Consider the following 57,671-nt stretch of genomic DNA (forward strand, 5'->3'; position numbering starts at 1 on the left):
TTCCTTCAAAAAGTAGTAGTTCTACACCAGGATAGCGGCTGCGAAACGCTTGAAAAATACTTGGAATTACGTTAGCCGAAAAGCTGGGGAAGGCGCCGATCCGTAGGGTCCCATTCTTAACACCCTGTGCCTCTGATACAACTTGATTAATCTTGTCTTTCTGGCTCACGATCTCACGAGCATGCGGCAAGATTTGTTCACCTGCATCCGTCAGCTTTATGTGGTTGCGATTGCGTGTAAAAAGAACAATGCCTAATTCTTTTTCCAAATCAGCAATACTGTGGCTAACGCCCGATTGGCTTGTAAGCAAAAGCTCTCCTGCTCTGGTGAAGCTGCCCGTTTGAACGACAGCCAGGAATACTTCTAATTGATAAAGAGTCATTTTCGCGCCTCACTTCCATGAACTACTCTTCATGCATGGTATGGTAAATTTTCATTTTACGATCGATTGGAACTTCATTATGATGTATCCAATAGATAAAAGGGAGTGAGCATTGCGATGAACCATATACGAGTATACCATGTTGATGCTTTTACCCAAATTCCGTTCGAAGGTAACCCCGCTGGAGTTGTACCTGATGCTAGTAGATTAACATTAACGCAAATGCAAAAAATCGCCAACCAGCTAAACCTGCCAGAGACAGCATTTTTGCTGCCCGCTATTGACCCGAATGCAGACTATCGAGTCCGCTATTTCACGCCACAAGAAGAAATCGATTTCTGCGGTCATGCTACGGTCGCATCCGTCTGGTTGCTTGCAAATGAGTACGGATGGGCCAAACGAGCAGATCAGATCACCTTGGAAACCAATATAGGTTTGATTCCAGTACATTGGGATAAATACGAAAATCAGATTGGCAAGGTGACTATGACACAGATTTCCCCAGAAGTAAGAGATGCTCCTTATGATAAATCAGAAATTGCCGACTTGCTAGGATTTGATATCGATCAATTGGATGATCGTTTTCCAATTAAACTTGCTTATACAGGTAACTGGACGCTGATTGTTCCGATTAAGACACATCAAGCAATCGACGCGGCCAAACCGAAAATGGATCAATTGGCGTTGTTTAATAAAAAATATTCCATCAGCAACACGCATCTATTTACGTTCGACGCAAAGCAAGGGTTTGACCTCTATACACGAGATTTTGCACCCTCTATTGGCATACCCGAAGATCCCGTGACGGGGGCGGCAAATGGCGCTTTGACCGGATATCTTGTTTTGGAAAACATCATAAGCAAAGAAAAGAGTCACCTAATTATAGGACAAGGTGATGCAGTTGGTCGTCCAGGCACGCTCTATGTAACCATCATACCGACGGAGACGGATATCGCCATCCAAGTTGGAGGATTCGCGCATGTAACAATTGCAGGTAATCTGCGATTACCTGAAAGTTGGAGGGATTCTCTTGATTGAACTGATCAAGCACGTCATGGAAGATATGAACAAACAGCTTGACCGAATTGAGAAGAGCTTGTATCAGCTAAACGATGAACTAATTTGGAAAAGAATGAAGGACTCCTTGAACAGCATCGGTAATCTCTGCTTGCATTTGACAGGTAACGAATATCAGAACTTTGTGAGCGCTATCGGAAACAGGCCGTTCATTCGAGAGCGTACTCGCGAATTTACGACGGACGGGGGAATATCAAAAGAAGAGCTGATAATCCTTCTTCGGAAAACCCGATCCGAATCGGAAGATGTTTTATCTGAATTATCGAACGATGATTTGTCCCGAGAGGTCATCATTCGCTATGGCCGTGAGGATTGGAACCGAATGCACCGATGTGATGCCCATGCCGACGAAACCTATGATACAAGATTAATTGGCCGTCTGCTTATACAGGTGTCAGCACACTACGGCTATCATGCGGGACAGATTGTGGTGCTTGCGAAGATGCTGCAAGATACGAATGAACATGTCACGGGTCAATACCATTGAGGAAGGTAAGATTATTGTGACTAGAAATGGATTAATATGCGATCTCCGAGAGGATGCCCGTATGAGTCGTTGATTTTCTTAAAATAGTCGATATCGATGGCCAGAACGCCGAGCGTCTCATTTTTCCCGTTCGTTAGTCCGATTCTTTCGGTGTAGTCTTGAAGATAAGCGCGGTTATAGGCAGTCGTTAACGGGTCAATCATTAAAGCGGATTTTGCGTTTTTATAGCGTTCAACCAACTCCAGCGTCTTGCGCAGGAAAAGAAAGCAAATTCGTAGTCCTTGTGCTCCAAGATATGACAGTGCCAAGTGAATTTGCCCGTAAAGGGAACGAATTTATCGATTATTCGTGTCACTTGACCTAAGCTCACACGGCAATGTCCTTCCATCCGCGTTCGCCAGGTTCTGGGGGAAGGGCTAGGCCTGTGTAGCGTATTTTCTTGGTTTTGTTATAGTAGTTCACATCGAAATTTCTACGTTCGTTGGGACCAGCTCCCGCAATCGTCTTGTACCTTGACCTGTAACTTAGACCGTTGATATAGTCTAATGCCATAAAGGAGGAAAGCGGAACGTACAAAAGCCCATCTTTCAACGGTAGATGCCTGCCATTATACTTTTTGCACCGGGGAGTATTACGACGCAGATTGGATCACATGCGGTTATGAGTGGCTGACGAGCAAAAAAGTTATTTCGCCTTAGCGATGGTACGGTGAGCTTCATCCTTAGGGGTGATCGTTATGAAAATCGATATTACGATTAGAGAATTAGCAAAGCTGCATTCGATGTTGAGCAAGAAGATAGCTGATTCCGATCTTCGGGCATTATTGATTAGTCTCTTCATGCCTAGGCAAATCACGGTTCCAGGTTACATGGATCAAATAGAACAATTTCTCGCAAGCAATGATAATGAATAGCTTAGAGTTACACGTTAAAATAGAACCATTGATAAAAACAAAGTTTCCAGAACGATTTATAAATAGAGCATTTGAAATATTGTTGCGCAATTTCCTGATTTCAAATTTTAGAGAATTTTTCGAATTGCTTTCGAGGCAGTTTAGACTCCTCCTTTAGAATAAGGTTGTGGGCAAGAGAGAAAGACCATACAACCTTAAAGGAGCGAGTGAAAAATGAAAAAGAAAAACAAATTCATCATGATCGGCGCGGCGGTTGGTGCAATGACGCTATTTACGGCGACGGCTTTCGCGTATACTCCGAACACGGAAGGCTACGATGCGTTCAAAGCGGTGCTTAAAGCAAATCATACGTCGGGGGCTGCAATCGATAGCGCGTCGGTTAACGGAAACTTCACCGTTACGGTTGACGGCAAGACGGTGCTGAAGGCGGACGGCTCTTCGAAAATGGGGGAAGCAGGCGGCGAGCACAACGTCAGCGGCGACCTCGACTTCACGCTCATGGGTATCGAACGAAACGCCAGCTTTTACAGCAGTGGTGACGACAAGGTCTATCTCGTAGACCGGACGCATGATTTGCATTATCAGGTAATCAACCTTGACGATGAGCACGCCGGCGAACATCGCGAATGGTCGGGTGAGGAGGAACTCCAGGATCGCCCGATGAACAAAGCGGAAGAAGCGCTCCTCGATTTCATGGTCGGCGACCTGAAGGATAACTTCAGCGTGGTGAACCAAGCGGATGGCTCGAAGACGATTGCGGTCGACATCAGCAAGGAGGACATTCCGCTCCCGCTACGTTTGCTCATGGACGCTGCATCGGCTGAGGACAGGGTCGGGCGCGCACATGCGCCGGAAGCGTATGCGGAGTGGGAGCAACTCAAACAGCTTCCTTTCTTCCAAGGACTTGAGGGAATCGACTTGGAAGCGCAATTGCCGGAGTTGACGGAAGACGTTGCAATTGAACATGTGCGGCTGCAAATGACGGTCGATGCGAATAACGAGGTGCAAGGCGCGCAAGGCGAGCTTGAAGTGAGCGGCAAAGATGAGGCGGGCGTCACCCACCGCGTGGAGATAGAAGGAGCAGGCGACGTTAGCGGCGTCAATGCCACGACGCCGGATGCGTATGATCCTGCCGGCAAGTCCGTGGAAATGCTCGACGCGGCAATGCTCGACGACCGCAGCTAACACAGTTGACCTCGGGAGGACCATGCCAATGTTCGAAGTGAACGATCTGACGAAGGTCTACCCTGGCGGTCGCGGCATCCAAGGGCTGAACCTCACCGTGCATTCCGGTGAGGTTGTCGCCTTATTGGGGCCGAACGGCGCCGGGAAGACGACGGCGCTACAGGCAATGGCCGGCTGGCTCGGGACAGACAGAGGGAAAGCGTGCTGGAACGGCGCCTCCGTCGCCGACCGGCCCGATCTGACGAGGCCGCACATGGGCCTGATGATCGGAGAGCCGTCTCCGTACCTCTATCTCACGGGATATGACTATCTGAGATGCTACCATAAGCTATACCCGGGTGTCGATGAAGCGCGCATCCGGCAGACGCTGGAGCTCGTGGGCATGCTGAAGCAACGAGACCTGAAGATCAAGAAGTATTCCACCGGCATGAAGCAGCGGATTGAGCTTGCCAGCGTGCTGCTCCACCGGCCCAAACTGCTGCTGCTCGATGAGCCATTCTCGGGCATGGACATCGAGGGCAGACGGGAGATTGCGATGATGCTGCGCGGCCTCGTGGCCGACTCGGGGATGAGCGTCATCGTGTCGTCGCATCAGGTGCACGACATCGAGGACTGGATTACGCATGCTAGCATCATTTATGAAGGGCGGCATGTCCATACGGCGGGCATCGTGCAGATTCGAGAGTCGTTCGCCACCGTGGAGGGCTACTATTTGCATCATCTCGCACAGGAAAGGAGCAGGGCCGAATGATCGCGAAGATGAATAACCTCACCGCAGAGGAGCTGCGCAAGCTGTTCCGCGGAAGCAAGCTGAAGGTTCTGCTGCTGCTCTCCTTCATTATTGGTATTCTCTTCGTCTTTATCGGGGACCGTCTTGCGCTGGACGACAACCTCCCGCTGACGGCAATCGAGCTGCTGCTTACGGTCATGCTCCCTTTTTTCATGGGGGCGCTCGGCAGCGATCTTATGGTCGGCGAATGGAAGGGGATGATCAAGCATGCGCTGAAGCTGCCGATCAGCCGAGAGTTTCTCTTCATGGGGAAATTGTTCGCGGGCTTAATGGCCGGTGCTTTGATCGTACTGTGTATGTTCGTGCCGATATTCATTGGAAGCCTAGTTCTTCAAGGCGTGCCTGAGCCGTCCTCGCTTGGGGCGGGTATGGCGGAGCTTGGCGGCGCAATCCTGTTCAGCGGCTTGTTGCTAGTATTGACGAACAGCGTGTCCTTATGGGTGGGGAGCAGCGGTGTTGGGCTGGTGGTGAGCGTCGTGATGTGGATGGCGATGAGCATCGTTGGAATGCTTGAGCCGCAGCTGAATCGATTCTTCGTCACGAACTATGCGGATTGGCTGCAGCCGCTCCTGTATGGGGGGGATGCCAGTATGACGGTTTCGACGTTGCTATTTATGACAGCCTACTATATCATTGGCACTATATTGGGCTTGCTGGCCTTCCAAAGGAAAGAGTTCTGACATATGTCCATTCGATTGAAACTTATTTTAACGTATTTATTTGGCACTTTACTGACTGCGATTATCGTTGCGATGACCGGAATCGGACTCGTCACGGCGGTCCTCTCGTATCTCGCAAGCGGTATCGTGAAGGATCAATCTCCGCATGAAGCGTTCTATCGGGGCATCGATCTGTTCGTGGACCTGCGTTATGCGGAGAGGTACGCGCCGGAGGAGCTGACGTCCCCTGCGTTCGCAGCCTCCATTGGGAATCGGCTGCAGCCGTTCGGGGGCTTCCTTGTCGTCCGGCAAGGGGAGAGCTGGGAAAGCTACGGCGCGCTCAGCGAAGGGGAAGCGTTCCTGAAGCAGCTGCGGCAGGATGTGTCCACGGCTAGGCCGCACGCGGGCGACGTGTTCGTCGTGAGCGCGTGGGAGGAACGCGACTTGCTTTCGGTAGGATACGATTTCCCTGAGATCGACGATCCTTTAACCTATTACCTGGTCGCCGACATGACGGATGCAGGCTCCAAGACGAATCGTTTCGAGTTATTCTTGCTTCTCGGCATTGCGATTCTGATCGGTATCATTCTGGTCCCGCTGCTCTGGATTACGACGAGGGATATCGTGCGTCCGCTGCGACAGCTCGAACAGGGCTCCCGGCGTATTGCCGAAGGGGATTTGAACTTTCGTCTGGAATCCAAGGTACGCAACGAAGTGGGAAGCGTCATCCGCTCGTATGAGAAGATGCGGAGCGAGCTGCAGCGATCGATCGACGCTCAGCTTGCGTTGGAGGAGAACCGCAAGGAGCTGATCTCGAATATTTCGCATGATCTGAAGACGCCGCTGACCTCGATCAAGGGCTATGTGGAGGGGATTCGGGAAGGCATCGCGAACGATCCGGAGAAGCTGAAGAAGTATATTGACGTCATCTATACGAAGACGCTCGACATGGACCGAATGATCGACGATCTGTTCTTGTTGTCGAAGCTGGATCTCGAACAGGAGCGTTTCCACCTGGAGACGGTGCCGCTGGAGTCGTTCTATCGGCAGACGATGAGCGAGCTGCAAATGGAGTACGAGAGCGCGGGCGTGCGGCTGACGAGCGAATATGAGGCGGGGCAAGGCGATGTTGTGACGATGGATGTCCAAAAGATGAGGCGCGTCATGCTGAACATCGTCGGCAATTCGGTGAAATTCATGGACAAGAAGGAGCCCCATATCCACGTGTACTTCGGGCGGCAGTCGGAGGATTGGGTATTCGCGGTTACGGATAACGGCCCGGGGATGGGACCGAACGAACTGGAGCGGATTTTCGATCGTTTCTATCGCGCGGATGCGAACCGGAATCAGAACGTAGCCGGCTCCGGGTTAGGCCTTGCCATTGTGAAGCAAATTATCGCGAATCATGGCGGAACGATCCATGCGAGAAGCGAACTGGGACAGTTCATGACGGTGATGATTAGCATTCCGATGAAGCGGGATAGCAATGAAGCGAGGAGAGCGTAAGATGTCGAAACGGAAAGTGTTAATCGTTGAGGACGATCAAGCGATCGCCGAGCTGGAGCGGGACTTTCTCGAGGTACACGGCTATGAGGTGACCATACGGGCAGACGGCCGGCAAGCGCTTGAGGAGGCGCTGGAGCAAGAATACGATCTGATCATTCTGGACGTCATGCTGCCGGGCATGGACGGCTTTGATCTATTGCGACGGATACGGGAGACTAAATTTATTCCGGTGCTGATGGTATCCGCCCGCAAGGAGGATATCGACAAGATCCGAGGCTTGGGCCTAGGGGCGGATGATTATGTGACGAAGCCGTTCAGCCCAACGGAGCTCGTGGCGCGGGTGAAGGCGCATCTCGAACGATATGACCGATTGACCGGTGTCGCGGCAGGCACCACCCACTTGCAAGCCCGGAAGTCGCGTGAGCTGAACATTCGCGAACTATCGATCCAGGTCGATGCAAGACGGGTGACGCTGCGCGGGACGGAGGTTTCGATGACGGCAAAAGAGTTCGATCTGCTGCTATTCCTCGCGGAAAACCCGGATCGGGTATATTCCAAGGAGGCGCTGCTGGACAGGGTCTGGGGGATCGAGAATTATGGGGATTCCGCCACGGTCACGGTCCATGTAGGGAAGATCCGGGACAAGATCCAGAAGGACCCGTCGCAACACCAGTTTATCGAAACCGTATGGGGTGCGGGATATCGCTTCAAGGTGTAAATGCGCAAGCAGTCTCCGTGATTCGTGATGATTTTGAATGGGCTGACCACATGATTTTTAGATATATGACTAGAGAAACCACTCCATTGTCAGGAGTGGCTTTGTGTTTATATACTGATGTAAGTTTTATAGTCAAACTGTACTTTGTATTTAGATACATTACGGGGAACCGTGTCACAAGAATCAATTCTAATTTCTCACAAAGCTGATACAAATAACGGACGCCTTTCATTTGAAGTTGGATCATGCGATCCAAGTGGATTTAGTAGTCGGTAGAGATTTTTCTTATTTTATCGATATCGCCGACATTCAGCTCTCGAATAATCTCTTTGATCCCGTTTAGCGAGTATGTATAAACATACGAAGATGATTTGAGAGCATGAATAACGCGAATCTGACGAATATGGTTTTGATTTAAAATACGGTACTTGTTTTCGTTGTCACGGGGGATAGTGAGCAGCCCAACCTTTTCCCAATACCGGATCGTTGTCGTCGGAATTCCCGTTTCTTTCGATATCTCATTCATTGTTAGAGGTCCCTCTTGTGCAATTAGAGGCTCTTCTAAACTTTTCAATGTTTTCTCGGATATGATCTTCTCGTTATGCAAGGAGGATTGTACTTCGATAACGAGCCAAAAAGCAAAATTGACGCGATTGTTGTGAATGTTTTTCAGAACTTCTGCAGTTAATTGCAGCCCGAAACCATCCGCCATCGCCCGGCATTAATTCGGAGGACATTGGGAGAGTGTTCGACAAGGGTTTTACCGGAGCAACCGGCAGAAAACAATACAAATCTACAGGCATGGGGCTCTATCTGGCGAAACGGCTTGTGCAAAAACTAGGACATGAAATTGAAATTGAGTCGAAGGAAATGGGGTATACGCAAATTGCAATTCGTTTTTTGCGCAGCGATTAAGCCTAATCTCAAAAGCATATCTAAATTCCTTTAATTTATCAGTCAGTAGATACAAAGAAAGTTGCCATTAACAGGCTGCGTAATCCTGGCTGTCGGTAATTTCGCCTTATTGATGATACGTAGAACCTTACCATAAGTAGGGCGAAAAATTTGATTGGGAAGGCACGGGGACTATTGTTGTTATACGGAATAGAGTAATTTTGAATTCATTACGTAGGGCCCCTTACCCCAATACATAATTACGCAATACCAAATCAGTTTATTATCACGAGGAAAAGAGGTCAATTCCGATGGCAAAGTGGGATAACATGTTGTCCATGCTTTGGATGCTACGATCCGGAAGGAAGCTCACCGCCACTCAGATTGCGGACAGCTTGGAGATCAGCGTCCGCACCGTGTACCGGTATATCGACGCATTATGCGCCAGCGGTGTGCCGGTAGTCGCAGAATCGGGCCATGACGGTGGCTTTCGCATTCTAGAAAGCTTCAGGGAGGCGCCATTGTTCTTCGACTCTGTAGAGCTGAAGGCGCTTTTTGACGCGTTTAAGTTTACACAAGGCGCTGGCTATCCGTATGCGAAGGAGCTGGAAAGCGCGTTGAAGAAGGTGGAGAACAGGCTGCACAATGAGCAGCGTGATGATCTATCCCGCCAGACGGGAGGTTTGGATGTGATTTCTCCGGCGCGTCCGCCTTCCGTTGTTCCGTTGTTGCGGGACCTGGAGCAGGCGATTAATGACGGGCGAACGGTGCGTATCGTTTATCGCAAAGCGAATGCGGAGCAGGCCGATGAACGTGAAGTAGATCCTTACGGACTCGCTTACGACCAAAACGAATGGTACGCTGTCGCGTTCTGTCATCGGTCGCAGGCTTTTCGGACGTTCCGCGTAGACCGCATCGATCGGATGGAGCCGACCGAAGAACGGTTCGAAAAGCCGGAGCGTTTCTCCGCGTCCGCCTATTTCCGCGACCAGTCCGAGCTGGTACGGGAGGCGGGGGGACCGCTGACGGTCATCCGCATCGAGGGAGAGCCCGACACGCTGAACGCGGTTTGCGGCCACTGGCATATGCGCCATTATTTGACGGAACGTACCGATCGGGAGGCGCGGTTTCTGCTCGATGTCCCAACAATGAACAAGTACCTTCCGATGTATCTGATGACGATCGGCACGGCCATTCGCATTCGGGAGCCGTTGGAGCTGAAGCGTCGGGTCCAGGAGATGGCATCGGCAATCGCACAACATTACGATATTGGAACCGATTAAACTTCACTGAAGGTAACTGTCAGTGAAGTTGTTTATTATTAAGATAGAATACAAATCAAATCATGAAGGAGGAAACAAAACCAATGTCAACTTTTACAATGGAGCATATAAACCCGGACGGTTTATTCAGATCAGAAGCATTTAGTCAAGCGATTACCGTAACAGGAAGGGCAAAAACAATTTATATTGGCGGGCAAAATGCTATTCATTCAAAAGGTGAGCTGATTGGAGTTGACGATTTGGAGTTGCAGACAAAACAGGCGCTTCATAATGTCAAAACCATTTTAGCTGCTGAAAATGCGAGTTTCGCCGATCTGGTCAAACTCAATATCTATTTAGTTAGCGGAAGCGACCCGCTTATTGGTTACAAAGCGTTCCAAGAGATGGCTGGTTCAATAGATCATCCCCCATTGGTCACCGTGCTATTCGTTTCGGAATTTGCATCGCGTCCATCTTGCCTTCTTGAAATGGATGGAATTGCAGTCATTGAAGATAAGGACTAAGTTTGAATGGTCTATACGGCTCTGCTTCGCGGGATCAATGTCGGCGGAAACAATAAAGTAGATATGAAAATGCTTAAAAAATCTTTTGAGCAGGCTGGTATGAAAAACGTCGTTACCTATATCAATTCGGGTAATATCATTTTTACAACCACCGGCCACTCCAAATTGGATATAGCGCAAATTCTCGAAAAAGCGATTACGGATACCTTCGGTTTGCAAATCAAGGTGCTGGTAATCAGTTTAGAAGACATGAAAAATGTGATGTCCACGCTCCCCGAATCATGGATGAACAATGATAAATTGAGATGCGACGTCCTTTATTTATGGGAAGATATCAATGACTCTGCCGTTCTCGATAAGCTAAAATTCAAACCGGAGATCGAAACGGTGAAATATGCGCCAGGCGTGATTATATGGGCGATTGATAAAATAAACGTGACCAAAGGCAGCATGACAAAGTTGATTGGTACGGAATTGTATCGACAGATGACGATCAGGAATTTGAATACGACACGAAAAATATATCAGCTTATGCTGGCGGCAGACGAAGACGTAAATGATTTCACCTGCTCAGATCCCGATTAACTTCGCTGACATCCATTGTCAGCGAACCTGGTATACGATAGAGAAAAGCCTGAGGCAGTGGCAGCCAAACGATGGATAAAGGAAAGGTGGATCCCTATATGCTTAATCAATCGCAACAATTGTACGAATATCATGTTTGGGCGAATGACCAGCTGTTCACCCATCTGGAGCAGCTTCCGGAGGATGTGTTTCATGCGGAAGTGACGAGCGTGTTCCCGTCCGTGTCGCAAACGTTCGGGCATATGTATGTGTTTGAACAGCTCTATATGTACGTATTTGCGGAAGTTCCGAACGAGGACATTTTTCCGAAGATCCCGGGCTGGACAGAGAAAGCGCAGGTCAAAACCGTGGATGAGATGCGGCAGCTGTTCGCCGGCGTCGCCGAACAGTTTCGCGATTTGCTGCGGCGTACGCCCGACCCGGACAAGGCATTGACTATCGAGCATCCGAAGTACGGCCGTCTCGATACGCATTTCTCCGACATTCTACGGAATGTGGTCAACCATGGGACGTATCACCGGGGCAATGTGACCGCGATGCTGAGGCAACAAGGGTATGTCGGGGTCCCGACCGATTATATGTTTTATTTGATGGAACAACGGGAAGTTCAGCTATAAACCGATCGAAGTCAGCGGCGGCACGATTCAACCGATAACCTCACCGAAGCACCTTAGCGCAAACACGACCAGCACTGATACCGTCAACGTTGGTACTATCAAGAGGATCGAGATGGTTGAGTTGAGCTTCGATGTAAACGTAGCCTACAGCGTAGTGCCGATCTTATTCATACGTTAATGGAGCACGATCTCATCGATGAATATCATCTCATGATCCAACCGGTCGTACATGGGAGCGGAAAGCGCCTCTTCAAAGACGAAAGCTATACAAAAGCTTTAAAACTTGTTAATGCTCAAACGACCTCTACCGGTGTATCCATCCTTTCATATCAACCAGAGAAAACGAACTAAACCCTATCGTAACGAAAAAATGCCTCTAATCCATGTTCAGTGGTTTAGAGGCATTCTCATATAAGTGTCGAGCTAGAATTGTAGGTTGGTTGCGGGGGCAGGATTTGAACCTGCGGCCTTCGGGTTATGAGCCCGACGAGCTACCGGGCTGCTCCACCCCGCGATAGTATAACTAAGCAATTTGATCTTTAACGTTGGTCAGATCTTTTATACTACAGCAGTTCGAGCCAATATGCAAGCTTTTTAATGGGAGTACTTCTCGAGGGCTACTTTCGGAGGGGATGGATGTATCAACGGAGGTAGAAGGGGAATTTAAGTTTGCTAGGCAAAAGTATACACTGGCGGGATCCAATCGGGAAATGTTAACGCGTAAGAATTCGCGGTTGCAGTGATACGGTGAACCGTATCATAAGTGACGGCAAGTTTTTGGGGTGAAACATGTAAGAGCTTGTTAAAAACGTGTTGGCTGGCATGGGTTTGCGGTAGGTCACTTTTCCCCGAAACGTCCGCGTAGGTCCTCTTTTATGCGCTTTTTGGGGTTAGATGACGATGGTGTATTGGCGGGTAGCTTTTGCTTTCGAGAACTTTTGACTGTCCAGAATATACATTTAACAACCACGAATAAACAAATAAAATCCGATAGTCTATAATATGCTAAAAAATGGCTAGATAGTTAAGGTACGTTCTAACTGATCATGCATATAATTTAAATTGCATAGGAATGAAAGCGCTTACTGGAGTGGTTCTGTAAAAATAGAAACGAAAAAACTAATTAGGAGGCGATTGGAAAAGTATTGCAGCAGTTGTTTCTTATATTTTTTTCCAACCATATAAAAGGAAGAGGGTGCCATTTGATGTCAAATTTTACATTCAAGTCCTGCAAGTTATTAATGATGATCGCATTTGTTTTTATGTTTACAACCGTTTCTACAAGCTTGGGTTCCGTAGCATCTGCGGCTAATATGACATGGGATTTCACACAATATAACGCCACTCAAATTACTTCGGCAATGGGTGCAGGATGGAATCTAGGAAACGCATTAGATGCTAATATTAACGGTGTTCCTAGCGAAACAGCTTGGGGTAATCCAGTTATTACAAAAGCGTTAATTCAAAAGGTAAAAGCAGCAGGGTTTAGATCCATTCGGATCCCGGTTACGTACATGAAAAAAATCGGTCCTGCTCCGAATTACACCATCGATTCTGCGTATCTGGCCAGAGTGAAAGAAGTTGTCGATTATGCTTACAGCGAGGGCCTGTTTGTCATTCTCAATATTCACCATGATGGCGCTCACTCTACAACCCCCAATACCCCGTCAGATAATTGGTTGCTGCCGAATGCAAGCGATCAAAATACGATTCGAGACAAATTTAAAAAGGTTTGGCAGCAGATAGCCAATACATTCGTCGATTACAACGAGCATTTGGTCTTCGAATCGATGAACGAAGTTTTCGATGGGGTGACGTATGGCGGGACACAGCCTGACCTCACGATTTATTCAAACATTAATACATTGAATCAAATCTTTGTGGACACCGTGAGACTGACCGGCGGAAACAATGCGGCAAGATGGCTGTTGATTCCAGGTTGGAATACGAACATCGATTACACGGCAGGCAACAATGGTTATACTGGTTTTGTGCTTCCAACAGACTATAACAGATCAAGTACAGTTCCTAGCTCCGAAAAGAGAATCATGATTTCTGTACATTATTACGATCCTTACTTCTTCTGCCTAGTAGAAAACGAAGGCGCTACCCAATGGGGAGCAACAGCCGACCCTGCCAAAAAAGACTCTGGGGGACAGGAAGCCCACATGGAGTCACAATTCAAATCCATGTACGATAAGTTCGTAACACGAGGGTATGCTGTAGTCATCGGAGAATACGGTGCAATCGATAAATCGGCTAATGACTCGTCCAACAATACCTACCGTGCAATTTGGACAAAAGCAGTTGTCTCAACAGCGAAGAAGTATAGCTTAGTTCCCGTATGGTGGGATAATGGAGCCAATTTTGGATTGATTAACAGACATAACCTCACAATAACACAGCAAGGAATCATCGATGGCATCATGAGCGGAATAGGTAATTATTATAGGATCGTCAACCGCAATAGCGGCAAGGTTCTGGATGTAAATGGCTACTCAACTGCTGATGGTGCTGCTGTAAATCAGTATACGTATTCTGGCGGCTACAATCAGCAATGGGAATTGCTTAATGTCGGACTTAACAATTATGAACTCATAAATCGTAATAGCGGCAAGGTTCTGGAAATCGGGGGTTGGTCTTCTTCAGACGGAGCTACAGCTCAACAATGGACACATTCTGGTCTTGGCGGCTACAATCAACAGTGGCAGAAGATCGATGTAGGCGGTGGTTATTTCGAGCTTAAAAATGCTGCAAGCGGTAAGTATCTGGAAGTATTCGGTTGGTCTACTAATGATGGTGCAACAGTTGGTCAATGGTCATTAGGCAATCAGTATAATTTTAATCAGCAATGGCAGTTGGTTCAGATTAACTAAATAAAACCCGAATTCTAATCGGAAGCGAACTGTGAAACCGACTTTTCTTCCTTCAGAATTTCCAGCACGATATGGGGGCGTAAACTTCCTACTGCTGGTCGCCATACAACTAAGAAACTCCTTTTTTGCTATCTAATTTCTATGTAGCATTATAGAAATATAGGTATTGCGATAACGAAGATGATGGTTGAACATAGCCAGATTAAGAAAAGGGCCATCCCCATAAAGGATGGCCCTAAAACTTGCCGTTACAGCCATCGCGGTGAATCGTACCATAAGTAGGGGCAAGTTTTTGGGGTGAATCGTGCAGGAGTCTAAACCTCGCGCTCGTTCACTTGTTTGCTTGTATTTCTAAGAGAAGAAACTTGCTTCGCCGCTAAAGACGGCGTTAGCCTTTTCTTCTTGGGTCAACTGAACATTCGAATGGGAGGCGATCTTGTTGAACATGAAAGTTGAAGAAATTATTCGCGAAGTACCAGAGCTAAACAATGAATTCGTAAGTATTGAAAGTCTTAGAGGAGGGCTGAGTAATCAAACCTATAAGGTACAAACGAGAGAGCATACATACGTTCTGCGCATCAATAGCAGGCAAAATGAGTATTTGAATCTGACGCGACGCTCTGAAGTAGAAATGATGAAGAAGGCAAGCCGCGAGGGATTTGCTCCTCATGTCATTTCCAGTAATTTTCCGGAACAATTTGTAGTCACGGAATTTGTTGAAGGTCGAATGCTCGAGAAAGACGATCTGAAAGACGATCATATCAAAGGAATGATTATGGATCGCCTCATACGAATACATCGTATGGAAGGCCACGGCAGAATATGTACTCCTTACGATTTAATTCATGGATATTTGAAAGGCGCAGATCAGTTTCAAGTCAAGCAACCTGATGGATTAAACCGCTTGTTGCATCGAGTAGAGGAAATCATGCATTGGCGGAGTAATGACAAAGAATATAACAATAAATTCTGTCACAATGATACCTTTTTATGCAATATGATATATACAGGTCAACAGCTGCAAATCATTGATTGGGAGTTGTCGGGAGTCGGAGATGTGTTTTTCGAGTTGGCTCTCGTCCCGTTTACGAACCAGTTCAGTGAAACAGATGAGCGTGAATGGTTGAAGTTATACTTCGGCTATTTCGAGGAGGAAGCATTCCACATTCTGCAGGACATGAAATTCGTGTCGATGGTTCGAGAGGCCGCGTGGGGAATGTTTTACAGCGGACTTACAAAGGGTGAAAATCACCATGACTTTGATTACTACAAGCATGCCGAATATTGCATTCAGCGAATCGAACAAGGGATTTATCAATTATAATGGCATAAGAGCCCCATCCCACAAAGGATATCCTTAATACTTGCCGTTACAGACAGCGCGGTGAACCGTACCATAAGTAGGGGCATGTTTTTTCGGAAAATCACGCAACAGGTTTGTAAAGGTGTCTTGCCGGACACGGGCATAACAATAGACTTGGATGATAAGTATTAGAATAATCCAAATGAAAGAAAATGCGGCAGCCTGAGCTGCCGCTGTTTTTATTAAACGATTGCTTCCTGTTTATTAGGAACTGTGCTTGCTTTTTGCTACCTGGTCAACTTCAAAGCCTGCCATCGACCTTTGCAACTTCAACTTTTATTTCTTTTGGTAGAGTTGGATACATCGATAGAATAGTTTCGAGTTGGCTATCTCGTACTTCAGCTGGCATTTTTCCTTGTTTCACGGCTAATCCAGAGGTTGTATAGATTTTTTATAGGTCCCAGTAATATAATGGTAGATATGCTGTATATACTTGGAGCATTTTGTCATTTTCAGTATGTAAGTGACGAAAATGATCGAAAGAGAGGGGGAGAAAGTACTCAACAAGATCAACGGCCTGCACGCCCATTGCACTTACCCATACATCCGGAACTCCGATTTCGATGATGTAAAGGACCTCAGGGATCAAGCTGATAGCATATATCTATTGGCTTGAGTTATATCCGGCAGATATCCCGCAGTCGCCAATTAATTCGGAATTTCGTGAATGGAGGAGATTTTGCATTGAAACGAAAACGCAGTATAGGTAGGCCTGTGCTATCTTTTTGCCTAGCAATTATGCTTGTCTTACAGACATTTACATTCTCTGTTGCCACATATGCAGAGAGCACGGCCGAACCGTCGGTGACTGAGGCGGTGTACGATGAGCCAGCCACTTCCGTAGCGATGATGGCAGGCCCGGCGGACAAAACGGCGGTGCTCATGGGAGAGAATTCGTCCTTTCCGCTGGTAGTCACACAGGACGGGAATGTCGTAGAGACGAATAATGCCATTCACGGCAGAAAGCCCTTTTCCCTTAAGTCGACCGGCGTCAAGGTTCCGGTAAAGGGTGACGCCGCCGACCCTAACACGGTAGATGGCAGCACGGTCATTTTGTATGGCGACTGGGTGCTGTTGGATAAAGCGACCTACTTTCCGGAAGTGATTCTGCCGGAGGCCACCATGACGCTGATGGAAAAGTCGGGCTTCAAAATCGGAACCGCCTATTTCTCAGAAGCAGGCATCAGGGTGGTGTTTGACGGCGACGAACGCTTTTTCAACGGCCAGGGGAGCAACATCACCTTCAGCTTTGAATCCACCGCGAAGGCGGATGTGACGGGCATTAACTATGGCGACCAAAAGCCGATTAATATTTTCGGGGCGGGATACATACTCGATAACCCTGAACTCACGCCTGCGTACAGCATCACAAAGAGGTCCAACAGCAACGCTTCCGATAACAACTGGATCAATCAAGCGGATTTTGTAGAGGGTACAATCAAGTGGCAGGTGGATATTTCAGCCACGGATCTGTTTGACCCCACCATCCCGCAGCCGCTGGACGAGCTAAAGTTCTATGACGCGCTCGATCCGGTTCAGGTGGGCACCTATGTGGAGGGGTCCCTCGAGGTGAACGGCAGTGCGGCGACACCGGACAGCGGTACCGCGAACGCGCTGGCCTACACCTTTCCCGCGGGCTCCGGCGACAAGGCGGTTGTCACCTTCAAGACGTGGATTCCTAAGGCGAAGTATTACACGGAGTACAACACCGCTAGCGGGAACCAGACCGTCACCAATACCGCGGAGCTAAGGGACAAGTCAGGTAATAAGCTGCTTTCCTCGAATTCTTGGCGCGTCATCTTTAGGCCCGACTGGATTCAGAAGAGCGGCACACTGGACAAGCGGTCGAGTTCCGCAGACCCGCGTACCATTACATGGACGATTGATGTCAACAAGAATTACAGCAAGCAGGGTCTGAAAGACTCCACGATCACCGATGTTCTGCCGGCCGGACTTACCTGGAGATCCGCCGCATGGCAGTCGTGGGACAGTACCATAAATAACTGGTCAGCAACAACAACGCCGATTACCCCCGGCGCAAACGGTGTTTATTCGTTCGGTGAGATAAACGGTCCGATCAGGCTGGTCATTGTGTCCGAAATTACGGGCAGTACCACCAGCTTCCCAAATACGGCCATCGCCCAGTGGAAGTTGGATGTCAATACCGTACAGAACAATGATCAAGCAACTGTGAAAGATATTGCCACTGTCACCATTGGGGCCCATACCTTGACAAAGACCACGAGTACAGGTGATATCCTTGGTTTGGGCATATTGCCGTGGAAGGTTACCCTTACGCCTCAGGAGGCCCTTCCGGACGGTGCGGTATACGATCTGCTGGTGTATGGGGACGCGAGTTCCATCGACTTCACCAAGGTTACCGCCAGCCCGGCGATTGACCCTGGAATTCTGGATCAATTGAAGGGAAACAATGGGCCGAGATACTATCAGCGATTTCACTCCGGTTCCTTTCAGTCGAGTGACGGCTTAACGCATCAGGTGTACACGCTATTACAGGATGGGAAGCCTGTCGCCGACTTGCTTCAGGTCACCGGATACAATACCGATAGTCCCGCGTCCTTCACATTTAATTCCCTGATGACGCAGTGGCAGCACTTCGCGGGCAATAACTCTATTGCTCACTATAATCAGGCGTCCCTGTTTGAGGGTGCAGTCCGGACTCGTGATTCTAATCGGCCTTCTCATCAGGTCAATAGCGGTATGCTGGCCAAGCAGATGCTCTTTGCGTCAAAACCGGAAGGGACATCATTCATTCCTGGAAATGTCAATCATTATATCCGAGACGATGCTAACCAAGCATATACATTGGCAGCCTATGATCGGGTGACAAAGACGGTGACCTTCCGGCTGTCGGTCAATATGAACGGCCTGAAGACCGAGGAGATGGAAAAGCATGGCGGCAATCACGTTGCCAGCGATATCAACCTCGTCGATACCTTGCCCGAGGGCTGGGAGTTTGTGCCTTATTCGGAGGGGCAGGCTTTTGCGATTTACAAAGGAACCCGGGCAGAGTATGGAGCGACGGTTAGCGCGGGGACGCTTATTTCCGACCCAAGTGATCTCGTGAGCTTCTCGGCCGCAGGGAACATAGGCACCTTTTCTTTTACCAAGCTGGAAAGCCCTTATGTCATTCTGGTCAAGGCGAGACCCACCGTGGCGGCCCTGCGTCAATACTTTGAAACCGGCGAAGCAAAACATGAGGTGACGAACACCGCCGATATGAAAATCACATGGGGGGATGAGCCCTCCACAGTCAAAGACAGTCTTAAGGTCATTGTCCCCATGCAGACGCTGGGTAAATCGGTGACCAAGCCGAACCCTGGCGTGCTGGAGTGGACGGTCAATTACACCCCGCCCTACGAGATGAAGGACGGCGTGTATCTCCAGGACACACTTGGCGAAGGGCTGGCGCTCCGTAATGACGAGAATGGGAATCTCTCGCTACGACGCCCTGACATGGCGGTGTACCGCGCCAAGTTGACGCCGAGCGGCGGGCTGACGAGGGATGGAGAGGCGCTGGATTTGACCGGCCCCGACCCCGAGGTCAAGGTTGAAGCCATCACGGAGAACGGCGTAACACGGCTGATCTTCCGCATGGCGGATCCGAACCAGCTCTACCAGATCGTGTATCAGACCGAGGTCACCGAATTGCCTAGCAGCGGAAAGGCAGGCAACGAGATTAAGCTTATGGGCGATGATACCCTGACGAACATCAGCGCCAAAAGCGAATACGCGGTCGACAACAGTGACATAGGCGGCAGCGCGGAAACCCAAGGCAAGCTGGATCTGATCAAGATCGATCCGAAAGGCAAGCCGCTGAGCGGCGTAAAATTCACGCTGTATGAACCCGACGGCGTAACAGAAGTCACCGGCGGAACTACAGGTGCGGACGGCAAGCTTAGCTTGTTTACCAAAGCGGGACTTTACGTGCTCAAGCAAACCTATATTGACGAGATCACCTATTTGCCGACCACGACAGTTTATCAAGTGCGTGTGGCGTCCACTCCTTTTAATCCCATCTGGGTGGATGGGGTAGAGGTAACCAGCGCCAAACCGCTGGTTGTGCCAACCCCTGTGTGGGTGCCAGGCGATTTGAGGCTGGACACGGCGGTAGAGGGGAACGGTGCGGACCCGAACAAGGAATTCGAATATACGATTACTTTCAGCAACGGCAAGTCTTATGCCTATACTGGCGCAATAAGCGGTACCGTGGCTAGCGGCGGAACCGTTAAGCTGAAAGGCAGCCAGGCGATCACCATCAAGGATATCCCGGACGGCATCGCCTACACCGTCGTCCAAAAGGATTACACGGGCGAGGGCTACTCTACCAATCCGGAGAACCTGACGCGAACCGGCAGCATTGTGGCGAATGTAACAGTCGAAGCGAAGTTCGTCAATGCCAAGTATCTCCCCGGCAAGCTGACGATCGGAAAGACGGTCACAGGCAATGGCGGGGATAAGAACAAGGCGTTCGAGTTCACCGTTACTTTAGGCGGTGCGGGTGCGGGCAAGACGTATACCTATACGACATCGGGCGGTACGACGGGAATTATCGGGTCCGGCGGCAAGATCTCTCTTAAGCATGGGGAAACCGCCGTCATCGATGGGATTCCAAAGGATACGACTTATACCGTCACCGAAGCGGATTACGCGAATGACGGCTACATGGCCACTTGGCCGAACTGGACGACTACCGGCACCATTGCCGAGGAAGGCGACCATAGAGCAGAGGTCGTCAACACGCGGATGGTGTACGGCGGTCTGCTGATCGGCGAGTCGGTAGTCGGCACCGGGGCGGACAAGAATAAGGAATTTGCGTTTTCTGTCCAATTCCTGGACGCCGATATAGATGAGGCGTACTCCTACACGAGGTCGGACAGCACGCAAGGAACGATCAGATCCGGAGAGACAATAACCCTTAAGCATGGGGAAACCGTCGCCGTTGAAGGCATTCCGAGCGGTGATCGCTTTATCGTCACCCAGACCGATTATTCGGGCGAAGGTTACACCGTCGATCCGGTTAATCGGACACATAGCGGCACGATCATGGAGAAGCAGATTGAAGAAGCCCGATTCGTCAATGCGAGATATCTCCCCGGCAAGCTGACGCTGACGGCGGATCCCGCGGTCGTTCCCGGCAACGGTGAGACGCCTTCGCGGTTGACGGCTACGTTGACCGATTATGAAGGCAAGCCGGTTGCGAACCAAGATGTCGTCTTCATCCTGCCGGATCAATCGGAAGTCACGGCCAATACCGATGAGCAAGGAAAAGCGATCATTCCTTATACACCGCCGAAGCTGGGCGCAACAACGCCTGAGGACCACCACATCACAGCCAAGGTGGATAGTCTGACGGAAGGAAAATTGACCGCCGCCACGACGGTAACCGCCGTACCGGCGGCAATCACCGGGGTGCTGCGCGACAACACAACGGGCGAAGTGATCCCGAATGCGACCGTTGTAATCACCGACGAAACGAATGGCGAGAAGCACACGATCACGACCGACGCCGCCGGCGCGTACTTCCTCCCTGTGGCGTATGGTGGCGACTATACGATCAGCTTTACGAAAAAGATCAAAATCAATGGCATTGACGAGTCGATTACTTTCACGCAAAAAGCGGAGGTTGACAGCAATGTGAAGGGCGGAGAGCTGGTTCCGGCAGACATAACGGCTGTAGGCGTCGTGCTCTTGAAGCAGCCTGAAGGGCAGTCTTCGCTGCTGAACGGCGCGCTCGCCGGCAAGATGCGCATTTATTTGCAGGATGCAAGCGGCCAATATATTGTGGATCAGAACGGCACTCCGAAAGCATTCAGCTTGCAGCCAAACGGTACATTCTCCGTGAATGGTTTATCCGCGGAGAACTACAAGATGGAAGTGCGTTACGAAGTTGCGCCGGGCATTGAACTGACGGTCATTCGGAATGCGGAACTGAACGTGAAGGCGAACGGAGAATTGAATATTTCTCAGGAGCTCGTTGACCCGTACGGCATTATTACGGATGAAAAGACCGGTGCAACGATCGAAGGCGCAGAAGTGACGCTATACTATGCGGATACGCCGAATAACAGGGCGAACAACATCGTGCCGGGCACGAAAGTAACGTTGCCTGCGATTCCGGGCTTTGCGCCGAACGATAACGCCAGCCCAAGCCAGAACAGCGATGCAAACGGCGCATATGCGTACATGGTGTTCCCGAACACGGATTATTATCTGGTTGTAACGAAAGCCGGGTATAAAACGTATACGAGCACCATCATCTCGGTTGGAAGCGACATCGTACGCTATGATGTGCAGATGAAGCCGGTAAGTTCCGGCGGAACTGGCCCTGTGAACCCCGGGCCTGACCCCGTGAACCCTGGGCCTGACCCTGTGAACCCTGGGCCTGGCCCCGTGAACCCTGGGCCTGACCCCGTGAACCCCGGGCCTGACCCCGTGAACCCTGGGCCTGACCCCGTGAACCCTGGGCCTGACCCCGTGAACCCTGGGCCTGACCCCGTGAATCCTGGGCCTGACCCCGTGAACCCTGGGCCTGACCCCGTTAATCCCGAACCTGGCAATCCCGGGCCCGGCGACAACAACAACGGAATCGGCAACGTAGACAACGAGCTGGACGATGTTCCGAAGACAGGAGATAACAGCACATCGCCAATCTTCTATATGGCTTTGGCGCTGATGTCTTTGATTACGATTGGATTCTGTCTACAGGGCGGCAAGAAGAAAAGGAACATACAGTAACCGGAAAGGCGGTAAGAAATGAGTAAAATCAAAAAAATTCTTATCGCCGTTTCCTCCCTTCTGCTGGTATTTTCTCTCGTTACTGTTGCGAGAACTCTCTTGCAGGATTATGATGAGCAACAGAAAATCGAAGAGTTGGCCAAAGTATGGGAGGAAGAGTCGCACAAAGGCGTAGGGGAGGCACTGTCCTCCCCTACGATCACGAATGCGCATGAGCCGGTCATGCTTCCCGAATTTCGAGAGCTATACGAGAGAAACCCGGACATCGTCGGTTGGCTGAAGATTGACGGTACCCGAATTGAGTACCCGATTATGCTGAACCTGCAGGATGCGGAGTACTATCTCAATCATGATTTCGATAAAAAGAAAAGCAAAAGCGGTCTCCCCTTTTTGGACGCGCATAGCCGGATCAACGGTTCGGACATTTTGTTGATTCACGGGCATCACATGAAAAGCGGCACGATGTTTGCAGATTTGTTGGAGTATAAAAAAGAAAGCTTTTATAAGGAGCATGCTACGTTCCGGTTCAGCACGCTTTACGAAAAGGAAGAGTATGAGATTGTTGCCGTCATTCTGTCAAAGGTTTATCGCAAATCGGACGACGTGTTTAAATATTACCAGATTGAGAAGGCAAGTACGCCCGCCGAGTTCGATTCGTATGTTCAGAACATCAAAAAACTCGCGCTTTACGACACGGGAGTGACAGCCCGGTATGGCGACAAGCTTATTGTACTGTCTACGTGCGAATACTCGACCGAAAACGGACGGTTAGCGGTGGTCGCCCGAAAAACGTAAATGACGATGATGAAACACGGAGTCTAGTTGCTTCATATCGCGTTCTCCCTTGGAGGACGCGATTTTTTTGAATAGGTTACCTTTTGACGCAACTTATTTGTGCACAAATAGTTGCGATGCGAAGTTGCTTATATTTTATACTTTGGTCGAGAAGAGGGGATTAGATGGATTGGCTTGAGCGGATGAACCGGGCGATGGACTATATCGAATTGAACTTGGCTGGGGAGATTGAACTGAGTGAAGTTGCACGTAGAGCTTGCTGTTCATCTCATCAGTTTCAGAGGATGTTCTCCTTCATTACCAATGTAACGCTGGCGGAGTATATTCGACGCCGAAAGCTTACCCTTGCCGCACTTGAATTGCAGAACAGCGAGTCGGCGAGAGTGATCGATATTGCCATGAAATACGGCTACGAATCCCCGGTTTCTTTCGCGCGAGCTTTTCAATCGCTTCATGGGGTCACGCCGGCAATGGCTCGCCAAGTCGGAATTGCTCTTAAAGCCTATCCACGACTCTCCTTCCTGATTACGATCAAAGGAGTCGATGCGATGAATTACCGCATTGAAACGAAGGAATCATTCGAGGTATTCGGCATGGAACGAGTTTTTCGTAGCGATGAAGGCGGTGATGGATCGGACACGCCGGCACAATTCTGGCAACAATGCCATGCCAATGGCGAAGTAGAGAGACTTGCTGCCAATGCTGGCGACTTGCCCCGTTTTGTGAGCCCTGATTCATACAAGGTGCATGGAATTTGCAGTTACAAAGATACGGAAAATGATACTTTCCCGTATATGCTGTGTGCCTTTAAGAGCGAAACGAGTAACACGAACGGATATTCTACTGTAAGAATCCCTGCACAAACATGGGTAATCTTTCCTTCTGGACCAATTGCTTGGGATGCGTTCGGTGGAACCATTGAGACGTTGTACCGACGATTTTATACGGAATGGCTCCCAACGTCGGGCTATGAGCAGGTAAATGGAATGGAAATGGAAGTTTACGGCGAAATAGCAGGGCTTCATTCCGTTGAACTATGGTTCCCCGTAAGGAAAATCTAAAGCACGTTAACGATAAGGGAGATGGAATGATGCTGAGAAAATTCAACCCCCCAGGAATGGTTTCTTCGAACATTTATCACCATGGAGTTGAGGTTACGTCTTTCCAGCGTATGCTGTTCGTCTCAGGCCAAGTAGGTGTAGGTCCGGATGGAATTCCCGGCAAGGATATTCAGCAACAAACGGAGTTGGCGATCGGCAATTTATACAAAGTCCTAGCCGGCGCGGATATGGATGCAATCGATATCGTAAAATCCACAATCTATTTAACGGATGAAAATCTGCTCGGTGCCTTCATGGAGGCTGGCGCTGGGTTCTTGCCTACCCCTCCCCCGGCGACGACGTTAGTTATTGTCAAAGCTTTGGCTTCGCCGGATTTGCTCATCGAGATCGAAGCCATCGCGGCGAAGTGATGTTCTGCTACTCCTTTTATGTCCAGGTAACGGGGAAGAAAGTGCCGATAGACCCGTTAAGCTGAACCGTATCATAAGCGAGGCGAAATTTTTAGCCTTAACCGCTTGCCGGGCGCGGAAAGCTCTCCCGGTGGGAGAGTGGGCTTGAGGGTATAAAGTCTTGAAATACAGTTTGATATCGATCAGATGCGTTAATATAAAAGGCATGGAACACCTTTGAGTAGGGGTTTCATGCCTTTCCTTTTAAGTTTAAACGTTCCTTTGGATTTGTTGCGCTTCCAAATCGTCTAGTCGCCGTGGGATGGTTGCTTGTCATTTACGCTCCAGATTAAGCGGTCTTCCTTCCGCTCCGATATGACCTCATTCTCAATATCCTTCTTTAACTGCCCAAGCCAATTCTGTTCGGCTTCGAGTAAAGCCAGGGAATATTCTTGTTCGATAACAAAAAGTCGGTCGATTCCCATTGTTAGAGCAGCTTCCATTGAAGAACGGGTGTCCTGAATTTGCTTGGAAAGCGTTTCGGTCCGTTCCTTCAAAAGGTCAAGTGTGTTCTGGGGCGTCAAATGAGCTATAAAAGAAAGCCCTGCCGCAAATTGAGGATATTCTTTCACGGGTGTTCGCAATAAGGAACGCAACCAATCGAAAAACTCCTCCTTTCCTGCAACTGTAGGTTCATAGATCGTCCGCTCGGGATGCTTTCCCTCTCGATTCGTTCCTATCGGCTGAATCAGATTGTTCTTCAATAAAGTTTCGATAACGGCGTAAAGCGAACCCGTGTTCAATTTGATGCTGTCGGAAATACCTCGTTGACGCATCGTAACCCCGATTTCATAAGGATGCATGGGTCGTTCATGCAGCAGGGATAAGATGGCCAGAGCCAGCAGATTACTCCGTTTTGGTTTGGGCATGCTACTCCAGCTCCTTTCTGACTAATAACAGTGCTGTTAAATAGACTCCATCAAGTATAGCCCATTTTGATTATTTTGAGAAATAGTAGTTGACTTCGTTTAGTTTAAACAATATAGTCTAAATAAACTAGTCAACTGAAAATATTCGAAAGGAAGATGACATATGGAAAATGCAAGCAATCGGCCTAATAAAGCATTGATTATTGGCTGTGGGATCGCGGGACCCGCTACGGCACTTTTTCTCAAGAGGGCGGGGATCGACTCCGTTATCTACGAAGCGGACGAACAAATTGATGATTATGCCGGATTGTTCCTCAATTTGGCGCGTAACGGACTACAAGTTCTGAAGGAATTGGGATTAGACGAACAAATCCGACAGGAGGGCATTGAGCTGCATACGATGAAGATGCTTAACGGGAAGGGCAAGCTACTCGGTCATGTAGGCCAAACGTCGGGAGAACCCCAGGGCTACACGATTAAGAGGGGGATTCTGCACAAGGTGCTGCGCGAGGAAGCGCTGCGGCAAGGAATATCGATCGAATATGGCAAGAAGCTGAAGGGCATCGAAAGGAATGAGCCTGATCGCGTTAAGGTTTCTTTCGAGGATGGAACAGTTGTATCAGGGGATATGCTGATTGGTTGTGACGGTATTCATTCCCGTGTGCGGAGGATTGTCATGCCGAGTGCACCTGCCCCCTCTTACACAGGCTTAATAAGCTTCGGAGGGTTTCTGCACAGTAATACGATTCCTTATGAACGCGGTATTCAGACTATGGTCTTCGGAAAACGCGCGTTTTTCGGTTATTTGGTCAGGAACTCTAAAGAGGTATACTGGTTCGGTAATATGAACTATCCCGGACAGCCGTCTCGGCGGGAGCTGCAGAGCATCCCCCAAGCGGAGTGGCTCAGAACAATAAATGGACTATACGCCAATGATATCGCGCCGCTCCCGGAAATCGTGCGTTCGACAAAGGAAGAGATCGGTGTATTCCCGATCTACGATATGCCGCCGATACCCGTTTGGCATGATAAGTCCGTTGTTTTGCTTGGGGACGCCGTCCATGCAACATCGCCCAACGCTGGACAGGGCGTGTCGTTAGCGCTTGAGGACGCAATCGTGCTGGCTAGATGCATTCGGGACATCCCGGATGTGCAGCTGGCATTCTCCGAGTTTCAGAAATTTCGCCGCGACAGGGTGGAACGGATTGTGCAGTATTCCAGGAGGATCGGACAACGCAAACATGCGACCAACCCGGTGCAGGTATTTTTCCGCGATTTGATGCTGCCGTTGTTCCTGAAATCGGCAAATAAGGACTCACATGGATGGATGTACGATTATAAAGTCGATTGGAGTGAGAAGGCTGCGCTATGAAAAATAATATGGCATTTTTGACATTGTTTATCACCGTCATGCTGTTTGGTGTGCTGAATGGAGGAGGCTTATTCGAGGAAATCGTGGTTACTCCTGTTTGGAGCGCATCACCACCCACATCTTTTGCTTTAATTCAAGAACCAAACGGCCTCTCCTTAACCAGTTTTTGGATTCCTTTTCATATCGCTGCCAATATTTTTCTCGTTATTGCATTGGTACTCAATTGGCAGAATCGAATAAGGAGAAATTACCTTTTGACTGTATTGGCAATTTATCTGGTTATACGGGTAGCAACTTTTGCTTATTTTGCTCCTGAGATTATCGCATTTGAGAACACGCCTGCACAAGGGCTTTATTCTCCGGAACTTGAAGCTCGTGCTGAACTATGGACCATCCGCAGCTGGTTCCGAACGATTGGTGAAATCGGAATTAATATTCTGCTTATACTAGCCATCATTCAACCAGGAAAAGGAGATAAGCATGTGACATAAAAAGAACAACTAGAATATATAAAAGCCCAGCCCAGCTAATTGTTCAGCGATTGTAAACGGAATAACTGTTTCAGCCATTCGAAGAGGGTACCCAATTGGGTACCTTCTAATTTCGCTATAGCGATGATACGCAGAACCGTATCATAAGTAAGACGGTCAGCCCGGCTTCCTGGCCTTTCAACTTCTATAAGAGTGGTAACGCTTGGGAAATATTAATCATGATGCACTTGACATTACTACGAAGTCGTAATAAAGTAAAACTAGAAATACTACGAATTCGTACTAAAAAGATCTGCCCGTAAAATAAAATCTCGAATGAGTGTACGGATTCGGGTGTGGGAAAGGAAGGTGAAGACCAGTATGGTAGTACGTAAGAGCAAGCGACAAGTTGGCCTGCTGCTCATGCTGACGGGGCTGCTTCATACAGCAGTCGGGTTGATTATTTACATGAAGCACATCTTACCAGTCATCTCCGAAGGTGTATGGAATACTGTACAAGAAGGCCAATGGGAACGATTAACCGGGTTCTGGTTTATGATGTTCGGCTTTCTGCTGATATTACTTGGATATATAACGGATTGGCTGATGAAAAAGATGGGAATCTCCCCACCCGCTGCTTTTGGATGGCTGCTGCTAGCGATTTGCCTGTTCGGCGCTGTTGCCATGCCAGTTTCCGGGTTCTGGCTGTGTTTGCCGCAGGCTTGGATCCTCATGCGTAAGTGAAATCCGATCTTGCCGTCATAGACGTTACGGAGCGACGGCTCCATCGCCCCGGCACGCCATCCTGCACCGATCTTCGGGGCAGGATGGCGTGTTTTAGCTCGCAAGCGCAAAGGACGGCCTTAGAGTAACGGGGCTGTCCATTTTTATTAGTATTTTCAATATAATACTTGACCTTAGGTCAGACCTAAGGTGTATCGTTGAGGTATTCCAAGCCTCATCCGTGGGAGTGATCGTTATGAAAAGTGAAATTACGATTAGTGAACTAGCTAAGCTGATGAACGTGTCGGTTCATCAAATTCGTTATTTTGAAGAGAAAGGTGTTCTTCAACCTGCTTACACGGATACAAATCAGTATAGGATGTATAGCATGGATCAAATTTACCAGTTAGCTCATATCCTGCTGCTGCGCAAGCTAGAGGTACCTGTTCAGTCCATTAAAGAATGCATGGGTTCCTATTCTACGGATCAACATCGACAGCTGCTACATCATTCCTTGCAGGATATCGAAGCGGAGTTGCTACGCCTCAACGAACTTCGGCAGTTCATCCTCAAAGTGTTGCATGAACAACAAAGCTACAGCTTGCAGCCCAACCAATTCCAAATCAAGAAGCGTGATACCACATTTCTTTCACGGTTTATTAAGCTGGATTCACATACGAGACTCAATGCGGCGCTACTGGCGGAACAGGCCAAATGCATCCCGAACTTGTTTGAATCGGATATCCATTATTTGTACGATGGTTCGAATACCGTTATTTTATATCTGGAAACGCAAGCGCCGGGAGATGTTTCTTTACCGGAGGGGGACTACCTTACCATACAGTGCCTTATCCATGAGGAGGAACTTGAACATCGGATTGAACAATTTTTCGACTATGCTGTTGCACAATCTGTCCCTCTAATGGGGCCTCTGGTTGTCATTGAAAGATCTTATTTGTCTCTATTGGGTCCCAATAAGCTGCACTATGAGCTGCAGGCCTTGATCGTGCCATTTGCACATCGTGAAGGGGAGAATCCAATATGATGGCAGTGCCGATTACGATAGAGCCAATGCAGTCCCAGTATAATCAACAGGTCGGACGATTACTGGCTCAAGCGTTCCGTGGAAAATTTCAAATTCTGACGAACATGAACGAGGACGATCTGGCTCTATTTTTCGACAGGCTGTTGGAATGCGTCCCGACTGAACCATCAACTCAAAGAATGGTCGCCCTGCAACAGGGAGAGGTGATCGGAAGCATAGCGATTAAATGGAAACCGGCTATTGACACAAAAAAAAACAAGCAAAAGCTTCCGTCATGGAGGAATTTTAGCATATTTGGCAGATGGAACCTGATCAAAATGTTGATCGGCTTATATGTGCTAGATCATAAACCCGAGTCTGGTGAATGTTATATTGCAGACATTGTTGTTCATTCGGACTATCGAAGCAAAGGTGTTGGAAAGCTTCTTTTGCAATGGGCGCAGCGTGTTGTGGATATGGACCCGAGTTTGGATCGTCTAAGCTTGTACGTCTCTGGTAGCAACCCGCGTGCCAAGCAGCTATACGAGCAATTGTCGTTCCGAACGCATTCCGAGGAGAATCGAATAATATCGCATCTGTTATTCAATGAGCCGAAATGGGATTATATGGTCGAGACGAGGGAGGGTCAATAAAGAAATAATGATGAAAAAGAAAATTTTGATTTATACGATGATCTTCGTAATGCTGATTGTTGGTACAGGATTATATATTTTGAAGCAAAACCGTTTTGACATGATGGAGCAGGCGGTCGAGATTCAATCGTCAGCAGGCATACTAACGGGTACTTTGGCGCTGCCCAAGAACGCTGCGAGTAAGCTGGGATTAGTCCTCTTTATCCATGGCGATGGAGCGATTAATGCAACACACGATGATGGGTACAAGCCGCTATGGGAGCGATTGGCTAGTCTTGGCTATGCCTCCTTATCCCTGAATAAAAGAGGGATCGGCGGATCCGAAGGAAGCTGGTTAGAGCAGAGCATGGATGATCGGGTAGATGAGGCTCGTGAGGCGATTGCATGGGCAAAAAAGCATCCGTTGATCGATGCGAACAGGATCGGGGTATGGGGCGCCAGTCAGGCGGGATGGGTCATTCCTAAGCTTGCCGAGAAGGAGACGCTCGCCTTCAGTCTTCTTGTATCGCCCGCCATTAACTGGCTACGGCAAGGAGCGTATCATACGCGCCTACAGTTGATCAAGGACGGTTATTCGGAAGCAGAAATTCAAGCCAAAGAAATGTATGACAATCGAGTTCGGCAGCTCTTAGCAAAACAGGCCAACTATGACGAATATCTTACAATGGCGCATGAATACAACATGATGTCGAAAGACAGATGGACATTTGTCGGTAAAAACTTCTTGTCGGACTCAACGGATGATCTTCGTCATTTCCGTTCGCCGGTACTCCTGCTTCTAGGCGAAGAAGATATCCATGTGGATTGGAAGGAGACGGAGCGTGAATATCGCAATAACGTAAAGCCGGAACTGCTGACTGTTGCGGTCTTCCCTGACACCGAGCATTCGATGTTGAGCAAGAAGACAGCCGATTCCGATTTTCGGGCATTAGTGATCAGTCTCTTCGCGCCTAGGCAAATCACGGTGCCGGGATACATGGATCAAATTGAAAAATTTCTCAAGAAACTGGATTATTGATCGTCAACGTACAGAACATGAAAAAATCGCCCTTCACTTGGCCAAGAGGGCCAGTTTAAGGGCGATTTGATTGGAACCCGATCGGTGAAAGGGCAAGATGGGCCTCCTTGGTACAAGTTACCGTGTTGAGGAGGGATACATTCATGAGCATGACCATGGCTATCCGCAGCTTACATGGAGGGAGGACAGGGCAGGTTACCCTGCCGCGCCGTCGCTTGACTTTTCACTTACGAACATTCTACCTGATTTCGACGCCTGCACTGACGTACCCGGTCACAGCAACCGCTATGAGGGGACCGCTCGTCACCCTGTGGGTAATTACCAGCACCAGTCGGGTGCCTTCAATAACCGGTACGGCCAAGTCGGCGGCTCCGATGCTGATGTCTCCGGTAGCGACCGTCCCGGTCATCGCCGGAGCCAAGTCGGTCCCGGCACCTGTTGGAGTAAACAAGTTGCTCGTCGCTGGCGCGCTCCACAGCTCCGCCCTCATGGTAACCGTCGTTTCGCCCAAAATATTGCCGGCGCTATTGCTGAAGGTAACCGCAATCGCAGAGATCGTCCCGTCGCGCGGTATCGTAAATGCCATATTCATCGTAATTCCGGGTTCATCTCCCGAAAGATCGATAACTCCGCCTGTAATATCGGCTTCCCTGGAGTCGCTGAAGCTGACCAATCCACCCGAAAAAGGATTTCCGTTTAAATCGGATATCGCGGTAGCGGCTATTCCGGACGCAAAAGGAATTATGGTGCCGCCATCCGTGAGTCCGGCTGCCGGCCCCGGGGGTCCAGTGGGTCCGGGAGGTCCGGGAGGTCCGGCGGTACCGGCTGATCCGGGCGGCCCGGGGGTCCCAGCGGTTCCGGCTGATCCGGGCGGCCCGGCGGTTCCGGCGGCTCCGGAAGGCCCAGGCGGCCCGGGGGGTCCGGCGATTCCAGCAGGCCCGGACGGCCCGGAGGGTCCAGCGACCCCAGCGGGGCCAGGTGGCCCAGGGGGGCCGGTGTTTCCGGCAGGTCCAGGCGGTCCGACCTGTCCGACCGGTTCGAAAAATTCGAGTTTCCCGATATATTCGGCAAAAAGCGGACCGCCGTTATTCCTGTTGACGACTTTTATTCCTTTCGTTCGTTTAAGCTGGATCGCACGGGGGGTATTTACGCAAATTTTGTTGGACTTACTCGCTCTTGTTTTCTTTCTACGAGCGAATCCGGCTTGTTTTGCTTGCCCGGAAAGAATTCTCACACGTTCACCACCTGGTCTTGTGCCGTAAGGAGCAGACCGGGGCTGTTGAGATGCCAAGGAACCCCGGTCATGACATAAGCGATTCAATTGATTCTTATGCTTGCGCTGACGTACCCGGCCATATCCACTTCAAGCATAGGACCTCCCGTTATCCTATGGGAGATTACAAGCACTAGCCGGGTGCCCAGGGTTATTGGCACGGCCAGGACAGCGGATCCGGTGCTGATATCGCCGAGGCTAACCGTCCCGGTTTGGGGGGGCGACAGGTCGACCCCCGCCCCCGTCGGAGTGAACACGTTGCTTGTCGCGGGAGCACTCCACATTTCCGCCCTCAAGGTTAATATCGTGGCGCCAAAATCATGCGGGATCGTATTGCTGAAAGTAACCGAAATCGAAGTAATCGTCCCGTCTCGCGGCACCGCAAAGGCCAAGTTCAGCAGGAAGCCGAGATTGTTACCCGTCAGGTCGATGCTGCCGCCGGTTACGGGAACATCCGACCTTGAGGTGCCGAAACCGACCAATCCGACGGAACTTGGGCTGCCGTCAGGCGCATTATTGGAAGAAACGGACGTTCCGGAAGCGAAAGGGATAATCGTGTCCCCGCCTGCGGTTCCGGCAGATCCAGTGGGGCCTGGCGGTCCGGTTGGTCCGGTTGGTCCAACGGCTCCGGCAGGTCCTGGAGGACCCATAAGACCTGCCGTTCCGGCTGGGCCCGGAGGCCCTGGAGGACCGACCGTTCCGGCAGGTCCTGGAAGACCTGGAGACCCGACTATTCCGGCAGGTCCGGTGGGACCCGGAGGCCCGACCGTTCCGGCGGGGCCAGGGGGACCGGAAATTCCCGTATCGCCGGGAGGCCCGGCACGCCCGAGACGCCTGAAGTATCTTGCAAGGAGCGTTTTCCCGCTGATCCTCTGGGCGCTGCGTATACCTCTCGTTCGATACGGCTTGAAGGAACGGGGAACACACACGCATATTATTTTTTTATACCTGCTTATCGTTTTTTTCCTCGCGCGAACGCATTTGGTTGATTTGGCGTGACCGGCATGTTTTCTCACGTACTCACTTCACCACCTAGTACATATACTACGAGCATTTGGTTCAATTGCGTGGGATACGGCCCGTAGAGTAGTGTCTATTTTTCTCGAAGTCCAATTACATGTTGCACGGCAAACCTATCACCGAGCTGTCAACAATGCCCTTGTATATTCATTTCCCTTTGAAGCATTGCCTTGCCGAATTCAAGCTTATCAATGATCTGAAAAAAATCTAATTGCTTGCGCGACATACTGTTAATTCTCCATACTGCCACCTTCCCCTAAGTCCGGATCGATGGGTAAATAGGAAGTTGGCCTCATAAGAGTATCGAGTAACCATGCAGACAAAGAAAGGTGTTATAATTCTTGTACGGTGACAACGGAATTTTAAAGAAAGGAATAAGTAGATGCCAAAAAAAATAGCCCCCAGCTTTTTATTTATTGGGAACCACCCCGTTTTGGACTTTATAAATACGAAGATCGCCGTAGACGGCAAGCCGGTCGATCTACTTGAAACGTTCCCCGATGCGCTCGATTGGTTGTATAAAGCGGGCTTTCTTAATGAAAAAGAAAGGGTGCAATTCGAACAAAGCTGGGGCAATAGCGACCAAGGATCCCAAGCATTAGAAGCCGCTAGAGAGCTTCGAAGTGCACTGCTTACAATCATTGAAATTTGTAAGAGCGGAGAAAACATTTCAGTTCGTCAGGATTACCTGGAAACCATAAACGACTTACTCTATGATCAAGTTATTACAACGAAGCTTATATATACAGATAATGGTTTCGTTATAAAGAAACGTGTAAAAAGTCAAACGCCAACTGATCTTCTTGCTCCTATAGCACAGTCGGCTATGGATTTATTTAGCAGGAACACGTTTTCCTTGATTAAAAAGTGCGGGAATCCGGAATGTGTGCTTTACTTTTACGATAATAGCAAAAATAGCACACGCCGATGGTGCAGCCAAAAAACCTGCGGCAATAGGATGAAAGTAATGGCATACCTTGAAAGACAAAGGAATCAATAATCAATTGGAAATGGCAAACGAGGCTCAGAACTTTTGAGGCTCGTTTTTTATTTGCCGCAGGCGGATGGCGCAAAGTTTTATTAATACCCGTAACTATTGTTTACAGGTTAATAAATCAATGTTATAGTAACCATAAAGTGGTTTTGGAGGTTAATAAAAGGGGTGACAGACACTGATGACCAACGTTTATCATTCGGGTGAACTGAGCGTACAAAGGTTAGCCGGTGCGGAAATTGCTGCACAGCAGAACAGCGCGATTGTAAGGGCAAATATCCCCAAAGGTGCCGTTGCCTTCTTGAAAAATTTATCTCTGATGATTGTGGCTTCCGTTGACGGGAAGGGAAGGGTTTGGAGTTCGTTCCTGACCGGGGAACCTGGGTTTATAGATGTGGAGGACGAAGTAACGATTACGATTCATTCCGATCCGGTTAGGAATGATCCCATATACCCGAATCTGATATCGAGCCCTGAAATTGGTTTATTAGCAATTGATTTCAGCAAAAGATTAAGAATGAGAATAAATGGAACGGGCTATTTCGATGCGGATCGGCGGATAGTGGTGAAAACCGAACAAGTTTATGGCAACTGCCCAAAATATATCCACAAAAGAAACGTATCTGCAAATGGAGTTTTCCAAAGATCTCAGAAATCCGAGCAGCGTGGTCTGTGCCTGAATCCCGAACAACAAGTATGGATTCGAAATTCGGACACATTTTTTATTGGAAGTATTAGTTCCGGAGGGAAAGCAGATGTTTCACACCGAGGCGGACCACCAGGATTTATCAAAGTGATCGATGAAAAGACGCTCCTTTTTCCTGATTATTATGGGAATTCGATGTTTAATACCCTTGGGAATATTTATAGCAATCCGCGTTCAGGACTGCTATTTATTGATTTCGATTCCGGTCATTCGTTGCAGCTAACCGGAAATTCCGAAATTATTTGGGATGAGAATGAACTCACCGAGTTTCCGGCGGCAGAACGGATCGTTCGATTTGAGATCAATGAAGTTCTTTTTACGGAAAACAATACACAGCTAGGTTGGGACTTTGTGGAATTCTCTCCTTCCATTCCAACGTTGTGAACTCCATGGGGAGGTGGTCTGCAAAAGAAAATAAGCAAGTATTCAGCATTCGGAATCAAAGAAAAAGTCATACAGAAAAAACGTAGGAGGAGATCAAAATGGTAACAAACAAGGTTGTAATCATCATTCAAGCCAATCAACAAGATGTGGGTAAGGCGGTTCATGGATTGTTATACGGACAAGAGCTGCACGAAGAGGGTTTCGAAGTTGAAATTCTTTTTGACGGCATGGGGACACAATGGCCAGATGCATTCAGTAAGGCGGATCATCCTTTCAATCCGCTATTTAAGCAGGTTATGAAGTCAGGCATTATTAAGGGCGGCTGCCAAGCCTGCTCAGGATTTTTTGAGGTAGCGGAAGAAGTCCAGTCAACGGGTATTCAGCTAATAGGCAATGAAGCAACGGGAGGACATATTCCGTTTGTGCAATATATAAAGAACGGATTTCTTCCCATTATTCTTTAGGGCGCCAGTCACCTTTGTTGCGGGATTGCTCAAGATGTGAGCAAAGGTAGGCTCGGTTTTCGGGCCTGCCTTTCCGCGCATACTTCGTCTTCGGAAGGAGAAGACGATCATAACTATTCCACTTCGATCGCTTTAACTGTTTCGCCCTCGATCAATACGGGCTGGTAGTAGGTATTGGCGGGCAAGTCTTTTTTGCCTTGCAGATTCTTAATGACCCAGTCCGCTGCGTCGCGTCCCATTTGTTCTTGGGGGTGCGTCAGCGTCGTTAGTTGGATATTCGCGTTTTTGGCGATATAGGAATTGTCCTGGCCAATGATGGACAGCTCGTCCGGAATGGAGATTCCCAGTTTTCTGCACACATTTACGACTTCCAAGCCTACCTCGTCGTTGTAACACACAAGCGCGGTCAATTCATCCCGATTGTCGTTCAGATACGCTTCCAAATTAGCGGACAGGCCCGGCTTCGACTCCGTATCGAAAGAAAGCACATGCTCGTGCTGGAACCGTAATTTGGCTTCCCCAAGAGCCTTGATAAATCCTTTCATTCTGAACTTCCCTTGCAAATCGTCCATTTTCGCAATGATGCCGATTTGGGTATGTCCTTTGGCAATCAGTTCCCGGGTTGCGAGATAGCTGGACTGCACGTCATCCAGACAGAAGAAAGGAACCTCCAGCTCTTCATAATAGGCATTGATCATCGCGAACGGAACCTCCTGCTCCTTAAAAGACAGGTAGTAGGCGATATTTGGATTGTATACATTGCTTCTGGTAGGCTCTATAATCAGTCCGTCCACGCCGTAGGACAGCATCATTTCCAACGCCTTTTTTTCCTGGGAGATATCATTATTTGTACTGGCTAACAGCAAGGAATAGTTATCTTCATTTAATCGGCTTTCAATGCCGCGGATAATGGAGGGGAAGATGTAATCCGAGATATAGGTCGTGATGACGCCGATCGTTTTATTCATGGCCTTCGCACCCGTTCTGGACCGGTATTGGCTGCTGACGTACGTGCCGGATCCCCTCTCGCTTCGCAGGAACCCCTCGTTTGATAACTCCAGAATGGCCTTTCGAACCGTTTGCCGGCTAACGTTGTAGCTTTCCTGTAAAACGTACTCCGAAGGGATTTTCTCGCCTGCTTTGTACGTTCCAGAGAGGATATAACTTTTGATATCATCAATGATGATCTGGTACTTTGGCTTCATGCAATCCACTTCTTTCATCGTTATGCGAAAAGTTGTACGTACACATTCTAGCATGAATTGCATGAAATGCAAATGAAATGACATCATTTGCGATTTCAACGGTACAAGTTTCATGCTTTTCCTTAGGAAAACACCATGATTAGACGAATAAGGACGGTACATTAGCTTATGTTAGTATAACTATTAGACTATATTGACAAATGTACGTACAGAAAATATACTAAGGCTGTCAGCAAGAGAAAGCGCCTTCTTTCGTTCGAAGATCGCGCTATGAGCGATTTCATTTTTGTGCAACCCACGAACAGAGAGGGGAAATACGTGTTCATGAATCATGTAGACTTGAAAGAAGCGATAACCAAGGGTGAAACTTCGCTGGGTATCGAATTCGGATCTACGCGGATCAAAGCGGTGCTGATCGATCGTCGTTTCGAGACCATCGCATCGGGAAGCTTTGAGTGGGAAAATCTGTTGAAAGACGGATATTGGACGTACGATCAGGAGGATATTATAACAGGCCTCCAAACCGCTTACCGTGAAATGAAGCAGGAAGTGGAACGGAAATACGGAGTCACCCTCCGGACCGTCGGTTCAATCGGGTTTTCCGCTATGATGCACGGCTATATAGCATTCGATAGCACGGGTGAGCTGCTGGTGCCGTTTCGGACTTGGCGCAATGCAACGACCGGCGCGGCGGCAAGGGAACTAACGGACTTGTTCCAATTCAATATCCCCGAGCGCTGGAGTATCGCTCATTTGTACCAAGCGATATTAAACAAAGAGGAGCATGTGCCTCGCATTGATTTTGTAACGACGCTGGCGGGATATATCCACTGGCTGCTGACCGGCAATAAAGTAATCGGCATCGGAGATGCTTCCGGCATCTTCCCTATAGATGAGTCAACCCATAATTACCATCCAACGATGGTCAAACAATTCGATGAATTAATCGCGGCCAAAGGCTATCCGTGGAAGCTTGAGGATCTTCTTCCCAAAGTGCAACTTTCCGGCGAGCAAGCTGGCGGGCTAACGGCGGCGGGAGCCGCCATTCTGGACCCGGCCGGGGATCTGCAGTCCGGCATTCCGCTATGTCCTCCGGAAGGCGATGCCGGCACAGGCATGGTTGCGACGAATAGCGTAAAGAAGCGTACGGGAAATGTTTCCGTGGGCACTTCCGTTTTTGCGATGATTGTATTGGAGAAAGAATTGTCCAAGGTTTATCCGGAGATCGATATGGTCACGACGCCGGACGGCAGTCCGGTCGGCATGGTGCATGCCAACAACTGCTCCAGCGATCTTAACGCCTGGATGGGACTGTTCCGCGAATTCTCGGAAGCGATGGGATTCAATGCGGATTCCGGCAAATTGTTCAGCGTGCTGCTGGGCAAGTCGCTCGAAGCAGACCCGGACGGCGGCGGTTTGCTTAGCTACGGTTATCTCTCGGGCGAGAATATTACGGGAATCGATAAAGGCCGGCCGTTGTTCGTACGCTCGCCGGAAAGCAACTTTAATCTGGCAAACTTCATGCGAACGCATCTATTTACGGCTTTTGGAGCATTGAAGCTCGGCATGGACATTTTGACCGAAAACGAACAAGTGGGCATCGACAGCATCTTGGCTCATGGCGGCCTCTTCAAAACTCCTGTCGTTGGACAAAAAGCTTTGGCCGCTGCGCTGAACGTACCGATCTCGGTTATGTCCACAGCCGGCGAAGGCGGGGCATGGGGCATGGCGCTTTTGGCTTCTTACATGACGGGCAAGGATCAACAAGAGAGCCTGGCGGACTTCCTCGAGCAGAAGGTGTTCAAAAATGCCGAAGGACAGGAGATTTCTCCGGATGCTGCGGATGTAAAAGGGTTCCAGGCATTCATTAAACGATATCAAGCAGGGCTTGCCATCGAACAAGCCGCTGTAGACCATCTGCTGGAGAACGGGAGGGACTAACGTTGTTAGAACAACTGAAAGAAGAGGTATACCAAGCGAATCTGGATTTGCCGAAGCACGGACTCGTGAAATTCACTTGGGGCAATGCGAGCGCCGTCGATCGGGAAAGCGGCCTGTTCGTCATCAAACCGAGTGGAGTCAGCTATGAGAAGATGAAGCCGAGCGATATGGTCGTCGTGGATCTGGACGGTAAGGTGGTCGAGGGAGAGATGAGACCTTCATCCGATACCGCGACTCACGCCGTGTTGTACAAACACTATCCGCAAATCGGCGGCATCGTGCATACCCATTCGACCTGGGCAACCATCTGGGCGCAAGCGGGACTCGATGTACCCGTCATGGGAACGACGCATGCGGACACCTTCTATGGCGCGGTGCCTTGCGCACGGTTCTTGAACCAAGAGGAAGTTGACCGGGGATACGAAGCGGAGACGGGTCACGTTATTATCGAAACGTTCGAGAAGCGCGGATTGGATGTCATGGCGATTCCGGCCGTCCTGCTCCAGGGACATGCACCCTTCACTTGGGGGAAAGACGTGAAGTCTGCGGTCGTGAACAGCGTCGTGCTGGAGGAAGTGTGCAATATGAATTTGTACGCGCGGCAATTGAACCATTTCGCCAAAGAACTGCCGCAAGGCATTCTGGATAAGCACTATCTTCGCAAGCACGGGAAAGATGCCTACTACGGGCAGAAGTAATATCCTTACCTATTATTAATTACAGAAAAGAGGATGATCAAGATGTCAGTAACAGCAGCTAAACAATTTTGGTTCGTCGTAGGTTCGCAACATCTATACGGGGAAGAAGCGCTCGCCGAAGTAAAAGCTCATGCGCAGACGATGACCGATGCCTTGAATAACAGCGGTGTGCTCCCTTATCCGCTTGTCTTGCAGGACCTCGCTGTCAGCGCGGATAAAATTACAAGCATCATGAAAGAGGTCAACTATCGCGACGAAGTGGCGGGTGTCATCACATGGATGCATACGTTCTCGCCTGCGAAAATGTGGATTCGCGGTACGAAGTTGCTGCAGAAGCCATTGCTGCACTTGGCAACCCAGTTCAACGAAAGCATTCCTTGGGCAACGATCGATATGGACTTCATGAACCTGAACCAAGCCGCTCATGGCGATCGCGAGTACGGCTTCATCAATGCCCGTCTGAAGAAGCAAAATAAAATTGTCGTAGGCTACTGGGAACGCGCGGAAGTGCAGCAGCAGCTTGCGGATTGGATGGACGTAGCGGTTGCCTATAACGAAAGCTTCAACATCAAAGTGGCCCGTTTCGGCGACAACATGCGCAACGTTGGCGTAACGGAAGGGGACAAGGTCGAGGCTCAAATTCAATTCGGATGGACCGTGGACTACTTCGGCATCGGCGACCTTGTACAATACGTGAATGCCGTTACGGAGCAGGAAATCGATGATCTGATGGCTCAATATGCGGAGCTCTACGCATTCGATTACGGGACGAACAGCAAAGAAGCTTGGGAAGCGAGCGTCAGAGTCCAAGCAAGCTATGAAATCGCGCTCAAACGTTTCTTCGAGGAGAAAGGATATAATGCCTTCACGACGAACTTCGAAGATTTGCATGGAATGAAACAGCTTCCCGGTCTTGCCGTCCAACGTCTGATGGCGCAGGGCTACGGCTTCGCCGGCGAGGGCGACTGGAAGACGGCGGCGCTCGATCGTCTGATGAAAGTGATGAGCCGCAATCAAAACACGGGATTCATGGAGGATTACACCTACGAGATGGCGGCCGGCCAGGAAGCCATCCTGCAATCCCATATGCTAGAGGTTGATCCGTCCTTGGCAAGCAACCAGCCGAAAATCATCGTTTCCCCGCTCGGAATCGGCGATCGCGAAGATCCGGCGCGTCTCGTATTCGACGGCAAAGCCGGCGAAGGCGTCGTCGTATCCATGGCGGACTTCGGCACTCATTATAAGTTGCTGATCAACGAGGTTTCCGCATTCGAGCCGACGGTACCGGCTCCTAATCTTCCTGTCGCTCGCGTCCTGTGGACGGTGAAGCCGAACTTCCAGGATGGCGTGAAAGCTTGGATCGAGAATGGCGGCGGCCACCATACCGTCGTTTCCTTGAACCTGACGACAGACCAAATCGTAACCTACGCCAAGCTGGTTAACTTGGAATACGTCGTCATTAAGTAATCCATCATTAAGGTGAAGAGAAGGCGGACTCGGGACAATCGCGAGGCCGCTTCCTTGAGCCAAATGCAAAAACCACAAAAACCGCTTTTTTCGTAAATGGGTGATCTCGCCTTTTACGAAGAAGCGGTTTTTTTATATTGGCTAATGGGGGACGTTTCAGGTGTTGTATTTCACCATCCGGATAGGCGCTCCCAATGAAGTAACTGATGATTCCCGTGTCTGTTCAATCATTTAGCATTAAGGAAGTGAATCAAAGCGGCATTGAATTGTTCAGGGTGAGTCGAGTTCAAACCGTGCGGTCCGCCTTCAATTACGACGAGTTGACTGCCTGGAACAGCTTCGTGGGAAAGTTGACCGCTTACCTCAAGCGTCACTATCGCATCGGAATCGCCATGGATAACAAGCAATGGGATATCGAATTTCGCCAAATCGCCACGGAAATCCGTCCGGCCGAAGGCATCAATGCAATCCAGCGTCCCCTTTGGCGAAGCGTAAGAAGCAATATCAAGGTTGTAAACACGGAAGGACTCGCTGACAAGGTCGGTTCTATCCCCTGCTTTATAAAAATTGTGAGTGAAGCCGTCAAGGAAGGCGACACGGTCTTTTTTCAAACCGTCTTGGAAGCCCTGAATGGTGGCTTCATCCAGACCGCCTTCTGGATGCTCGGCGGATTTGTAGAAGAACGGTGGAACCGCAGCAGCCAACACGGCTTTTTTGACACGGCTTGTTCCGTATGTGCCAACGTAACGGGCAACCTCTCCGCCACCCATCGAAAACCCGACCAGTGTCACGTCCTTAAGATCTAGATGTTTAATTAACTTGTGGAGATCCGCCGCAAACGTATCATAGTCGTAACCGTTCCACGGCCTGGAGGATTGTCCGAATCCGCGGCGGTCATAGGTAATCACCCGGTAACCTGCATCGATGAGCGCTGGAACTTGACTCTCCCACGAGCGCCCGCTCAGTGGCCAGCCATGGATCAAAATTACAGGTTTGCCTTCGCCAAGATCCTCAAAATACAATTCAATGGGTTGACCGTTTTCCGTTCCGACTGTTAATTTAGCCATTAGTCTTCACTTCCTATCTTTTTTTTGGATGAGTATTACTCGTGGCCACCAAACATCGTTTGAGCATAAACAATACCCGCACCGTAGGAACCACCGTGTTGCATAGCGATCTCCAAGACTGCATCATATGTTTCTTGATGTGCCCAATCGCGTTGATACTCAAGAAGAACGGACATCCAAGTAACGGGAATTGCTCCCGCTTGTATCATGCGTTGAACGGCCATGTCATGCGCTTCCGTGGTAGTCCCGCCTGAGGCGTCCGTTACAATGTATACTTCATATCCATCTTTGATGGCTGAAACCGTAGGGAAAGCAAGACAAACTTCCGTCCATAGAGCTGCCATAATCAGCTTCTTGCGACCTGTTTGTTTCACTGCTGACACGAAGTTTTCGTCTTCCCAAGAGTTCATGTTTGTGCGGTCGATCGGTTTTTGATCAGGAAAAACATCTTGAATATGCGGATGGATAGGACCTGAAAATGATTCGGCAGCAACAGTTGTAAGAATGATCGGCGCATTGAAAACTTTAGCCGTTTTTGCAAGCGCAACCGTATTGCTAATGATAGTTTGGCGATCAGCACTTTGTACACCAAAGAGCATTTGAGGCTGATGGTCTACAAGAATAACAGCCGAGTTTTCAGCCGTAAGTAAATCGGACTTTCCATTAAACATACAATAATCCCCGCTTCCCCTATTTTATTGCAACAGGTCCATAAATTCGTAAATCCTGCTGCATGTATTCAGTCTATTGAAATGTGATTGTGCAAACAATCTTCATTTTTCTATATAATGCATAGGGAAAAACTATACATATCAAAAGCTTTATAAATGATTTGCATAAGCAATTCCTATGGCTGCTATAGAGAAAGCCTTATTGCTAGTAAGAATGCTGATTTATAAACTTAAGAATAGAAGGCTAGCTTCTAAGAACAAAAAAATTGAAAGGATTGAAGGAGGATATGAATATGTGGGCTATGTTTCTAGCTTTAGCTGCTGGTGTTGTAATTGGCGTTATTTTTCAAGCGCTTCGGATCCCCTCTCCTGCACCGCCTTTCTTGGGACTGATTGGTCTCCTTGGTATGTTTTTAGGGCAGAGGTTGATTCCATGGATAAAACTTTGGTTTAGCCACAACTAAACACAAAAAAAATTTCAAAGGAGAACTAAATCATGTCTGAGAAAACAAAAGTAGATGAAGCTAGTTTAGTTATTCATAATGCCAGTATCGTAACGATGGACGATTCAAACCCTACAGCATCGGCAGTTGCAGTTAAGGATGGCAAATTCCTGGCTGTGGGAGAAGATGCCGAAATCATGAAATATGTTGGATCATCCACACAGGTTTTGAACGCAAACAAACGAATGTTAATACCGGGCTTGAACGATTCCCATATTCATCTCATTCGGGGCGGTCTCAACTATAACCTCGAGCTTCGCTGGGATGGGGTGCCATCAGTAGCGGATGCATTGCGTATGTTGAAAAAGCAGGTTGATCGTACGCCGGCACCTCATTGGGTCCGTGTTGTAGGCGGATGGACTGAATTCCAATTCCTGGAACGCAGAATGCCGACTCTAGATGAAATCAATCGAATTGCTCCGGAAACCCCCGTTTTTATCCTCAACCTTTACCGTCAAGCTTTTTTGAACAAAGCGGCCTTGCGAGTAATCGGGTATACAAAAGATACGCCTAATCCGCCAGGTGGAGAAATCCAAAGGGACAGTCAAGGAAATCCTACAGGAATGCTCATCGCTCGACCGAATGCAACTATTTTGTATGCCACCTTAGCTAAAGGGCCAAAGCTTTCATACGACGACCAACTGAATTCAACTCGACTTTTTATGAGGGAATTGAATCGATTTGGAGTCACAAGCGTTATTGACGCCGGCGGGGGCTTTCAGAATTATCCCGATGACTATCAAGTGTTTGATGAACTTGATAAACGTGGAGAAATTACGGTTCGCACTGCGTATAATTTATTCACTCAGCATCCCAAGAATGAATTGAGTGATTTTAAAGCATGGACAGCTACATCGCAGCCTTATACGGGAAGTTCCTACTATCGCCATAACGGTGCCGGTGAAATGCTTGTTTATAGCGCAGCAGACTTTGAAGATTTTGTAGAGCCTCGTCCGGAACTCCCTGCTGTACTTGAAGATGAACTATTTGACGTTTCTCGGCATCTCGTTCAACAACGTTGGCCATTTCGTCTTCATGCAACCTATGGAGAGTCGATTAAACGCTTTCTCGATGTATTTGAACGCGTGAATAAAGAGGTGCCGTTTAAAGACTTACGCTGGATTCTGGATCATGCCGAAACGATTCATGAGGAGGATTTGGAACGGGTCGTTGCATTAGGAGGGTCGGTCGCGGTTCAAAGCCGGATGGCTTTCCAGGGTGAATATTTTGTGGATAGATATGGGGCAAAAGCAGCCGAAAACGCTCCTCCGATAACCAAGATGATGAAGTCTGGATTGCGCGTTGGTGTGGGGACTGATGCCACCAGAGTAGCTAGTTATAATCCTTGGGTGGCCTTATACTGGCTGGTGACGGGCAAAACACTGGGAGGGTTAACCCTGTATCCTGCTTCTAATCGTGTAGAGAGACACCAAGCGCTTCGGATGTATACTGCGGGGAATGCATGGTTCTCAAAGGAAGAAGATGTGAAAGGGCAGATCAAGAAAGGTCACTATGCTGATTTTACAATTCTTTCTGAGAATTTCTTCCTTGTATCCGAAGAAGATATTAAAAAAATCGAATCTGTCTTTACAGTCGTGGGCGGTAAAATTGTTTACGGTACTTCCGAATTTCAATCTCTGTCGCCGGCGGCTCCCAAAGCAAGTCCAGACTGGTCTCCGCATAATTTCTTTGGAGGCTATTATAATGGGACCAATTATGGGGGTGGTTCAGGCGCCCATAAACCTCAACAGGTCCATCTTCATCATAGGTGTAACCATCATCATGGCAGCGGTTTCTGTGACTTGGATTGCTTTGTCTTCTAACTAAAATAACCTAAAGGCAGGTGAGTTCATAATGTCTGATGTTACGATCAAAGTCAACGACAATGGGCCATTACGAATAACAGGCAAAGTAGAAATGGTGGATGCGTTGGGTAACCGTTTCGAGACAAAGGAGAGCTTTATCCTTTGTCGGTGCGGATTATCAAATCAAAAGCCTTTCTGTGACTTGACTCACAAAGGTAAATTTGAAAGCGCGCCGCGTGCTTGATTGATACCAAGCAGAGCCATCAAGCTTTGAAATGATCTGAAAACACGATATAAACCAAAGGCGATCTCAACTATGCGAGATCGCCTTTCTGCTTATCGTTATTTCATTCGCCTTATAAATTAAACGTTAGTTTGCTTGTGCTGATTGATCTGGGTAGTGATTTTTTCCTTTTTCTCTAACCGAATATAGAATGGGACAACCGTGCTTAAGAGCAGTAATCCAGCTAATATTACGAAAGTGAACATATGACTAACGGTGTCGATCAGATAAATGGAGATGATGGGAGCAAGCGAAGCGCCAATGAAAAGCATAAACATATGGAAAGAAAGAGCGCTAGCTCTTAACCCGCCAGCCAGAGTACCTATTAATGATATCAAGGCGGGAAGGGCCATCGCGATGCCGGCAGTAAAAACAATGCTCGCCAAAATTAAAAATGCGAGGTTCTCCCAGACGCCAACCAGACCTAGTCCAATACCGGCCAAAATCAAACCGCACCATAGAACGTTTTTAACACCAATCTTGGCAACGAACCTCCCATCAAACGGGGAAATGAACATGCCGATGATACCAACTGCACGAACCCATAGGATTTCCTGATGGCTTAGACCGAAAAGAGAGCTGCTTAGATAACTTCCAAGCGTGGAGAAGAACCCGACAAGCGAAATAAAGAGAGTTGCTGAAATGATATAACAAAGCGGCAACCCTTTTTTCTTGAAAATACCCCCAATGTGCCTAAAGGGAGTGAAGAAGCTGCCTACCGGCTTCTGGGTTTTATCGTTAGGTATAGATATTGCAATCAAAATAAAGGAAACAAAATACACAGGACCAAGGATATAAAATACATTGTTCCAGCTTAGTTCCAATACGACGATGCTGCTATAGATCTGTCCTACAATACTGGCCATTAAAAAGGCGGTGCTTATAAAGCCGAGTATCGTTACCCTTTTATTAGTTGGGAACATCTCTATAGCATAGGCTAACACTGAAGGCGGAAACATGGATGCCGCCAATCCCTGGAGAACCCTTAGAACAATAAGCCATTGAAACTCATCAACCGTTCCGATAACAAGAGTCGTAGCCGTGAGCATACATAACCCGGATATCATCATTTTTTTTCGTCCGTAGCGATCGGAAAGACCACCGAACAGGAGTCCTCCACCGGCAAAAGCAAAAGAAAAGGCGCTGCCTGCCCAAGCTGCTTTGGATGATGAAATCTGGAATTCGTCCTCAAATACAGAGAGCAGGGGTAATGTTAAATAAACCGAAGAAACAACAATCAATGAGCAGAAGAATAGAATAAGGGTCATGAGTTTATAACGCGGTGCTATTGGCAATTTAAATTCTCCTTTGTATTTGGTCAGATTCATCCCAGTCATGGAGTCTAAAGTTAACGAATTCCAAAGGCTGGATATGTAACACCATCTTATAAACATTGGTTCGGACGATCAATATCGATTTTTCTATGTTTCGTATAGCCTAATCTTATATCTTAAAATCCAGTTTGAGAGTCCGAAAATATTCGAGTATACATAAATTGGGTTGCTATGCTATAGTAGTTCCTTGAAAATGACGTTAATTTGGAAAGGAGCTTTTTATGTCTGATAAAATTACGCAAGTGCTAAACACACAGATAGCGAATTGGAGCCTTTTGTTCACCAAACTCCATAACTATCACTGGTATGTAAAAGGTCCACAGTTCTTCACTTTACATTTGAAGTTTGAAGAACTATATACGGAAGCTGCGCTTCATGTGGACAATCTTGCCGAGCGGTTGCTGGCATTAGGCGGCAGTCCCGTAGCGACTTTGCAAGGAATTATTGAAACCGCAACGGTAAAAGATGCAGTGGGTAATGAGAGCGCAACTGAGATGGTTCGCACGCTTGCAGCCGATTTTGGAACTATTGTTAATGAGCTTAAAGAGGGTATGAGTATCGCTAACCGTGAGGGCGACGAGACAACCGGGGATATGCTATTGGCCATTCATAGCTCACTGGAGAAGCATGTATGGATGTTGAAATCATTCTTGGGTTAATTTAGATCCGTTTACTAATCTGTTATGTTATCGCAAAAAGCCGGGGTAAATCACCGGCTTTTTTGTATGCGGACTTATAGTGATTAATGCGAAAGATATAGTAATTAGCTATACAAGTATAGAAATAATGGAATTGTTGGTTGTTGCACTATTCTATATGATTTGAATCAGGATTACGTTCAAATAGTAGTAAAATCGAAAAAATCAAAAAGAAGGAGTGTTCCGAAAGATGAGCAATACCGTAAAGAAAACGGCAGGCATCCATCATATTACTTCTTTCGTACAAGATCCGCAGAGAAATGTGGATTTTTATGCTGGAGTCCTGGGCCTTCGTCTTGTAAAAAAAACAATTAACTTTGACGCACCCGAAGTCTACCATTTATACTTCGGCAATGAAAAAGGCAGCCCTGGAACCATTATTACTTTCTTCCCGCATGAACATTCTCGTAAAGGCCGCGTAGGAGGAGGACAAGTAGGTACAACAACATACGTAGTACCAATAGGCGCACTTGATTATTGGAAAGCACGCCTCACAGCGTTCGATATTTCTTTCTCGGAAAGCACCCGTTTTTCCGAGAACTATATCCAATTTCTCGATCGTGACGGTCTGCAGTTGGAGATCGTTGAACGGGAAGAAGGAGCTCTCAATACGTGGTCATTCGGAGGTGTTCCAACGGATAAGGCTATCAAGGGATTTGGGGGCGCGGTGCTATACAGCACTTCATCCACAAAGACCATGCAGGTTCTTGAGGACGTTTTAGGTCTTGAAAAGGTAGGCCAGGATGGTGACTTAATTCGCTATAAGGCTGAAGGAGACATCGGCAACCTCATTGATGTGAATGCGGAGCCCATGGAATGGGGAATCCCCGGTGCAGGCACCGTTCACCATATCGCGTGGCGAGCCAAGGATATTAAAGACCACAATGCTTGGAGAAACCATGTGGAAAGCAGCGGCTTTCATCCTACGCCGATTATTGACCGACAGTATTTCCATGCTATCTATTTTCGTGAACAAGGCGGCATTTTGTTCGAAATCGCGACAGATCCGCCAGGGTTCGCAAATGATGAGCCAGAAGATCGCCTGGGCGAGACATTAATGCTGCCATCATGGTTTGAAGACAGCCGTGCTGAAATTGAAAAGAACCTGACCCCTATTCAAGTACGGGAATTGGAGTCAATCAAGGAATGAAACATATTTATCGAAAAGGTTCAAGTCCGAACCTGGCAACATTTCTCTTATTGCACGGTACGGGTGGGACGGAATACGATCTATTGCCGGTTGCTCATAGAATCTCCCCGGCTTCGAATGTCCTTAGTGTTCGGGGGGAGGTTCAGGAGAATGGAATGTCCAGGTTTTTCAAGCGGTTGGCTGAGGGAGTGTTCGATGAGGAAGACCTATTGTTTCGAACTGAAGAGCTGAATGGATTTCTCGATCAAGCATCGAACCAATATGAGTTTGACCGCCAGAATGTAGTAGCGATAGGTTATTCTAATGGAGCCAATATTGCGGGGAGTCTCTTGTTCCATTGCAAGAACGCGTTGAGAGGTGCGATTTTATTCCATCCCATGGTTCCTCGTCGCGGTGTAACGCTGCCAGAATTATCGCAAACACCTATATTCATTGGTGCCGGAATGAATGATTCGGTCTCCCCTCCACATGAGACAAAAGAACTGCTAACGCTATTGAAAGGTGCAGGCGCCTCCGTTGAAGTGAACTGGGAACATGCAGGTCATCAGTTAACGCACTCGGAAATCGACGAAGCAGCCGATTGGTACAGCAGTTCGTTTCCAAGGAATTATTCATGACTTTATTATGCTTAATACTTTGTAAAGTCTAGACCTGAAAGGTGAGCGGCCTTAAAAAGCTAGTTTTCTTGCAGGTCTATTCTTCACTGCAATGGGAGGATATCATGGGTAAAATTGCAATATTTGGGTTCGGTCGAATCGGTCGGCAATTACTTAGAGCAGCACTTCAGGAGAGGCTCTTTGTACCGTATTCTATCTCTGATATTAAGGATGAATCGACACTTGCGGCGCTTTTCGAGGTTGATACGAATTACAAGCGTTGGCAAGAAGTGGTTTCCAGTCGAGAAGGGGCTATCATCATAGGCGGCCGAGAAATCCGGTATATGAATTCGTCCAGCGAAATTCCTAATTGGAGAGAATTAGGTGTTGAGTTGGTGATTGACTGTACGGGGCGTGCCGTAACCAGACCTGTTGCACAATTGCACTTGGATCGTGGGGCCAAGCGAGTGCTTGTCAGCGGACCTAGTAAAAGTCTCGAGGATTGCGACGCCGTATTGCTTAAGGGGATTAATCTGGGCAGCTTCGATCCGGAGAAGCATAAAATTATCAGTATGGCGAGCTGTACAACCAATGCACTGGCACCAGTGGTGAAATTGGTTAGAGAAAATTACGGCATTAAATATGGTTTGTTTTCAACGGTTCATTCGTATACCAATACACAATCATTAACAGACCAGCCTATGAAGGACCGGCGGGATTCTTGGGCAGCAGCTGAAAATATCATCCCATCATCTTCGGGGGCGGCCAAGGCTCTCAAGTTTATTTGGAGTGATCTCCAAATTACTGGAAAGGCCTACCGAATCCCAACTCGCACGGGCAGCATTGCGGAGCTTAATCTGATAACAGAGAAATCATGCTCCGTTCAGGAGATCAATGAAATGTTCCGCCTTGCTGCTAATGAAGGTGAGCTTAAGGGCGTTCTAAACATATTGGAGGGTGAATGGGCCTCTTCCCGTATTGTAGGGGATCCTCATTCATCGATTATTGATCTGCCATTGACGCAAGTGCAGGGCGAGCTTGTATCCGTAGCCGCTTGGTATGATAATGAGTGGGGTTACGCTTCTCGGCTGGCTGAAGTTGCTGCTTTTCTTGTTTCGAGATAGTTTGATATGAGTTCTTATGCTATGTAGTCGAATGATCTTATAGTTTCAACCTATAGAACGTATAGAAAAAATAGAATTGATCGATATATGTCGATTTCATACTATTAAGACATGCAACGGACTTCATAACTAGTTATTTCGAAAGCCGTCGTAAAACTAATAAAAGAAAGTAGGGATTCTTCATGTTTGATGACAAAACTGATTTACTTACCGCAACTAATTCTGCCATCATCCTTATCGACCATTAACCACATGTTGCGGCAAATACCTTATAACAGACGCTTGGGCTGGGTCACACTGTTCTATTATTCAATATAAAAGGAGCTAATAACCATGAAAAAAATAATTTCAAACCGCATTACAACTCTAGCACTTTTAACTGCTGTCGTATCGACAAGCGCATTCGGAGCGACTCTCATTGCAAAGGCGGAAACAGTTGGTGCTAGTTCACCTGCCATTCAGGCAAAGGCGGTTCCGTCTTCAAAATTGCTGACGCCAACGAACCATACCTTGCTCATGATCGACCACCAACCGCAAATGGCATTTGGAACATCATCGATTGACATCCAGGTATTGCGCAATAACGTGACCGGACTTGCCAAAGCAGCTAAAGCTTTCAAGGTGCCAACCGTTCTAACTACTGTTGCTGCAGAGTCGTTCAGCGGACCGATTTTCCCGGAAATCCAAGCGGTATTCCCTGAGCAGCAGCCAATTGACCGCACAACAATGAATGCTTGGGAAGATCAACGAGTTGTTGATAAAGTGAACAGCTATGGTAAGAAAAAGCTTGTCGTTTCCGGTCTATGGACAGAGGTTTGCGACTTATCGGCCGTGCTTTCCGCGATCGATCAAGGATATGAAGTATACATCGTAACCGATACTTCAGGCGGTGTCACAGAAGAAGCTCACGATATGGCCATTGAGCGCATGATTCAAGCGGGCGCCGCGCCAATCACTTGGGAACAGTACCTACTGGAACTGCAACGCGACTGGGCACGTTCCGAAACTTATAAAGCGACAACGGATATTGCTAAAGAACATGGCGGCGCATACGGTCTGGGTATTATTTACTCGCAAGAAATGTTCGGCGGTAGTGAGGGACATTAATCGATTAACAAGAGAAAATTCACGAAGTAAGATCTTACTTCGTGAATTTTTTCAACACTCCGATTGATTGATAAATTGCGTCAAGGAAAGGAAGTAGATGAAAAGTGACACCAGTCCAAGTAAACGAATGGCTGGACGAATACAATGACTATATGCTGCTCTATAATATGTTCGGTGATCAAACCTATTTAATTGAAGTAGAAGAAATATTGAAGAGCATGGAAAAATATATTGGCAGAATGCTAATGCTTGAAAAATTTAAGCATGCATTATAGGCAATGGAGTTCCGAGTTAAAGTGAAACTAACAGCCCCGTATTGAAACCTTCAAGCACACCTTATAGTTCCGCAACTACAACACCAAGACAAAAGTGGTCAACCTCCTATAATACGACAGAGAATGAGAAGTAATCCGATTTTATAAAAATTAGTAAAAGAAGAGCCTGCTTCCTATCGAGAAGCGGGCTCTTCCTATTTTCAAACTGCACATATAGTATTCCCAATGCACCAACCCTAAAATCCAGCAACCTTCACCTGAAATCTAACGGATATATTAAATGACAGGTTTCTTCTTATAATGTTTATAAAGCACAATCACCACGATCACGCTCCTCGGCAGTACCCATCAAGGCGGCTATCTCTCAGCTTTTTTCCAATGCCAATTCTAAGGGGGGGCATATCACTCTCAATGAGGCACCGCTTTTTTGTTCGAAATATCTTTATAGTTATTACGAATGATCAGTTGGGCCGGAACGAATAACTAAGGAGGGATACATGATGGAATTGCGCCAACTTGAATATTTTATTCAAATATGCAAATCGGGAAGTTTCACCAAAGCTAAAGAAGAATTAGGCGTGACTCAGCCGACGCTAAGTCAGCAAATCCGGGTTTTGGAAGACGAGTATAATATTCAATTATTCGATCGGGTAAGTAGGGGAGTTGAAGTAACGGAAGCGGGAAAAATACTCTTGAATAAGGGAAACACTATTATGGATCTTCTTGAAATGGCGCGAAATGAAATATATGGCCGAAACAATAAATCCAGAGAAACAATTTCTATTGGATGTTGTCCTGCTGAACTTGAATATCTTGCTCCTTACTTCATGAGATTTCACCAAAAGTACCCGAATATTTTATTGAAAATTATCGATGCAGAGGATACCGAGAATAAAGTTTTGGAACAAAGGGTAGACATTGGAATCACTGCATATCCCATTTCTGAAGCTTCGATCATTTCGACTCATTTGTATAAACAAGAATTGGCGCTATTGACTCACTCAGAACATCCTTTGGCCGGTAAATCTTCGATTCCTTTTCGATCTTTGGAGCAAATGGATTCGATCATGTTCCGAGAACAAAACAAATCATTAATTGACATGTATTGTCTCTCTTGCGGGTTTACCTTGAAGTCGATAATAGAAACGTCCTCCACTTCAGTATTGATTCATTGGGTTCGTCGTGGTCTTGGAGCAGCACTTATACCAATATCTTTGCTCGAAAGTCTAAGGGACGATTCTTTGCGCATTGTAAAATTAGAAGGCCATATTCCTTGTTGGGATATATCTCTTGTATATCTTAATTCCGTTACTATGAGGTCCATTGTACGCATATTCATTCAAGAGATGGATTCATATGTAAGAGAGTTTGAGGTGAATCTTTCATGTTCAGGCAATTAGAATGTTTCATTCAAATTTGCAAAGAAGGAAGCTTTACTAAGGCTGCAGAAGTTTTAATGATTTCTCAACCTACTATAAGTCAACAGATCCGCTTTCTAGAGGTAGAAGTTGGAAGCCCTTTGTTTGAGAGAGCGGGTAGAGGGGTGAAAATTACAGCCGACGGGGAAATACTTTACGAAAAAGCTCTTTCCGTAATGAGGCTTATTGAAGAATCGAAGAAAGAAACTCACGAGTTACGCAATGCTCAGGCTCGGGAGAATAAACTTTCGATAGGCATTTCTCCTATGGATTTTTTTAGTTTAATTCCCCGTTTTTTGAAATTCCATGAACAGTATCCTGATATTACATTAAAATTCGCGAGTGCAGAAAATACATCTCAGCAATTATTGGATAGCAGCATCGATATTGGCATTACCGACAATCATGATTTGAACAAAGAAATTCATATGATGCACCTGTATAAAGAAGAACAAGCATTGGTCGTTTATGCGGATCATCCATGGGCAGATCGAACCTTTGTTTCTTTTCAAGAGCTAGAAGATTTGGAATCTTCCTTATTCGTTGGGGATATAAGTTTAATCGAGCATCTTCATACATTCAGCGCTAAGATCGCCAAATCCTTGCAATCAAAGTTTGAGTCAACTTCCACGGCAATTCTTCTTTCTATGGTACTTCAAAAGATGGGGGTAGCTATTTTACCTGCTTCTTTAATTGAAAATTTTTCTGGTCAGCAATTGAAAATGATCCGTCTCGTAGATCCAACGCCTGTTCGTGAGATCAAGCTTATTTTTAAAAAGGTTCATTACAATAATCCTTCTGTTCAGAAATGTATCGATTTTTTTCTAGAACAATCAAAACAAGTTGGCAGACTACGGTCATCGCAAAGGTAATTAACCAGAACATCATAGCTACCGAAAGCGAACAAGACGAAGGAATATTTCCTTGTCGTGCTCGCTTATTCGCGTTGGCGGCGCAGGAAACCTAAAATATAGTAACCCTACCATGTAAGCCCTGTCTTTTGCTTGCAGCAAACGTTATACTAAATTGAGGGTTGTGAAGCGCAATCCCATTTTTACATGTATATATATTACAATAATGGAATATTAAGATGTGTAATCTACTGGCGAAGGAGCAATATGAATGAATAAAATGCGTAAATCGGCAATGTTGTTGCTAGCTATGATGACGTGTTGGACGTTAGTGGCTTGTTCTGGGAACAACGGCACATCGAGCAATGGCAGTACCGGGGATCATACGAACTCCAACGCCAATCTTATGGAGGCAAAGGAGGCAAATGCTTCTCGAAAGAAGACAACTTCTCAGGATGAGCCTGCATGGAAGCTGGATACGACACCGATTACGTTTGACTGGTATATCAATTTCGATTGGTTCAACAGCAAGTGGGGAGGCAACGTCGTTTCCAATTATGTAACGAAGAAGACGGGCGTCAGCTTGAACTTTATCGTGCCTGCTGGCGAGGCCAGCGAGAAGCTCAACACGATGATGGCAGCTAGGTCGCTCCCTGACTTCATCACGCTAGGCTGGTACGAGGACTCCGTGGTGAAGATGATCAAGGGAGATATGGTGCTTCCATTGAATGAGCTTGCGGATCAATATGATCCTTATTTCTTTAAAGTCGCAGATCCCGCGAAGCTTAACTGGTATACACAGGCCGACGGCAATGTGTATGGCTACCCGAACGCATCTTCATCCCCTGCGGATTATCAAAAATACGGTCAGCTTTTTACGTCTAATCAGACCTTTGTTGTTCGGAAAGACATGTATGAAGCACTTGGGAAGCCGGATATGAGCACGCCGGAAGGGTTTCTCGGCGCGCTGAAGGCTGCGAAGGAGAAATTTCCGGAAGTGGACGGCCAGCCGCTCATTCCGATCGGCCTGCATGAATTTACGGAAACCGGCAACTATTCGCTGGAATCGTATCTTCAGAACTTCCTAGCAATTCCGCAGCAGAAAAACGGCAAACTTTACGACCGTCGAAGCGATCCAACCTATCTGAAATGGCTGAAGGTGTTCCGCCAAGCGCATGAGGACGGGCTGATGCCGACAGATGTCTATATTGATGAAAAACGACTGGAAAAGGATGAAAAAATATCGCAAGGGCGCTATTTTGCCATGCTGTATCAGTGGTCTGATTTTACAGAGATTAACCAAGCGTTGTATCAGAAGGACCCGAATAAGGTGTATATCGCGATTGATGGTCCGGCGAATGATGCGCATGATGCGCCAACACTTGCAGGAAATGGCATCTCCGGTTGGACGGTGACGCTCATCTCGAAGAACGTCAAGGATAAGAAGCGGGCAATTGCCTTCCTTAGCTATTTGCTCAGCGAAGAGGGAAACAAGGATCTTTACTTAGGAGAGAAGGGCGTTACCTACGATACGATAGACGGCAAAGATCAGTTCCTGCCCGACGTCATGCATCTGCTCAACACCGACCGCAAAGCGTTCGATAGCATATACGGAAGTTCTTATATGTACTGGATGCTAATGGATACGAACATGAAACTAGCATGGATGACGGGGATGGATGCCGAGCCTGCCAAACAAATTGCCGATTGGACGAGGGGCAAGACGGTCAGCATGAGCGAGTTCGACAATCTGGATCCGGACCCGACGACGAAGGAGGGTATTGCGGAAGACCAAAACGTGCGGCTCTGGGCCGAGACGCTGCCGAAGCTGCTGATGTCGGGGTCGGATGCTGAATTCGATCAACTGTTCACCGAATTCATGAACAGCATTACCGAGGATCCCGAGTATGAAGCCATCGTAGCCAGCCGCCAAGCAGCCTATGAACGAAATGTACAGAAACTGAAGTCATCGCTCAATCAATAGTTCTATAGAGGAAGCAGTAGGATGTGAAGCAGGAGATGAGATTCTCTGCAATCCGTCGGTTATTGGGGATAAGTGCATTTACGTTTAAACTTTCGCTTCAAGTGAAACTGATTCTGTCATTTGTGTTCGTCATCATCATACCGGTTATTCTATTCTCCTGGTATACGCTCAATGAAGAGTCCGCCAAGGCAATGAAAGAATTGACGAAGAACAACGAGAATGCGCTGGCGGTCGAGAAGACGAACATCGAGAATAACATGGAGCTGATGGGATGGACCGGTCAGCTTGCGTTATCCAATCGGGAAATGAACAATTATCTGCAAATTGAACGAATCCAGGATGCAGCGCGTGTTCTTCATATTAAGTATAATGTGGTCAACAGCTTTCAATATTTTTTGTTCAACAATCCACGAATTGCGAATGTCCGGTTGTTTACGGACAACCCTTATGTGAATGAGATTTGGCCAGTCATCCTACAGGAATCACGTATCCAGGACAAGCCCTGGCATGATGAGGTGATGAAGCAGAGCGGGTTGCCCTGGTGGGAGATACAGGAGAACGTTACCCTCACCGGTGCGCCATCCGAAACATCGTCGAATGAGCCTTTCATGACGTACTTGCAGGAATTCAAATATGCGGACAACGCAACACATAACGGGATTCTGGAGATATCGATGAAGCTGTCGAATTTCTTCTCCGGAACGTTCAGTAGCGTGCAGGACATGAACTCCCAGCTTATCGTAGTAGCAAGAAGCGGACAGGTATTCAGCTTGAAGGCCTCACCTGTGTTCGAGCAGCACAGCGCGATGCAATTGATCAACAGCGTGAATCTGACGTGTAATACAGATTGCGAGACGGTACAGTTCAAGGTTAATGGGCAGTCCTACTTGGCATCTCAGATCTATATTCCATCGATCGACGTGCACCTGGTCAATATGGTTAGTCTTGCGGACACGTTGGAAGGCATTCATCATTCGAGAGTTCGTTATATTTTACTCATTTCGTTACTAGCGGCATTTCTTGTACTGCTGTCTTACTCGATGCAGGCGATGATTTTGCGCAGGCTTAAGGCGTTAAGAGAATCGATGAAACAGGTAAGAAGCGGTAACTTCGACGTCGAGCTGCCGCCGATTACCGGTACCGATGAGGTAGGAGAGCTGGGCTTGCATTACCGCAAGCTCATTCTGAAGATTAACGAGCTCATTCAAGAGCAGGCAACTAGGCAGGCGGCAGGCAAAGAAGCCGAGCTTCGGGCGCTGAAGAACCAGATCGATTCTCACTTCCTCTACAATACGCTGGAGAACGTCAAGATGCTGGCGGAGATCGAAGGGCAGTTCCTTATATCGGACATAATGACCTCGCTGGGCGGTATGATGCGGTATTCGATGGAATGGAAGCGGGATCACGTAATGATTAGCGATGAGATTAAGCAGGTCCAGCATTATGTAGCCGTCATGAACATCCGTTATGATGGAAGACTTGATCTCCGATTGTCGATTGCACCGGAATGCCTCAAGCAGGAATCGCTCAAAATGTCACTGCAGCCCGCGGTCGAGAATGCAATCAAGCATGGGATGAGCCGCATGCATTCCAGCGACGGAAATCTTGTCATTACGATCTCT

Annotated in this window: 54 protein-coding genes, 1 tRNA gene and 1 pseudogene (2 of these 56 cut by a window edge); 45 read left to right on the top strand and 11 right to left on the bottom strand. The window is 47.9% G+C overall.

Features of this window, described 5'->3' with window-relative positions; all coding sequences use genetic code 11:
* Nucleotides 1-382: the beginning of a LysR family transcriptional regulator gene (locus J2T14_RS18380; protein ID WP_307473030.1), read on the bottom strand. It extends 482 nt beyond the left edge of the window; only the first 382 of its 864 coding nucleotides appear in the window; it begins with the start codon at nt 380-382; the stop codon falls past the left edge of the window.
* A 117-nt stretch (nt 383-499) separates the two neighbouring features.
* Here J2T14_RS18380 and J2T14_RS18385 point away from each other — a divergent pair, with 117 nt between their 5' ends.
* Both J2T14_RS18385 and J2T14_RS18390 read left to right on the top strand, forming a co-directional pair.
* Nucleotides 500-1,420: a PhzF family phenazine biosynthesis protein gene (locus tag J2T14_RS18385; RefSeq protein WP_307473032.1), complete on the top strand. Its 921-nt coding sequence runs from the start codon at nt 500-502 to the stop codon at nt 1,418-1,420.
* On the top strand, nt 1,413-1,946 hold the full coding sequence (locus J2T14_RS18390; protein ID WP_307473034.1) for a DUF1572 family protein: 534 nt from the start codon (nt 1,413-1,415) through the stop codon (nt 1,944-1,946). The genes J2T14_RS18385 and J2T14_RS18390 overlap by 8 nt, the downstream gene beginning before the upstream one ends.
* Before the next feature lie 20 nt (nt 1,947-1,966).
* On the opposite strand, the gene J2T14_RS18395 is transcribed toward J2T14_RS18390, so the two are convergent.
* Complete coding sequence (locus tag J2T14_RS18395) at nt 1,967-2,254, bottom strand: diguanylate cyclase (protein WP_307473036.1); 288 nt, start codon at nt 2,252-2,254, stop codon at nt 1,967-1,969.
* Nucleotides 2,255-2,682: 428 nt separating this feature from the next.
* Here J2T14_RS18395 and J2T14_RS18405 point away from each other — a divergent pair, with 428 nt between their 5' ends.
* The 6 genes from J2T14_RS18405 to J2T14_RS18430 all read left to right on the top strand — a co-directional run bounded on the left by J2T14_RS18405 (nt 2,683) and on the right by J2T14_RS18430 (nt 7,717).
* Nucleotides 2,683-2,859, top strand: a complete 177-nt coding sequence (locus J2T14_RS18405) for a hypothetical protein (protein ID WP_307473038.1) — start codon at nt 2,683-2,685, stop codon at nt 2,857-2,859.
* A 213-nt stretch (nt 2,860-3,072) separates the two neighbouring features.
* Nucleotides 3,073-4,044, top strand: a complete 972-nt coding sequence (locus J2T14_RS18410; protein WP_307473041.1) for a hypothetical protein — start codon at nt 3,073-3,075, stop codon at nt 4,042-4,044.
* A gap of 28 nt (nt 4,045-4,072) precedes the next feature.
* Nucleotides 4,073-4,795: an ABC transporter ATP-binding protein gene (locus J2T14_RS18415; RefSeq protein WP_307473042.1), complete on the top strand. Its 723-nt coding sequence runs from the start codon at nt 4,073-4,075 to the stop codon at nt 4,793-4,795.
* Nucleotides 4,792-5,514 carry an ABC transporter permease gene (locus tag J2T14_RS18420; RefSeq protein ID WP_307473044.1) on the top strand — a complete coding sequence of 241 codons (723 nt, stop codon included), beginning with the start codon at nt 4,792-4,794 and terminating at the stop codon, nt 5,512-5,514. Before J2T14_RS18415 ends, J2T14_RS18420 begins: the two co-directional genes overlap by 4 nt.
* A 3-nt stretch (nt 5,515-5,517) precedes the next feature.
* Nucleotides 5,518-6,999, top strand: a complete 1,482-nt coding sequence (locus tag J2T14_RS18425; protein WP_307473047.1) for a sensor histidine kinase — start codon at nt 5,518-5,520, stop codon at nt 6,997-6,999.
* Nucleotide 7,000: 1 nt separating this feature from the next.
* Nucleotides 7,001-7,717, top strand: coding sequence for a response regulator transcription factor (locus J2T14_RS18430; RefSeq protein ID WP_307473049.1), 717 nt, complete (start codon nt 7,001-7,003; stop codon nt 7,715-7,717).
* 262 nt (nt 7,718-7,979) lie between these two features.
* On the opposite strand, the gene J2T14_RS18435 is transcribed toward J2T14_RS18430, so the two are convergent.
* On the bottom strand, nt 7,980-8,243 hold the full coding sequence (locus J2T14_RS18435) for a MerR family transcriptional regulator (protein WP_307473051.1): 264 nt from the start codon (nt 8,241-8,243) through the stop codon (nt 7,980-7,982).
* Nucleotides 8,244-8,437: 194 nt separating this feature from the next.
* Here J2T14_RS18435 and J2T14_RS18440 point away from each other — a divergent pair, with 194 nt between their 5' ends.
* The 6 genes and pseudogenes from J2T14_RS18440 to J2T14_RS18465 form a co-directional block, all read left to right on the top strand.
* Nucleotides 8,438-8,632 (top strand): ATP-binding protein, encoded by a 195-nt coding sequence (locus tag J2T14_RS18440; RefSeq protein WP_444939713.1) that lies wholly within the window; start codon nt 8,438-8,440, stop codon nt 8,630-8,632.
* A gap of 290 nt (nt 8,633-8,922) precedes the next feature.
* Nucleotides 8,923-9,894 carry a helix-turn-helix transcriptional regulator gene (locus J2T14_RS18445; RefSeq protein ID WP_307473053.1) on the top strand — a complete coding sequence of 324 codons (972 nt, stop codon included), beginning with the start codon at nt 8,923-8,925 and terminating at the stop codon, nt 9,892-9,894.
* A gap of 83 nt (nt 9,895-9,977) precedes the next feature.
* Complete coding sequence (locus tag J2T14_RS18450) at nt 9,978-10,397, top strand: RidA family protein (protein WP_307473055.1); 420 nt, start codon at nt 9,978-9,980, stop codon at nt 10,395-10,397.
* A gap of 6 nt (nt 10,398-10,403) precedes the next feature.
* Entirely contained in the window at nt 10,404-10,982 is a 579-nt protein-coding gene (locus tag J2T14_RS18455; RefSeq protein WP_307473057.1) for a DUF1697 domain-containing protein, read from the top strand.
* Nucleotides 10,983-11,080: 98 nt separating this feature from the next.
* Nucleotides 11,081-11,599 (top strand): DinB family protein, encoded by a 519-nt coding sequence (locus tag J2T14_RS18460; protein ID WP_307473059.1) that lies wholly within the window; start codon nt 11,081-11,083, stop codon nt 11,597-11,599.
* Between the two features lie 153 nt (nt 11,600-11,752).
* Nucleotides 11,753-11,950, top strand: a pseudogene (locus tag J2T14_RS18465) (dihydrofolate reductase family protein); the annotation flags it as partial.
* Between the two features lie 86 nt (nt 11,951-12,036).
* Here J2T14_RS18465 and J2T14_RS18470 read toward each other — a convergent pair.
* Nucleotides 12,037-12,113 (bottom strand) — tRNA-Met (locus J2T14_RS18470).
* A gap of 691 nt (nt 12,114-12,804) precedes the next feature.
* Here J2T14_RS18470 and J2T14_RS18475 point away from each other — a divergent pair.
* The 6 genes from J2T14_RS18475 to J2T14_RS18500 all read left to right on the top strand — a co-directional run bounded on the left by J2T14_RS18475 (nt 12,805) and on the right by J2T14_RS18500 (nt 24,863).
* The gene (locus J2T14_RS18475) at nt 12,805-14,475 is read left to right on the top strand and encodes a cellulase family glycosylhydrolase (protein ID WP_307473061.1); all 1,671 of its coding nucleotides are present in this window, start codon (nt 12,805-12,807) and stop codon (nt 14,473-14,475) included.
* Between the two features lie 445 nt (nt 14,476-14,920).
* Nucleotides 14,921-15,799 carry a phosphotransferase gene (locus J2T14_RS18480; RefSeq protein WP_307473825.1) on the top strand — a complete coding sequence of 293 codons (879 nt, stop codon included), beginning with the start codon at nt 14,921-14,923 and terminating at the stop codon, nt 15,797-15,799.
* 855 nt (nt 15,800-16,654) lie between these two features.
* Nucleotides 16,655-22,597, top strand: a complete 5,943-nt coding sequence (locus J2T14_RS18485) for a DUF7601 domain-containing protein (protein WP_307473063.1) — start codon at nt 16,655-16,657, stop codon at nt 22,595-22,597.
* 18 nt (nt 22,598-22,615) lie between these two features.
* Nucleotides 22,616-23,392 (top strand): class B sortase, encoded by a 777-nt coding sequence (gene srtB / locus J2T14_RS18490; protein WP_307473066.1) that lies wholly within the window; start codon nt 22,616-22,618, stop codon nt 23,390-23,392.
* A gap of 164 nt (nt 23,393-23,556) precedes the next feature.
* Entirely contained in the window at nt 23,557-24,453 is an 897-nt protein-coding gene (locus tag J2T14_RS18495; protein WP_307473067.1) for an AraC family transcriptional regulator, read from the top strand.
* 26 nt (nt 24,454-24,479) lie between these two features.
* Nucleotides 24,480-24,863, top strand: a complete 384-nt coding sequence (locus J2T14_RS18500) for a RidA family protein (protein WP_307473069.1) — start codon at nt 24,480-24,482, stop codon at nt 24,861-24,863.
* Nucleotides 24,864-25,150: 287 nt separating this feature from the next.
* On the opposite strand, the gene J2T14_RS18505 is transcribed toward J2T14_RS18500, so the two are convergent.
* Nucleotides 25,151-25,771: a PadR family transcriptional regulator gene (locus J2T14_RS18505; protein WP_307473071.1), complete on the bottom strand. Its 621-nt coding sequence runs from the start codon at nt 25,769-25,771 to the stop codon at nt 25,151-25,153.
* A 163-nt stretch (nt 25,772-25,934) separates the two neighbouring features.
* Here J2T14_RS18505 and J2T14_RS18510 point away from each other — a divergent pair, with 163 nt between their 5' ends.
* From J2T14_RS18510 to J2T14_RS18535, 6 genes are all read left to right on the top strand, one after another.
* A complete protein-coding gene (locus J2T14_RS18510) occupies nt 25,935-27,143 on the top strand; it encodes an FAD-dependent oxidoreductase (RefSeq protein WP_307473073.1) in 1,209 nt (402 codons plus the stop codon).
* Nucleotides 27,140-27,634, top strand: a complete 495-nt coding sequence (locus tag J2T14_RS18515) for a hypothetical protein (protein WP_307473075.1) — start codon at nt 27,140-27,142, stop codon at nt 27,632-27,634. Before J2T14_RS18510 ends, J2T14_RS18515 begins: the two co-directional genes overlap by 4 nt.
* 360 nt (nt 27,635-27,994) lie before the next feature.
* Entirely contained in the window at nt 27,995-28,357 is a 363-nt protein-coding gene (locus J2T14_RS18520) for a DUF6463 family protein (RefSeq protein ID WP_307204324.1), read from the top strand.
* Between the two features lie 235 nt (nt 28,358-28,592).
* Nucleotides 28,593-29,381 carry a MerR family transcriptional regulator gene (locus tag J2T14_RS18525; RefSeq protein ID WP_307473077.1) on the top strand — a complete coding sequence of 263 codons (789 nt, stop codon included), beginning with the start codon at nt 28,593-28,595 and terminating at the stop codon, nt 29,379-29,381.
* Entirely contained in the window at nt 29,378-30,013 is a 636-nt protein-coding gene (locus J2T14_RS18530) for a GNAT family N-acetyltransferase (RefSeq protein ID WP_307473079.1), read from the top strand. Before J2T14_RS18525 ends, J2T14_RS18530 begins: the two co-directional genes overlap by 4 nt.
* A gap of 10 nt (nt 30,014-30,023) precedes the next feature.
* Entirely contained in the window at nt 30,024-31,031 is a 1,008-nt protein-coding gene (locus J2T14_RS18535; protein ID WP_307473828.1) for an alpha/beta hydrolase family protein, read from the top strand.
* Nucleotides 31,032-31,269: 238 nt separating this feature from the next.
* Here the strand turns inward: J2T14_RS18535 and J2T14_RS18540 are convergent, their stop codons facing one another.
* Both J2T14_RS18540 and J2T14_RS30930 read right to left on the bottom strand, forming a co-directional pair.
* Nucleotides 31,270-32,265: an exosporium glycoprotein BclB-related protein gene (locus tag J2T14_RS18540; RefSeq protein ID WP_307473081.1), complete on the bottom strand. Its 996-nt coding sequence runs from the start codon at nt 32,263-32,265 to the stop codon at nt 31,270-31,272.
* An 83-nt stretch (nt 32,266-32,348) separates the two neighbouring features.
* Nucleotides 32,349-32,954 carry an exosporium glycoprotein BclB-related protein gene (locus J2T14_RS30930; protein WP_373458178.1) on the bottom strand — a complete coding sequence of 202 codons (606 nt, stop codon included), beginning with the start codon at nt 32,952-32,954 and terminating at the stop codon, nt 32,349-32,351.
* Between the two features lie 752 nt (nt 32,955-33,706).
* Between J2T14_RS30930 and J2T14_RS18550 the strand changes: the two genes are divergently transcribed.
* From J2T14_RS18550 to J2T14_RS18560, 3 genes are all read left to right on the top strand, one after another.
* The gene (locus J2T14_RS18550; protein ID WP_307473085.1) at nt 33,707-34,324 is read left to right on the top strand and encodes a CGNR zinc finger domain-containing protein; all 618 of its coding nucleotides are present in this window, start codon (nt 33,707-33,709) and stop codon (nt 34,322-34,324) included.
* A 175-nt stretch (nt 34,325-34,499) separates the two neighbouring features.
* Nucleotides 34,500-35,408, top strand: a complete 909-nt coding sequence (locus J2T14_RS18555; RefSeq protein ID WP_307473087.1) for a pyridoxamine 5'-phosphate oxidase family protein — start codon at nt 34,500-34,502, stop codon at nt 35,406-35,408.
* A 98-nt stretch (nt 35,409-35,506) separates the two neighbouring features.
* Nucleotides 35,507-35,872, top strand: coding sequence for a hypothetical protein (locus J2T14_RS18560; protein ID WP_307204341.1), 366 nt, complete (start codon nt 35,507-35,509; stop codon nt 35,870-35,872).
* Nucleotides 35,873-35,985: 113 nt separating this feature from the next.
* On the opposite strand, the gene J2T14_RS18565 is transcribed toward J2T14_RS18560, so the two are convergent.
* The gene (locus J2T14_RS18565; RefSeq protein WP_307204343.1) at nt 35,986-37,077 is read right to left on the bottom strand and encodes a GntR family transcriptional regulator; all 1,092 of its coding nucleotides are present in this window, start codon (nt 37,075-37,077) and stop codon (nt 35,986-35,988) included.
* A 324-nt stretch (nt 37,078-37,401) separates the two neighbouring features.
* Here J2T14_RS18565 and J2T14_RS18570 point away from each other — a divergent pair, with 324 nt between their 5' ends.
* The 3 genes from J2T14_RS18570 to araA are packed head-to-tail and all read left to right on the top strand — an operon-like array spanning nt 37,402 to nt 41,183.
* Nucleotides 37,402-39,018 carry a xylulokinase gene (locus J2T14_RS18570; protein WP_307473089.1) on the top strand — a complete coding sequence of 539 codons (1,617 nt, stop codon included), beginning with the start codon at nt 37,402-37,404 and terminating at the stop codon, nt 39,016-39,018.
* Between the two features lie 2 nt (nt 39,019-39,020).
* The gene (locus tag J2T14_RS18575) at nt 39,021-39,716 is read left to right on the top strand and encodes an L-ribulose-5-phosphate 4-epimerase (RefSeq protein ID WP_307473091.1); all 696 of its coding nucleotides are present in this window, start codon (nt 39,021-39,023) and stop codon (nt 39,714-39,716) included.
* Nucleotides 39,717-39,758: 42 nt separating this feature from the next.
* Nucleotides 39,759-41,183: an L-arabinose isomerase gene (gene araA / locus J2T14_RS18580; protein ID WP_307473092.1), complete on the top strand. Its 1,425-nt coding sequence runs from the start codon at nt 39,759-39,761 to the stop codon at nt 41,181-41,183.
* 227 nt (nt 41,184-41,410) lie between these two features.
* On the opposite strand, the gene J2T14_RS18585 is transcribed toward araA, so the two are convergent.
* Both J2T14_RS18585 and J2T14_RS18590 read right to left on the bottom strand, forming a co-directional pair.
* On the bottom strand, nt 41,411-42,250 hold the full coding sequence (locus J2T14_RS18585; RefSeq protein WP_307473094.1) for an alpha/beta fold hydrolase: 840 nt from the start codon (nt 42,248-42,250) through the stop codon (nt 41,411-41,413).
* A 35-nt stretch (nt 42,251-42,285) separates the two neighbouring features.
* Complete coding sequence (locus J2T14_RS18590; RefSeq protein ID WP_307473096.1) at nt 42,286-42,921, bottom strand: hydrolase; 636 nt, start codon at nt 42,919-42,921, stop codon at nt 42,286-42,288.
* Nucleotides 42,922-43,214: 293 nt separating this feature from the next.
* Between J2T14_RS18590 and J2T14_RS18595 the strand changes: the two genes are divergently transcribed.
* The 3 genes from J2T14_RS18595 to J2T14_RS18605 are packed head-to-tail and all read left to right on the top strand — an operon-like array spanning nt 43,215 to nt 45,473.
* The gene (locus tag J2T14_RS18595) at nt 43,215-43,385 is read left to right on the top strand and encodes a DUF1427 family protein (protein WP_307473099.1); all 171 of its coding nucleotides are present in this window, start codon (nt 43,215-43,217) and stop codon (nt 43,383-43,385) included.
* A gap of 32 nt (nt 43,386-43,417) precedes the next feature.
* Nucleotides 43,418-45,247 carry an amidohydrolase gene (locus J2T14_RS18600; protein WP_307473101.1) on the top strand — a complete coding sequence of 610 codons (1,830 nt, stop codon included), beginning with the start codon at nt 43,418-43,420 and terminating at the stop codon, nt 45,245-45,247.
* A gap of 31 nt (nt 45,248-45,278) precedes the next feature.
* Nucleotides 45,279-45,473, top strand: a complete 195-nt coding sequence (locus tag J2T14_RS18605; RefSeq protein WP_307473103.1) for a CDGSH iron-sulfur domain-containing protein — start codon at nt 45,279-45,281, stop codon at nt 45,471-45,473.
* Nucleotides 45,474-45,592: 119 nt separating this feature from the next.
* Here the strand turns inward: J2T14_RS18605 and J2T14_RS18610 are convergent, their stop codons facing one another.
* Nucleotides 45,593-46,807 carry an MFS transporter gene (locus J2T14_RS18610; protein WP_307473106.1) on the bottom strand — a complete coding sequence of 405 codons (1,215 nt, stop codon included), beginning with the start codon at nt 46,805-46,807 and terminating at the stop codon, nt 45,593-45,595.
* Nucleotides 46,808-47,067: 260 nt separating this feature from the next.
* On the opposite strand from J2T14_RS18610, the gene J2T14_RS18615 reads away from it, so the two are divergent.
* From J2T14_RS18615 to J2T14_RS18660, 10 genes are all read left to right on the top strand, one after another.
* Complete coding sequence (locus J2T14_RS18615; RefSeq protein ID WP_307204363.1) at nt 47,068-47,505, top strand: Dps family protein; 438 nt, start codon at nt 47,068-47,070, stop codon at nt 47,503-47,505.
* 229 nt (nt 47,506-47,734) lie between these two features.
* The gene (locus tag J2T14_RS18620; protein ID WP_307473108.1) at nt 47,735-48,694 is read left to right on the top strand and encodes a ring-cleaving dioxygenase; all 960 of its coding nucleotides are present in this window, start codon (nt 47,735-47,737) and stop codon (nt 48,692-48,694) included.
* Complete coding sequence (locus J2T14_RS18625) at nt 48,691-49,311, top strand: alpha/beta hydrolase (protein ID WP_307473110.1); 621 nt, start codon at nt 48,691-48,693, stop codon at nt 49,309-49,311. The genes J2T14_RS18620 and J2T14_RS18625 overlap by 4 nt, the downstream gene beginning before the upstream one ends.
* 104 nt (nt 49,312-49,415) lie before the next feature.
* Nucleotides 49,416-50,414 (top strand): type I glyceraldehyde-3-phosphate dehydrogenase, encoded by a 999-nt coding sequence (locus J2T14_RS18630; protein ID WP_307473112.1) that lies wholly within the window; start codon nt 49,416-49,418, stop codon nt 50,412-50,414.
* 333 nt (nt 50,415-50,747) lie between these two features.
* The gene (locus J2T14_RS18635) at nt 50,748-51,521 is read left to right on the top strand and encodes a hydrolase (RefSeq protein ID WP_444939712.1); all 774 of its coding nucleotides are present in this window, start codon (nt 50,748-50,750) and stop codon (nt 51,519-51,521) included.
* A gap of 104 nt (nt 51,522-51,625) precedes the next feature.
* Nucleotides 51,626-51,796 (top strand): hypothetical protein, encoded by a 171-nt coding sequence (locus tag J2T14_RS18640; RefSeq protein WP_307204371.1) that lies wholly within the window; start codon nt 51,626-51,628, stop codon nt 51,794-51,796.
* A 497-nt stretch (nt 51,797-52,293) separates the two neighbouring features.
* Nucleotides 52,294-53,196 carry a LysR family transcriptional regulator gene (locus J2T14_RS18645; RefSeq protein ID WP_307473114.1) on the top strand — a complete coding sequence of 301 codons (903 nt, stop codon included), beginning with the start codon at nt 52,294-52,296 and terminating at the stop codon, nt 53,194-53,196.
* Nucleotides 53,181-54,086 carry a LysR family transcriptional regulator gene (locus J2T14_RS18650; RefSeq protein WP_307473116.1) on the top strand — a complete coding sequence of 302 codons (906 nt, stop codon included), beginning with the start codon at nt 53,181-53,183 and terminating at the stop codon, nt 54,084-54,086. The genes J2T14_RS18645 and J2T14_RS18650 overlap by 16 nt, the downstream gene beginning before the upstream one ends.
* Nucleotides 54,087-54,336: 250 nt before the next feature.
* Complete coding sequence (locus J2T14_RS18655; protein WP_307473118.1) at nt 54,337-56,049, top strand: extracellular solute-binding protein; 1,713 nt, start codon at nt 54,337-54,339, stop codon at nt 56,047-56,049.
* A 35-nt stretch (nt 56,050-56,084) separates the two neighbouring features.
* Nucleotides 56,085-57,671, top strand: the 5' portion of a protein-coding gene (locus tag J2T14_RS18660; protein WP_307473830.1) for a sensor histidine kinase. The gene runs 315 nt beyond the window's last position; only the first 1,587 of its 1,902 coding nucleotides appear in the window; the start codon lies at nt 56,085-56,087; the stop codon falls past the right edge of the window.

Origin of the sequence: Paenibacillus harenae (assembly GCF_030812415.1) — a bacterium.
Lineage (GTDB): Bacteria > Bacillota > Bacilli > Paenibacillales > Paenibacillaceae > Pristimantibacillus > Pristimantibacillus harenae_A.

What these genes read in the sequence shown, in the direction of transcription:
- J2T14_RS18630 (WP_307473112.1), top strand. Translation starts at nt 49,416, where the DNA reads ATGGGTAAAATTGCAATATTTGGGTTCGGTCGAATCGGTCGGCAATTA.
- J2T14_RS30930 (WP_373458178.1), bottom strand. Translation starts at nt 32,954, where the DNA reads ATGGGTCCTCCAGGACCTGCCGGAGCCGTTGGACCAACCGGACCAACC.
- J2T14_RS18625 (WP_307473110.1), top strand. Translation starts at nt 48,691, where the DNA reads ATGAAACATATTTATCGAAAAGGTTCAAGTCCGAACCTGGCAACATTT.
- J2T14_RS18635 (WP_444939712.1), top strand. Translation starts at nt 50,748, where the DNA reads ATGAAAAAAATAATTTCAAACCGCATTACAACTCTAGCACTTTTAACT.
- J2T14_RS18605 (WP_307473103.1), top strand. Translation starts at nt 45,279, where the DNA reads ATGTCTGATGTTACGATCAAAGTCAACGACAATGGGCCATTACGAATA.
- J2T14_RS18655 (WP_307473118.1), top strand. Translation starts at nt 54,337, where the DNA reads ATGAATAAAATGCGTAAATCGGCAATGTTGTTGCTAGCTATGATGACG.
- J2T14_RS18520 (WP_307204324.1), top strand. Translation starts at nt 27,995, where the DNA reads ATGGTAGTACGTAAGAGCAAGCGACAAGTTGGCCTGCTGCTCATGCTG.
- J2T14_RS18455 (WP_307473057.1), top strand. Translation starts at nt 10,404, where the DNA reads ATGGTCTATACGGCTCTGCTTCGCGGGATCAATGTCGGCGGAAACAAT.
- J2T14_RS18595 (WP_307473099.1), top strand. Translation starts at nt 43,215, where the DNA reads ATGTGGGCTATGTTTCTAGCTTTAGCTGCTGGTGTTGTAATTGGCGTT.
- J2T14_RS18495 (WP_307473067.1), top strand. Translation starts at nt 23,557, where the DNA reads ATGGATTGGCTTGAGCGGATGAACCGGGCGATGGACTATATCGAATTG.
- J2T14_RS18385 (WP_307473032.1), top strand. Translation starts at nt 500, where the DNA reads ATGAACCATATACGAGTATACCATGTTGATGCTTTTACCCAAATTCCG.
- J2T14_RS18425 (WP_307473047.1), top strand. Translation starts at nt 5,518, where the DNA reads ATGTCCATTCGATTGAAACTTATTTTAACGTATTTATTTGGCACTTTA.
- J2T14_RS18565 (WP_307204343.1), bottom strand. Translation starts at nt 37,077, where the DNA reads ATGAAGCCAAAGTACCAGATCATCATTGATGATATCAAAAGTTATATC.
- J2T14_RS18560 (WP_307204341.1), top strand. Translation starts at nt 35,507, where the DNA reads ATGGTAACAAACAAGGTTGTAATCATCATTCAAGCCAATCAACAAGAT.
- srtB (WP_307473066.1), top strand. Translation starts at nt 22,616, where the DNA reads ATGAGTAAAATCAAAAAAATTCTTATCGCCGTTTCCTCCCTTCTGCTG.
- J2T14_RS18590 (WP_307473096.1), bottom strand. Translation starts at nt 42,921, where the DNA reads ATGTTTAATGGAAAGTCCGATTTACTTACGGCTGAAAACTCGGCTGTT.
- J2T14_RS18550 (WP_307473085.1), top strand. Translation starts at nt 33,707, where the DNA reads ATGCCAAAAAAAATAGCCCCCAGCTTTTTATTTATTGGGAACCACCCC.
- J2T14_RS18525 (WP_307473077.1), top strand. Translation starts at nt 28,593, where the DNA reads ATGAAAAGTGAAATTACGATTAGTGAACTAGCTAAGCTGATGAACGTG.
- J2T14_RS18405 (WP_307473038.1), top strand. Translation starts at nt 2,683, where the DNA reads ATGAAAATCGATATTACGATTAGAGAATTAGCAAAGCTGCATTCGATG.
- J2T14_RS18535 (WP_307473828.1), top strand. Translation starts at nt 30,024, where the DNA reads ATGAAAAAGAAAATTTTGATTTATACGATGATCTTCGTAATGCTGATT.
- J2T14_RS18510 (WP_307473073.1), top strand. Translation starts at nt 25,935, where the DNA reads ATGGAAAATGCAAGCAATCGGCCTAATAAAGCATTGATTATTGGCTGT.
- J2T14_RS18645 (WP_307473114.1), top strand. Translation starts at nt 52,294, where the DNA reads ATGATGGAATTGCGCCAACTTGAATATTTTATTCAAATATGCAAATCG.
- J2T14_RS18450 (WP_307473055.1), top strand. Translation starts at nt 9,978, where the DNA reads ATGTCAACTTTTACAATGGAGCATATAAACCCGGACGGTTTATTCAGA.
- araA (WP_307473092.1), top strand. Translation starts at nt 39,759, where the DNA reads ATGTCAGTAACAGCAGCTAAACAATTTTGGTTCGTCGTAGGTTCGCAA.
- J2T14_RS18415 (WP_307473042.1), top strand. Translation starts at nt 4,073, where the DNA reads ATGTTCGAAGTGAACGATCTGACGAAGGTCTACCCTGGCGGTCGCGGC.
- J2T14_RS18460 (WP_307473059.1), top strand. Translation starts at nt 11,081, where the DNA reads ATGCTTAATCAATCGCAACAATTGTACGAATATCATGTTTGGGCGAAT.
- J2T14_RS18430 (WP_307473049.1), top strand. Translation starts at nt 7,001, where the DNA reads ATGTCGAAACGGAAAGTGTTAATCGTTGAGGACGATCAAGCGATCGCC.
- J2T14_RS18500 (WP_307473069.1), top strand. Translation starts at nt 24,480, where the DNA reads ATGATGCTGAGAAAATTCAACCCCCCAGGAATGGTTTCTTCGAACATT.
- J2T14_RS18585 (WP_307473094.1), bottom strand. Translation starts at nt 42,250, where the DNA reads ATGGCTAAATTAACAGTCGGAACGGAAAACGGTCAACCCATTGAATTG.
- J2T14_RS18410 (WP_307473041.1), top strand. Translation starts at nt 3,073, where the DNA reads ATGAAAAAGAAAAACAAATTCATCATGATCGGCGCGGCGGTTGGTGCA.
- J2T14_RS18475 (WP_307473061.1), top strand. Translation starts at nt 12,805, where the DNA reads ATGTCAAATTTTACATTCAAGTCCTGCAAGTTATTAATGATGATCGCA.
- J2T14_RS18620 (WP_307473108.1), top strand. Translation starts at nt 47,735, where the DNA reads ATGAGCAATACCGTAAAGAAAACGGCAGGCATCCATCATATTACTTCT.
- J2T14_RS18650 (WP_307473116.1), top strand. Translation starts at nt 53,181, where the DNA reads ATGTTCAGGCAATTAGAATGTTTCATTCAAATTTGCAAAGAAGGAAGC.
- J2T14_RS18555 (WP_307473087.1), top strand. Translation starts at nt 34,500, where the DNA reads ATGACCAACGTTTATCATTCGGGTGAACTGAGCGTACAAAGGTTAGCC.
- J2T14_RS18615 (WP_307204363.1), top strand. Translation starts at nt 47,068, where the DNA reads ATGTCTGATAAAATTACGCAAGTGCTAAACACACAGATAGCGAATTGG.
- J2T14_RS18435 (WP_307473051.1), bottom strand. Translation starts at nt 8,243, where the DNA reads ATGAATGAGATATCGAAAGAAACGGGAATTCCGACGACAACGATCCGG.
- J2T14_RS18420 (WP_307473044.1), top strand. Translation starts at nt 4,792, where the DNA reads ATGATCGCGAAGATGAATAACCTCACCGCAGAGGAGCTGCGCAAGCTG.
- J2T14_RS18445 (WP_307473053.1), top strand. Translation starts at nt 8,923, where the DNA reads ATGGCAAAGTGGGATAACATGTTGTCCATGCTTTGGATGCTACGATCC.
- J2T14_RS18505 (WP_307473071.1), bottom strand. Translation starts at nt 25,771, where the DNA reads ATGCCCAAACCAAAACGGAGTAATCTGCTGGCTCTGGCCATCTTATCC.
- J2T14_RS18515 (WP_307473075.1), top strand. Translation starts at nt 27,140, where the DNA reads ATGAAAAATAATATGGCATTTTTGACATTGTTTATCACCGTCATGCTG.
- J2T14_RS18480 (WP_307473825.1), top strand. Translation starts at nt 14,921, where the DNA reads ATGAAAGTTGAAGAAATTATTCGCGAAGTACCAGAGCTAAACAATGAA.
- J2T14_RS18530 (WP_307473079.1), top strand. Translation starts at nt 29,378, where the DNA reads ATGATGGCAGTGCCGATTACGATAGAGCCAATGCAGTCCCAGTATAAT.
- J2T14_RS18570 (WP_307473089.1), top strand. Translation starts at nt 37,402, where the DNA reads ATGAATCATGTAGACTTGAAAGAAGCGATAACCAAGGGTGAAACTTCG.
- J2T14_RS18600 (WP_307473101.1), top strand. Translation starts at nt 43,418, where the DNA reads ATGTCTGAGAAAACAAAAGTAGATGAAGCTAGTTTAGTTATTCATAAT.